Below are 57,671 nucleotides of genomic sequence, written 5' to 3' on the forward strand. Positions count from 1 at the left end.
TCTTGTCTTTACCACCCCAAATCAATGCAACTGGGCCAGCGAAGTTCGCGAGAGTTTCCGTAATCGAATGTCGCTGCCCGTCGCCGTCAACAATTGTATCCCTGATCGCTGCAAGCGCTTCCGGCACACCCTCAAGCCGCTTGAAGCGGAGGGTGCCCTCAATCATGTCGTTGCTTATTTTCGAAGGATCGGCCAGCAGACGCTCCAACACATCCTTCAACGGCTTACGACGCTCTGCAGTGATGAAGTCATCCAAGAACTCCTTATTGATGACCTTGCCGAGGCCAACAGGAGCGATCAGTGTTATCGAGGCAACCCGTTCAGGCTGATGCGCAGCGATTGCTGCAGCTACAGCGCCGCCAAATGAATGAGCTACCAAATGCAACTTGCCAGGAGCGGAAATCTCAAGTGCCCGCTCAATCGAGGCCACCAGGCTTGGGAATACATCGCTCCCCTGAGTCGGCGAAGAGGCGCCATGACCTGGTAGGTCTACCGCGACAACTCGATGCTTTTGGGCGAAGGCGTCCTGGTTAAAGAGCCAGGTTGAGACATCCCCACCAAAACCGTGCAGCAATACCACATTGCTATCCGACTCAGCCCCTAGCGTGAGGACATTAACCACTGCCCCATTACCCACATCGACCGTTTTGATCGATGCTGCATTTGAATCCTCTTCCTCTTCTGCGCCACTCGCACCAGCGAAAGAAGCAATAAATGCATCAATGTCCTCATCGCTCGCGGACGCATCCGCGATTACGCCAACCAGAGCTCCAACCGGTGCAGTCTCACCGGCCTCTACGACGATACGGCGTAGAATGCCACTCGCCGCCGACTCAACCGCATTGGTAGTCTTGGTAGATTCAACTTCGATGATTTCCTGGCCACGCGAGACCTCGTCACCTTCGGCAACCAGCCAATCGCTAACGATCCCCTCGGTCATAGTCATCCCCCATTTGGGGATCGTTACAGCTTCAATCGACATACCTCTTACCTCTCAATGATCGACTTGACCGCCTTGATGACCGCGTCCGCATTCGGCACATAAAGGTCTTCAAGATTGGGTGCGTAGGGAACTGGCGTATGTGGCGCAGTAACCATTTTGATAGGCGCACGAAGCGAGTCGAAGCATTTATCAGCGAGCATTGCGGAAATGTCAGCTGCCATACCACAGCGGGGAGTGGCTTCGTCAACAATGACGACTCGACCGATCTCCTCTGCGAACTCGATCAGCGTGTCTTCATCGAGAGGCGAAGTGGTACGAGGATCAATCACACACGCAGAAATGCCATCCGACTGAAGTTTCCGAGCAGCTTCTTCAGCAATTTTAACCATTCGACCGATGGCAACGATCATCACATCCTTACCATCGCGTACGACCTTGGCTTCACCGAACGGCACAGTGTACGAACCGTCGGGTACTTCACCCATGGTGTCGTACAGCATCTTGTTCTCCAGGAAAATGACAGGGTCATCATCACGCATAGCCTGAAGCAACAAGCCTTTAGCGTCGTAAGGGTTCGACGGTATAACAACTTTCAGCCCTGGGAAGTGCGTGAAAATCGGGTAGAACGCCTGGGTATGCTGTGCTGCAGAGCGAGTACCAGCGCCGTAGGTAGCACGGATCACCAACGGAGTTCGGGCGCGACCGCCGAACATATATCGGAACTTCGCGATCTGGTTGACGATTTGGTCTAGACAAACGCCAGCGAAGTCCACAAACATCAGTTCCGCGACGGGGCGCATACCTGTCAGAGCGGCGCCTGCCGCAGCGCCGATGAAAGCAGTTTCACTGATCGGGGTATCGCGAATTCGTTCGGGGCCGAACTCACCAAGCAGACCACGCGTCACGCCGAAGGCGCCACCCCAGGCATCCTTGACACCATTGCCACCAGCACCACCAGTCAGGTCTTCACCCATCATGATCACACGCGGGTCGCGAGCCATTTCCAGGCGGAGAGCATCGTTCAACGCCTGACGGAAAGAAATTTTAGCCATTGAAGCGCTCCTTACTGATACTTCACGTAGACGTCAGTGGTGAGTGCAGATGCCGGTGGGAATTCGGAGTTACGAGCGAATTTCACAGCCTCATCGACAGCAGCGATTACCTCAGCATCAATTGCCTCAAGCGCAGAACCTTTAACAAGATCCTCAACAGAAACTTTGTTGCGGAACTTGATTAAGCAATCTTGTTCCTGACGCATGATTTTCTTTTCTTCAGGAGTGCGGTAAGTATCCGGATCTCCACTGTAGTGGCCGTAGTATCGAGGAACATGGACATGAAGTAGCGACGGCCCGCCACCTGCACGTGCTCGCTCGATGGCTTCACCGGCGGCGGTATAGACCTTGAACACGTCTGTTCCATCAACCTCTGCAGATGGAATGTCGTACCCCTCAGCACGGCGCACGAAGCTACCGGCCGAGACGAACTCGTTCGCTGTAGCCTCACCAAATCCGTTGTCTTCAATAACGAAAATGATGGGAAGCATCCAGATCTTAGCCAGGTTGAGACTTTCGGCCATCGCGCCTTCGTTCATGGCCCCGTCACCAGCAAAAGCGATAGCTACGCGGTCGGTCTTCCTCAGTTTCGCGCTGAGTGCCGCTCCGCAGGTAATTGGCGCACCGCCAGCAACAATACCGTTAGCACCCAACATTCCCTTGCGCAGATCGGCAATATGCTGAGAACCGCCCTTACCACCACAAGTACCGGTCACACGGCCAAATAACTCGGCCATCATCGCGTTGATATCACATCCTTTGGCAATACAGTGACCATGACCACGGTGAGTAGAGGAGATATAATCCTCATCCGAAAGATGCATGCAGACACCTACAGCGCTTGCCTCCTGGCCAGCATAGAGATGAGTACTGCCAGGGATATCCCCCGTACCCATCTCAGTCGCAATACGCTCTTCGAAACAACGGATGGTTTGCATAGTTCTGTATGCTTCGAGCAGTCGCTCGTGGGGCAAATGCAGCGAGAACATTCCACTTCTCCTCATTTGAATACTTGGTTACTTATATTTCTTCTAGTTTGGCAGCTGCCGGAAATGTCCTTGAAACGCTCCTCAATCAGACGCATGAGGATTGATACGAGCAAGCTTCCGGCCACCTGCCTGTTGATATCAATCGTCGCTCGGATGACTGATAACGTCCAATTGCGATTATGGATTGCCTCAGATAACGTGCACCTATCACACGCCCCTCAAGGGCAAAGCGTGCTAGAAGCTCCGCATAGGTAGACACTCCCCTGTCATTTTGCTGTAACGTGTCTACCCCGGCACCTGCAGGCCAGCCGATAGGCGCGCGAGCAGACCAGGCGACTCAGCAAACAAGAGGCCAGCCATGATTGATCTAAGAAGCCTACAAACCTTCCATGCAGTCGCACTGCTTGGCGGTTTCCACAAGGCAGCAGAGAAATTGCACACCTCACAGCCAGCCGTCTCAGCTCGTATTGCACAGCTGGAACAGCAGCTGAAGGGGCGCCTATTTGAACGAGATAAACGCGGTTGCTACCTGACGACGCAAGGGCGTGAGCTACTCAACTATGCGGAACGCATGCTTGCTCTTGAGACAGAGATGGTAGAAGCGGTCGCTGGGAGGAAGGGCTTAAGTGGCACCGTGAGCCTGGGCGCATCAGATACGATCGTCCACACTTGGCTATCTGACCTTCTAAAGCTACTTAATCAAGAGTACCCAGAAATCACATTAGATGTTGTGGTAGACAGTACCGCCAACATGACTGCTGGACTGACAGATTGCACACTGGATATTGCACTGCTCATGGGGCCGGTTAATGCCGGCAATGCGGAAAACCTCCCACTCTGCAGCTATCCGATAAGCTGGATAAAATCTCCTGATCTAGAAATTACCAGCGACCCTCCAAGTCTGCTCGAGTTGGCCGCATATCCGATCATCACGTTTGCGAGGAATACTCGCCCCTATTGGCAGCTCAAAGAGATGTTTGCACGCGAAGGAGTCCATAAAGCGAGGCTATTCTCGAACTCCTCTCTTTCTTCGATCGTCCGTATGGCCGTTGATGGCATAGGCATCGCTGCGATCCCTGAACATGTTGTGCTTGAAGAAATTGCTAGCGGAAAGCTGCACGTTATTGAGACCCCCTACGAGATGCCTGTGATGTCCTTCACAGCGAGTTTCACCGAACGCGCCGACATGCCCCTGAACCGGATCGTTGCCCAGCTTGCACAAAAGGTGGCAGCTGCTTACTGGCGGGTATAAAGGCTCATCACGAGCTGCCGATAAAGACGCTCTTGATCCGCATGAAAAAGAAGTCGCTATACCGGTAACAGTACGCCATAAGCTTGATGGCGTTTATCCGACCGTTATTACCTTCCAGCCATCCGTGTGGATCGGCCAGCGAACCCGACTGCCAATGTCCCCCAGCAGTCCTTTAGCCATTTGGCAAATTGAATCCGGGCAGGTATTCACCTTCATGAGCGGGGCGCAGCCATTGCAACCCGACCTCAAAAGGTGTTCGGTGTCCACTGCGTCTTGAGCTCGATTTTCATCAAGTACGCTGTCATCAACGAGTGGTTGGCTGACAGCAAACTCTCAAGGGAAACTGATGCTTTTGTATTCTAGGAGCTTTGAATTGTGCAGCAACAAGCATCGCGCCCGCTTGACGACTCTTCGAATGGGCCTGTCATGACGTAGTAATGGGCCTTCGGCGGAATGCTCATCACTAGCCGTAGGGCTCGCCGTATTAGTCACCAAATGGCCAAACAAACCGGCCGACTCACTTGCATGCAAGCCATAACGAAAAATGCTCCGCATCTTTCGATACGGAGCATTTTCTTAGGGCACCGCGCAGCTCGCTAAGTTTTCACACAGGCTGCTGAGGCTCCGTTTTTACTACTATCAAGGGTGACTACGACCCAATCTTTCATAAACTGCTGGCCGATTGCGCTTGAAGTATTGAGCAAGCGCCATCCCCGCAAATAGAACACCAACCAAGCAATACAACAACCAGGTGCGCTCCCCAGGCTCCCCTCCTACCAACAGTTCGAAGTGATAGGCAACTAGACCCACTAGACCGATGAAAAATACCGAAGAGATTGCTGGTGCCAAAAACGCTTTTGCGAAACTGATACCTTCGTACCGACCTTTACGCAGGTACCAAGTCAGGGAGGACAGGTTGACCACTGTCATCAAAATGATGACACCCGACGTTCCCACACCAGAAAGTTGGCCATAGAGCAGCTCGGGCTTTGCTCCAATCACGATGAATGGAAACAGTACCAGGAGCACCATAGTGGAGACTGCCATTGAAGAAGCGAACGGCGATCCGTGCTTAACGTGGATGCGGCTTAGCGGTTTAGGCAGCGCACCATCCGTCCCCAGGTTGAAGAGATATCGAGCCAGAACGTTGTGAGTCGACAGAGCAGAAGCGAAAGCCGATGAGAGAACAAGGACAGTGATGATCATCTGAAGCCGAGGGTCGATGAATCTACCAAAGGCATTTGAAAACATCGTGGCCGGGGAGTCGGTTGCAACAGCCTGAGCGCTTGGGCCATAGGCCATAATCAATGCATAAACGCAGATGGTATACATGGCTCCGATGAACAGGATGGAACCATAGGTTGCACGAGGGATCGTTGTATCAGGATCCTTAAGCTCGTCACGATAAAGAGCTGTCGCCTCAAAGCCCATGAAGAACGAAACAACAAATAGCATGGAAAATGGAATATTGACGCCTTCCTTCGTAAGTTCACTTGGTGAGAATGGAGTCATTGCAGCCAGTGTAGTATCACCGCCTACCTGCAGCACACCAAATGAGAACCCCAAACACACTACAATTTCTGCCAACATCACCCACAACAACACCTTGGCTGATAACTCAACATGGAAATAGCCAAGAATACCGACCACCGCCCAACAACTTAACGCGTACGCATACCAAGGGAATGCTGAGCCCGTCAGACTCGTCTGAAGTTCAGCACATGAAACGCCAAAGTAGGAAGTGACGCCAGCGAGCAACACAAAATATGATACTGCCGCAGTCAAACCGGCACCAAGCCCTGCCGACTTACCCAGACCATAACTAATAAATGAATAAAAATCTCCAGATCTCTTCACAGCATTATTCAACGTGACGTAGCCAATACCAAACAGCAACATCATCACCGAAACAAAAACGAAAAGTAGTGGACTACCCACTCCGCCAAACATTAAAGATACAGGGATATATCCAGCCACTGTAGTCAGTGGCGCCGAGAACGCCAAGACCGTCATCGCCAGGCTTAACGAACCCATATTCCCTGATAATTTTTTTTGGGAGGTAGCAGGCTCGCTGATGCTCTCAGCAGCCCCGATATTTATAGCCATTTCCTTTCTCCTGCGAAATAGTGGGCGAACAACCTTCGTAATAGACAGTAAAAAAGTTATTACTAGCGGCCATACGCCACAGCCTTTTGTTATTTTGGGATACTCGGCTTAGTGCACACAACTCGTTATTGGCCACAGCAAATTCGTAAAAAATTTTGTGATCCAATCAACATTCAACCTCCTGTTGAGCGTGCTCATCGCGCTGTGGTTCATCGTCGCGCTGCCTAACGATAACGTCCAATTTTCATTAACGATTTCGACTGATAAGCAGATTTTATCAGCCAACAGGAATGTAGCTATCAACCTTAGGTGAGCATGCCATTTTCGCTCTTAACTCAGCGATCATAAATGTTCGCCACATCCTCGTCACAGGTGCCTCCAGCCATGTTGGCGGCGACCTCTGAAGCTAGGCCTACCATCCTAAGCGTGGCAGGAGAGGCGTTTTTCATGTGCCAGCTGTACACGACCATGGGTGGAGGCGGTGTGACTGGCAGGATCTCAAGTTCGCCGCGCCCAAGCTCCTCGGCAACCAACAATGCTGGGATAACCCCGATTCCGATGCCATTGCGGATTAGCGCGATCAAGGCGGATATGGAGGGCGTGCTGGAAAGCTGAATTTCTGTTGGATTGATCCCGTACTTAAATGCCATACGCTGGACGGTGCGAGTGGCTTCATCGTGCGGAGCGGTGTTACTCATGGGCGTCAAGATTTGGTAGGAAAATATCGACGACTCGTCCCTCATCTCTTTAATCAGTCCAGTCTTCGCCACCCAGTGCGTGCCTAGCGAGATCATTTTTTCTGAGATTGCATGGGGATTTTGTGGCTGACGATCCAGGGAGAACACTAGATCAATCTCTCCCCTATTGAGCTGCTCCAACAAATCGACTGTAAGCCCAACTACCCAGCTGACCGAGATTTTTTTGAATTCGGACTCAATACGCTTTACTAGCCCTGGCAGCAACGTATAAACCGCTGCTTCAATCAGTCCGATTCTAACTACCCCTCCAACCTCGTTTGCTTCTAACGCCGCAGCTCTAAACTCATTCAGTGCTGAAATAGCTGCTTCTGCATAAGGAAGTAGACGTCGACCTACATCCGTCAAAACCAACACCTTGTGATCAGAAGTGAATAGTTCTACACCAAGTTGTTCCTCAAGACTCTTAACGCGCATAGACAAAGCTGAAGGGGTTGCATGCAAACGATCCGCCAGTTTCCTCAAATGCGGCATATGAGCAAGCTCAACAAAAGTCTCTAACAGCTTAATGTTCACTTTCCCGCCTCCAGCACTTGTTCAATTTTGCTTAACAGGAACACTTAGTATTTCTGAGTTTACAGAATTATTAGCCTGTTCATACACTCGATGCAGAGTTAACGGAAATGCCATCAACACTTGGAAACCAATATGTCCAATATCGAAAAAGGCACACGACCAGTCCCTCCTACACTCAAAGACATCCAGGAGGCAGCTCATCGCATCAAGGACTTCGCAATCCGCACCCCGCTCATGGAAAACCAGGAGCTCAACGAGATTGTTGGTGGCCGTCTGATTTTCAAACCTGAAGTTTTGCAACGAACGGCATCCTTTAAGTTTCGTGGTGCTTGCAATCGACTGCTTCAGCTGTCTCCAGAACAAAAACGCGCTGGAGTCGTAGCCTTTTCGTCAGGGAATCACGCGCTTGCAACTTCTGCAGTAGCTCGGATTCTGGGAATACCCGCCACCATCATCATGCCGGCAGACGCCCCTCAAGCCAAGGTAAAGGGTGCAAGAGCCAACGGCGCGAAAGTCATTCTCTACGATCGTCAGAAAGACGACCGTGAGGCAATCGGTGCAGAAATCGCTAATCGTACCGGAGCAACGATGGTTCCTCCTTACGATGATCCCTACGTCATCGCTGGGCAAGGTACCGTCGGCTTGGAGATCATGGAAGACCTCTCCGCAATGGGAGTCGAAGCCGACAGCCTCATTGCCGCCTGTAGCGGTGGGGGCCTTATTGCCGGTCTAGCAACTGCAGTTCGCGCGAAGAGTGAGCGGACTCAGGTCTATGCGGTTGAACCTCAAGGCTTCGATGAACTCGCTCGTTCTCTTGCGAGCGGAAAGCGCGAGCGTAACGCCCCTGAGGCCAAATCCATCTGTGATGCATTGCAGGTAGTTACACCAGGTGAGCTGACGTTTGACATCAACCACCGACTTCTGGCTGGCAGCCTCGTTGTTAGTGACGACGAGGTTCGCAAAGCAATGCGGGTCGCCTACGACAGACTGAAATTGGTGCTAGAGCCAGGCGGTGCTGTTGGCTTGGCAGCAGTGCTTGAGCAACGCATTCAAACACGCGATCGGACGACTGTGATTGTCCTGAGTGGCGGCAATGTCGATCCCGAGCTCTACGCCGAAATCCTGACCGCCCAGTAATGCCAATGTCCTCTCTAACCGCGAAAGGGATTAGAAGAAATGTTAAAGCCTGAAAGTGCACGCTATCAGCGAGTGTCACAGACCATCGATGAATTCATGAAGATCGACTTCACAGGCGTCGGTCTGATTTCGAACCTGTATGCCGCGCTGCAGAAAAACCAACCTGGTTATTGCTGCATGGGTGCTGCAGAACGCTTGGTGGAGGCTGCACGCTCTAAGCCAAATCAGCCGATCGTTATTGCTACGGGCTTCCCCGAAGGTGGCGGTGTTCCCGAGACTGATGGCCCCATTGGCGCAGCTCTCCTTGCCCGAGCGTTGTTTCTGGGTCTCGGTGTAATGACCGTGATTGTGATCGACGAAGATTGGGTCGAGATGATGGAGGCCACATGTCGAGGCGCGGGGCTGGCCCCACGACTGCTGCCGGCCTCCGGAAAGGCCGAGGCTATTGAGTATCTACGCCCGATCTATATCAAACCGGTTTCGAAGGAGAAAAACGCCTGCCATCGAGCTGCGGATGACCTGCTAGACATTACGCAACCTTCCCTGCTGCTTTCGATCGAGCGTCCTGGCTGTAACTCGAACGGCCTTTACCACGGCCTCGGTGGCCGACCATTGGATGGCATGGTTGGTGACCTTGATTACTTGTTCAACAAGGCGAAATCTCGCGGAATCATGACGCTTGGCATTGGAGACGGTGGCAATGAACTGGGCATGGGCGTAATCGCCAAGGAACTCCCGACCTTCTCACCAAAAGCTGTGGATTGCGGAACCCCGGGACGTGGCGGTGTAGGCGCTGTCACAGCAGCAGACTGGCTCGTGATCTCGAACATCTCCAACTGGGGCGCTACGGGTATCGTGGCAGCGCTTTCGGCTCTTCTCGAGAACCCATTTGTTTTCCATGAGCCAGAGATTGAAACGCGAAGCACCGAACTTTGCATTGCTCACGGTGGCGTCGATGGAATGTTCATGGGGCCTGAGCCGGCACACGACGGCATCGCCATGCGTGAGTACGAAGGAATGGTGAGATCTCTGCGCGGTAGCGTCATGCGTGCGATGGGGCACTCAATTAACTGGAAAGGCGATCAAGGCGACTGGAGGCAGATCAAATGAGTTACCGCACTTTTACCGAAGCACTTAAAGAGCTGAATCTGGAATTGCCGCCTTGCAACGCTCCCCGCGGCAGTTACGTCCCAGCGGTCAAGGCCGGCGACTTACTGTTCGTTGCTGGGCAGGCGCCACGCGTAAATGGTGAGCTCAAGTTTTCCGGGCGGGTTGGTCGAGATCTGACCGTGGAGCAGGGTTGTGAAGCAGCGCAGCTTTGCGCGCTTAACATTCTGGGCCACCTAGCCCAAGCCACTGGCGACGACCCATCCAAAGTGGTGACGGCCGTGAGGTTGGCAGGCGTGGTCAATTGCGCTAAGGACTTCACCGCGCATTCTCAGGTACTCGATGCTGCCTCTGATCTCATAGCAAAAGTACTGGGAGCCTCGGGACAACACGCCCGGATTGCAACTGGTGCCTCTTCCCTACCATCGGGTATGGCCGTTGAGATCGAAGCTATCTTCCAGCTGAAGTGACAATCTGGGGCGGCTAATCACCGCCCCTTTTCACGCTGAGCTGCGCCATCACAGCCAGTAATCAGGATGCTGATAAACACCCTTCAAGTAGTCTATAAAATGCCTGACCTTCGCCGGCAGAAATCTCTGTTGAGGGTAAACCGCCTGGATGTCGTAGTCATTCAAGGCGAACTCATCCAATACCGTAACAAGCTCGCCACTCTCCAGTTCTCTGCGAATCTCCCAGATTGAACGCCAGCCAATTCCCAGCCCCTGCCTCATCCAAGAAAAAAGTAACTCACCATCGTTGCATGCCAGGTTCCCATTCACTCGCATAGCAATTTGTTTTCCATCCCTTTGGAACGTCCATCCCCGCGGCTGACCGCCCTGTAATGTGAAGGCCAGGCAGTTGTGATTTGAGAGCTCCTCCAAGGTTGTCGGCCGACCATGTTTAGCAAAATACTCAGGCGTACCGCACACCACTCTTCGGTTGGTAAATAGCTTTACGGCGACATAGTTGGGGTCGGTTACCCAGCCAATTCGAATGCTGAGGTCGTAGCCCTCCCCGACCAAATCAACAAGGCTATCCGTGAGGTTGAAAGACAGTTTTAGATTTGGAAATTTCTCATGGAAACCCAGCGCATGAGGAGCTACGTGCAGCCTTCCAAATGCAGCAGGCGCAGAGACTAGCAGGTTGCCCGAGACGAGCTTCGCGCTGTTGCTGATGCTCGCCTCCATGTCATCGAACTCCCGCACCAAATACTTTGCCCTTTCCAGCAGCTGCTCTCCCAGCTCTGTCAGATGCAGGCCTCGAGTCGACCTGTGCATGAGTTTTACCCCCAGCCGTTTCTCGAGCGAATCCAGCCTCCTTCCCAGCATCGCGGGGGTGACACCCTCGCTGAGGGACGCTGCAGCAAAACTGCCTTTCTGGGCGATCTGAATGAAGCTTTGGAGTTCTGTTAGACGCGCCATTCGATACCTTTTATATCGGCAGAAACTAATTTATGGGGCTTCAAGGCCTGCACGTGCTGCTCCACACTGGACTTCAGTATAAAAATATTGTTATTCCGGAGGAATTGCTATGCCGAAGATGAGAGCAATTGACGCAGCCGTTCTGGTAATGCGCCGTGAAGGGGTTGATACCGCGTTTGGCATCCCAGGTGCAGCTATTAACCCGCTGTACTCTGCGTTGAAAAAAGTCGGCGGCATTGATCACGTCCTCGCGCGTCACGTTGAAGGTGCCTCGCACATGGCCGAGGGCTACACCCGCACCAAGGCCGGCAACATCGGCGTGTGCATCGGCACTTCCGGCCCTGCCGGCACCGACATGGTTACCGGGCTCTACAGCGCCTCGGCCGACTCGATCCCGATTCTCTGCATCACCGGCCAAGCACCCCGTGCCCGTATGCACAAGGAAGACTTCCAGGCAGTCGACATCACCAGTATCGTCAAACCGGTTACTAAGTGGGCAACCACCGTTTTGGAACCGGGCCAGGTGCCTTACGCGTTCCAGAAAGCCTTCTATGAAATGCGCTCCGGCCGCCCAGGCCCGGTGCTGATCGACCTGCCGTTCGACGTGCAGATGGCGGAAATTGAATTCGATATCGACGCTTACCAGCCGCTGCCAGTGGCCAAGCCAGCCGCTACCCGCGTTCAAGTAGAAAAAGCCCTGGCACTTCTCGATCAAGCCGAGCGCCCATTGCTGGTGGCCGGTGGCGGCATCATCAATGCCGATGCTAGCGACCTGCTCGTGGAGTTTGCCGAGCTGACCGGCATCCCGGTCATCCCTACCCTGATGGGCTGGGGCACCATCCCTGACGATCACCCGCTGATGGTCGGCATGGTCGGTCTGCAAACCTCGCACCGGTATGGCAATGCCACGATGCTGAAATCCGACGTGGTGCTGGGCATCGGTAACCGTTGGGCCAACCGTCACACCGGTTCGGTCGACGTCTACACCGAAGGCCGTAAGTTCATTCACGTCGACATCGAAGGCACTCAGATCGGCCGCGTGTTCACCCCGGATCTGGGCATCGTTTCCGACGCCGCTGCCGCGCTGACCGTGTTCATCGAAGTTGCTCGCGAATGGCAAGCCGCGGGCAAGCTGAAAAACCGCAACGCCTGGCTGCAAGACTGCCAGCAGCGCAAAGCCAGCCTGCAACGCAAGACTCACTTCGACAATGTACCGGTCAAGCCGCAACGTGTTTACGAAGAGATGAACCAGGTGTTCGGCAAGGACACTTGCTACGTCAGCACCATCGGTCTGTCGCAGATTGCCGGCGCGCAGTTCCTGCACGTCTACAAACCGCGTCACTGGATCAACTGCGGCCAAGCCGGCCCTCTGGGCTGGACGATCCCTGCGGCGCTGGGCGTGGTCAAGGCCGACCCGACGCGCAAGGTTGTCGCACTGTCAGGCGACTATGACTTCCAGTTCATGATCGAAGAGCTGGCTGTGGGTGCGCAGTTCAACCTGCCGTACGTCCATGTACTGGTGAACAACTCGTATCTCGGTTTGATTCGCCAAGCGCAACGCGGCTTTGAGATGGACTTCTGTGTTCAGCTGGCATTCGAAAACATCAATGCTCCGGAGCTCAATGGCTATGGCGTAGATCATGTGGCCGTTGTGGAAGGGCTCGGCTGTAAAGCGATTCGCGTACACGAGCCTTCGGAAATTGCTCCTGCACTACGAGAAGCTCAGCAGATGGCGGAAAAATTCCGCGTCCCGGTCGTCGTTGAGATCATTCTTGAGCGTGTGACTAACATCGCAATGGGTACAGAAATCAATGCGATCAATGAATTCGAAGAGATTGCAGTCACTGCCGATGACGCCCCGACTTCGATTCTGCCACTGAGTCAAAACTAAGTTTTCAGCAGAAGGAAAGCCCCATGCCCCGTATCGCAGCCAACCTCTCGATGCTGTTCACCGAACATGAGTTTTTAGCTCGTTTTAAAGCCGCGTCTGATGCTGGCTTCAAAGGAGTCGAGTATCTCTTCCCATATGATTTCAGTGTCACCGAGATTAAACAGCAGCTCGACGCCCACGGCCTAACCCAGGTGTTGTTCAACCTTCCCGCTGGCCATTGGGCCAAAGGGGAGCGTGGTATTGCATGCCATCCCGACCGCGTAGAAGAATTCCGTGCTGGCGTCGACAAGGCCATTGAGTACGCAAAAGTTCTGGGCAACACCCAGGTCAACTGCTTGGCTGGTATCCATCCTCTGGGAATGGGCTTCGCCACCGTGCACAAGACCTTTGTCGAGAACCTCAGGTTCGCCGCCAGTAAGCTCAAAGCGGCTGGGATTCGCTTGGTCATGGAAATGATCAACACCCGAGATATCCCGGGCTTCTATCTGAACACTACTCAGCAGGCCCTCGAAATCCAGGCCCAAGTAGGCAGCGACAACCTGTTCCTGCAGTACGACATTTACCACATGCAGATCATGGAGGGTGACCTGGCTCGCACCATGGAAGCCAACCTCCAACTGATCAACCATATCCAGTTGGCAGACAACCCTGGCCGCAATGAGCCAGGCACTGGTGAGATCAACTACCACTTCCTGTTTGAGTGGTTAACTCGTATCGGCTACCAAGGATGGATTGGAGCAGAGTACAAGCCGCTTACTACGACCGAGGCCGGCCTCAACTGGTTAAAGACTCACAATGTAGTTTAAAGAATCGCCACATTTAGGCGCTTTCCGATTCCTTCAATAAAGCCGCGTCCTGCCAGAAGGACGTGGCTCCAGAAATGATAAGAGGCAACCCACATGGCGAACATTGGCTTTATCGGCACAGGCATTATGGGCCGCCCAATGGCTCTGAATCTGCAGAAAGCTGGCCACAAGATCTATCTCTCAACTCATCACAGCTCCGCTCCCGCAGACCTGCTCGAAGGCGGAGCCATTGCGTTGGCCAGCCCAAAAGAGGTTGCTCAGAAAGCGGAGTTCATCATTGTGATGGTGCCCGACACTCCTCAGGTAGAAGGAGTGCTGTTCGGTGCAGACGGCGTGGCAGAGGGTATCGGGCCTAACAAAGTGGTCATCGATATGAGCTCCATCTCCCCGTCAGCTACCAAGGTGTTTGCTGAGAAGATCAATGCTACTCAGGCGACTTACCTGGATGCTCCGGTATCCGGTGGTGAGGTTGGAGCCAAGGCAGGCACTCTTAGCATCATGGTGGGCGGAAGCTCAGAGACATTCCAACGTGCCCTCCCCTTGTTCGAGGTCATGGGAAAAAACATTACACGTGTCGGCGGGAACGGTGACGGCCAGACAGCGAAAGTTGCTAACCAGATCATTGTCGCGCTGAACATCCAGGCAGTTGGCGAAGCCCTGCTGTTCGCAGCTAAAAACGGTGCGGATCCAGCGATGGTGCGACAAGCCCTAATGGGAGGCTTTGCATCTTCAAAGATCCTCGAGGTTCATGCTGAACGGATGATCAAGGGAACGTTTGATCCTGGATTCCGAATCGGCCTGCACCAGAAAGATCTGAATCTGGCGCTACAAGGTGCCAAAGAGCTAGGACTCAACCTGCCAAACACATCAAATGCTCAGCAAGTTTTCAACACCTGCGTAGCACTGGGCGGCGAAAATTGGGATCACTCGGCATTGGTGAAGGGCCTGGAGCACATGGCTAACTTCTCCCTGAGAGACGAAAGCTAAACACTCCTTGTATACGGTAGGCATGGAATCAAAGTCAGCAGAAATCTTAGCTGGCCCCTCCGGGAGCGCGATCAGGGTGCTCCCTTCCTCAATACGCCGTTTCGAAAGGAACGGCGAGTCATCCGGCTGTACGTAGAGCCGAAGCTCCAATGCAGCTTGGCGTGCACAGAGTTTCAGTTGTTCTGACTCTTTATCCCTGACCTTGACCATAATGACTGGCGATCAAGCCCAACATCTTTTTTTGATGCCCCTCAATCGCTGGCTCATCCCAATCACGCTCAGCCTTGGCATTAAACATGTGGGCGAGCTTGAGCGAGTCGTATCGACTTTTGCCTTTGAAGTCTTCTCGCTTTTTCCCAACGCTCTGATTGCTATAGGAAGAGTTCTCACCAGGACTTAAAAGCACCAGATTGCCGAAACTGTCCAAATGCTTCGCATCCATGAGGCGGCCAAACTCCTCCTTTCTTGGGTGGACGTGTTCTACAGAATTCTTTGACGTCACTCGATAGCCACCCAATTTCTTTGAGTCATAGAAATTGAAACGGCCACGCTCACGCCACAGAATGTATTCGAGCTTCTGAAACCAGTAATGCTCAAAACGTGTTCCTTGAGGCACGTTCAAGTCTTCAAGGACACTACCGATGTCGCGCTGAGCAGGACGCTCCCCCATCAGCAGCATGAAGCTGGCATCTTTCTGGCTGTCTTCAGCCAGTGACAATTCGTTATCAATGCGTTCCAACAGTGTGACCACGCGCGCTTGCGTTTTGGCTGTCCCGGCCACCAGTTCTCCAAGGAAAGGCGTCAACCAGTACTGTGCACTCCGTTCGCCAGTGAAATTTCGCACACTTTGGAGCTGGCTCAGATCGTTACTCTCCAGGGGGGTACGAGTGAGCCGGTAACCTTCTTCAGACTGCTTTAGCTGGACGTTAGTCTGACGTAGATACCAAGTGTCGCTATCGGGCTCCGGCAGCCATTTCACCACCCAACGGTCAAACTGATATCGCACCTGCCACAAGCACTCGATGAAGGCCTTGGCCTGTTTCGCCTCCGCACTATCGATAAAGCTTTCAAAATATTCGTTCAGTCGACTTTCATGCAGGCGAACTTCGACATCCTCACCGCCATGCATTTGCTGGTAGATCCGGAAGGTGTGCATCAACAACAAGCTGAAACTGATAATGGGCCGGCAGTACCGGATACGCTCCACCTTCTCTTTTGCCTCATCGCTGGCTGGCACTGCTTGCTTAGCCAGCTGGGCAATGCTCACACCCTGTCCAACCTGCGACGCGACAGGTTGAAGCGGAAAGGTCTCTGCACAATACTGAGCCAGATCTTCATTCTTGAGACGCTTCCAATCAGCGGCAGGGAAAACCCGACGTAGATTACGCTCAAAAAAATCGTCCATATTTTCGCAGGCTTGCCAAATCGCATCGTAACGCAGCTTCAATCTTTCGATTTTGCTCAACAGACGCGCCTTGAGAATGTCGCTTTGCTCGAGCTGCACACCGCTATTGTTCATGGTGGAAAAAAGACGGTTCAGATCCATGCCCTTAGGCATGATGTTATTGACCCATCTCACCTTCGAAAAGATGTAGTCCGCGATACTCGCCAGATACTCCTCATCCTTCTGCTTCAACAAGAAGTCCAGATGATCCGCGAGAGCCTTCCGGGCCGCGGACAGATGCTTGAGGTAGTCTTCGTCTGCAGGTGACGATTTCCTAGGGCCCTCCTCCTCTTCAAGCCCGGCCCAAGCGCCGAACAGCCGCTGGACTTCATCACGAATGGCGAACACGAGCCGTGGCTTCTTATCCAGCACGACGAATTGCGCAAGAGCGTTGTCGGGTACTACTGCAGTGAGAGCGAGCGCCAGGAGCATCAACGTTGTCATGCGCTGCTGGCCGTCAATGACCTCATAAGTAATACGCGCATGACTTGGTGCCCGCGGCGTCACAACAGAGGTCAATACCGTGCCAATGTAGTAATGAGGCGCCTTTGTGTCGTGGGCAGTAGTGATCTGATCCAGTAGAGCAATCACATCCTCGCTAGGCCATACATACGGGCGCTGATAGCTGGGAATGATCAGAGCAATGTCCGTGTCACACAACACTGAAGGCGCCTGGACATAGGAAAGGACGCAGGTGCTCATAGGGCACCTACCTGGTTCAAGGAATGCTTCACGAGCATCCGGTCGATAGCTTGCTTGAGCTCCTTGTCGTAAGTGTCTTGCAGTGCTTCGCCGGGCTTTGCCAATGGCATTGAAAAGTACTCCTGCACTGTACGCACGAACCGAAATTTCACACTGTTTTCGTCAAGTCGATTGGATATTGGGCATTCGAACCTCTTCAACGTCTCGACCAACTCATCGTGAGTGAAACTGCTCGCAATCCAGTCCAACACAGGGTTTTTATGGACAAAACTCTGCGCGGTGCTCTCACGCACTGCCTTGTCATTTATCAACCGAGGTGCAAAAACCACGCGGAATAGCCAATACCCAGCTTCCATCAGTCTCTGCCGACCAAACTGACTGACGTACAACAACACAGCGCAATCAAAAAGCCTCAGTAAGAACTCGCTGCCGTTGGCCCTTTTCACCAAGTGATCGTAAAACTGATGAAAGGACTGAAGGTTGCCATCATCGCGTTGGAGCAGCACACTTCGCCTCAACTGCTGAAAGTAATCAAAGTACTGAATGACGTTCACACCAGCGTTCAACGGCTGGCGCATTGCGTACCCTCGCATTACCGCCTGATGCGTTTCGTCTTGAAGGAAGTGACTGATTTTGGCGGTGCGATAGGCCACATCTGCACCCCGCCCCGTGCTCTCAGCAAGTTCAGTGACAATTTCCTCTCTCGCCTGAATAGGCTGACGATGACTGGATAGCGCACGCCATCTGAGTGCTTGCCAGTGGCGCGCTTTCATCACCGAATCCATCGTACCGTTCAAGTCACCCCACGCTTCCCACCGTCTCGCAAAGTTATCTTGATCAACCTGCGGCACCACCCGTAGATGATGTGCTTTCAGAATCGCGGCACCATTGAGCCTGACGCCACCGGTATTCTGGGTTTCAAAAAACCGGTACGCGTCATCCTCATGTGGTGTCACCACCAATGTGACGTTTACCCTGGAGAAGTCTACCTTTGGCAAGGCCTGTTGCTTGAGCCATTGTAGGTTCTGTTGGGCGCGCATCTGAGACTCTGGTGAAGCCAACCAAACACCATTGGCCAGCGTACGCTCTCCAAGCAGATGAGCGAGCAACGCCATGCTGATTAAGCGCTGCTGACCATCGATAATGTTCAGTTGGCCTTTATGCCTCCAAGACTCTCGAGTCTTGTGCACGATAATGCTACCCAGATAGAAATCATGCTGGGGGAGAGTTGCATCTGCAGGCGGGGAAAAATATTCAGTGAGGTCATTCAGCAAACGCTGAAGATGCTTTGTTTGCCAACGATACGGGCGCTGGTACTCGGGAATGTTTAAACGCCCTTCAATCAGACTACCATCGCTCCCACGAATCGATTCGGCAGCCAACAACGCCGCAACCGATGTGCTGGCGACCGCGATTTCGGGAGTTACAAGACCACTGACCAAAGTCAGGTGTTCATCCTTGAGTTGTTCGGTCATTCGCACCCGTTTCCTGAGGTTGAGCATGCCTGGACAGTGGCGTGAGCTTGGAAAATCCTAGCCACACATATAGTGGCCAGATGATCTCAACCAATTTGATCAAAGACAAGAACAGAAGCCTGCGCATTCACCCAGAAGGAGGTGAATCGAGGCCTAACGTGTTTTGTAGGGCCCCGTTTACGGAAAGGTTGTGTAACCGTGTTCGAGGAGCTTTATCGCTGAAGCCCTTCCTCAACCGTGCTCGTAGTACTTACAAGTGATTTACGCTCTAGAGCGTAAGACCAGAAGTAAATCAGGCATCCGATGAATGCCATGGCAGCCCCCACATACCCCGTTGAAGTCCAGCCCCAGCCGGCGTTAATCGCCACTCCACCTAACCACGGGCCTAGAGCATTGCCAAGGTTGAGAGCTGCATGGTTGGACGCGGCAACAAGCGATTGCCCATGTTTACTGACATCCATAAGCCGCATTTGCAGTGCTGGGCAGAGCGCGACCATGCATCCGAGCATCATTGCGCCAACAGCCACACCTGGCAATGTCAGCGACAGCACGGGGAACGCAAACAACGCGAAAAAGCTGAACACCATGATGTATTTTACAGCAGAAAACTTGAATCGATCGTATAGCGCGCCTCCTGCGTAATTCCCGATCAATGTGCCCAGGCCAAACATCACGAGCATTGGCGCGATCCACTCGACCTCAAGTTTTGTGACATTCAAAATCATCGGCGCGAGATAGCTGTACACGCCAAACATGCCAGAGAAACCTATTGAGGCGATTGCCAAAGCAAGCCATACCTGTGGGTTGGCAAATGAAGCCAATTCCTCTCTGACATTGAGTGGTCGCTCACCCTCAACTTCAGGCGCGTTGCGATAAAGCAGAAAGAGACTTGTTAGACTCAGTACAGTGATTGCTGCAAATACTGACCGCCAGCCAAAAATCTGACCAAAATACGTTGCACCTGGCGCACCAACCAGAATTGCTGCCGTCACACCCAGAAGAACCCTACTGACTGCTTTTCCTCGCTTATTAAAAGGCGCCATGGAGGCTGCGAGCACTGCAGCGACCCCGAAATACGCAGCGTGAGGGAACCCAGCCACGAGCCTTGAAAAAAGCAAGGTCTCATAGTTTGGCGCAATTAAACTCACAGCATTTGCAAAAGTATATATTCCCAACAAAAACAGAATGAGCTTTCTCTTGCTCAGATAAACACCGACAAAAACCATAACAGGCGCACCTATCACAACCCCAAGCGCATATGCACTGATTAGGTGAGCCACACTCGTCTCGGGCTTGGAGAAGGCCTCCGACAGGTTTGAGATTAGCCCCATCATCGCAAATTCGCCGGTGCAAAGGGAAAACACACCGACAATCAAAGCCAGTTCAACTAGAAAGTTTTTATTCCTAATCCAATTCACAAATAACTTCCTCTCGAGAAGCGGTAGATTTCCCCTCCACAGCAAACTGAAGCCGCGAACAGGGCAACATTAATTGAAACTTAAAACAACCATGAAACTGAAACCAATTGAAGCCTACCCTGTGCACGAGAGTGAGTCCGCGCCTAAACTGCGTTACCCACCTTTTTCATCCCATAAAAAACAAACATTACAATTTCAATATTCTTTTAGAAACCTCAACACAATAGACCACCGCCGCTTCCAAGCTGGCTTCACTTCCATCCCACTTCCACCAAGCCCCGATACTGTCAAATAGTTTTCTCAAGGCTCGCGCTTCAATAGAACACTGCTTAGCACCCAGGTTCTGCGCAATGGAAAAATACATAAAATCAACAAACCCTTCCCAATCTTCAATTTCTTCGCGCAACCCCTCAGGAAGCAACTTAGCGATCCTGTCGGTAGCGATAAGCGTGTCCCAGATATCATTTTCAGGCCGCTGCAATTGTTGACGGACGTGAAAGTTTATCAATGCATACCAACTTTCCTCTGGTGCTCGCAGATTCTTTAAATCTTCAAATAGTCCATGCGCATAGTGGTTATAGTGCCAGCGCAAAGCGTTAGATAATATTTCGTCTCGGCCACCCGGAAAATGAGAATAAATTGTAGGTGGCTTCAATCCCACTGCAGCAGCGAGGGTACGCATAGAAACACTAGCAATACCATCACGCGTTGCAACCCTGAGAAATGCTTCGAGAATTACCTGTTTACTTGTAGTCAGGCCATTCCAATCGAAGGTACCGAGATACTTCTCCAGTCGTGCAAGTAATTCCTTTGAGCTTTCCATAATTCCCCCGCCCTGTCAGCCACTAGAGCTTGTATCGATTGCGCTCTTAACGCAGTGCGTCATCAAATCAACTGAGACTTCCCTCGCTGGGCCGCATCGCCTCACCGAGAAGGCGTTTTGAAGCCCATACCGCCAACCGCACGAACAGTCGTTCGGGTGCAGTATATGGCAAATGAAGCTCACCAAGCAATCAGATACCCGGCACGCTTTATCAAAAAAAATTAACTGTTTAAAATCAATGACTTAACTATAAAAACACTTAGAAAATCATTAACATAAAGCTGAAAAGCGCGCGAGAAAATGCGTTCCGATAACCTAATCGACAGAGCGAACGCCGATCTGCAGACAATTTCTTCCACCAGGCGACGTCGACAATCGCGCAGGCATGAAAACATCAGGAGCAGGCATGAACTGTCTCCTAATGAAAGGTGAGTGCCTGCCGATGAGCCTCAACGTGGGTCGTGAATATCTTGCTGGTCACAGATACCGCTACATGCAAGGCGCAGAAGCGGCCGGTCACGTCGCAGACAATAACCAATGACGCTTAGCCCATAACAGCCTGATTGCTGACACGAGGACGAAGCAACCGATGACAACAAGCCCAGCTTGAGTGCCTAGGCTTTTCGACTTCCAACCTCGCCCTTAGCTCCAACCCTCCATACGCATTGTGGCTCGCACCAGGCGCTGTTCCTCCTGCTCAATCTCCCTGAGGTTATCTCTGATGCTGTGGATGTGTTCCCGCGCTGCTCGTTGAGCCTGTTCAGGTAATTGTTCCATTACGGCGTGATAAAGCTTTGAATGCTGGCGGTCAATTTGGCGTTTCTGAGGAGGGCGACAATAGAGGTTGTTAACCGAAGCAAACACTGTGCTCAACGTCAACTCGCTGAGTGTTTGCAGGGTATGTACCAGTACAGGATTATGAGACGCCTCACTAATCGAACGATGGAACGCGTGATCCAGTTGAGCCTGCACACGCGGATCATGGCGATTTGAGTCTTCTTGCGATCCGACCATTTCGTCGAATCGACGCTTGATGATCATCCGATCTACATCAGTTGCACGCAATGCTGCCAATCGTGCCGATTCACCTTCCAGCAACGCGCGAACCTCCAGCAAATCAAACAGCGTTCGCGGCTGCGAGCTGAAAAGGTGCATCAGGGGCGTGACGTTGTCGGAGCTGCTTAGGCTCGCGACATACGATCCTCGGCCATGCTCTGTTTCAATGATCCCTTTCCCCCGCAAAACCCTTAAGCCCTCCCGCAGAGCTGTACGAGAGCAACCCAGCTTCTCAACCAAGCGCCTTTCCGATGGAAGCGCCTGGCCCACTTTCAGAACCCCGTCAACGATGAGCCGTTCGATCCTCTCCGCTACATGATCAGCAACTTGTGGCTTGCTCTGTTTGTTTGAACTGGAATCAGACATCAAAACGCACTCCACAACTGGTACTACCAGAGGATAACGGCCATGAGGCCTCTATCTGATTCTATCGTGATAGCCCTCATTACACCTCTATCAAGCACCATATCCGCGAATAAAGTGGTAGTACCAGTTTAAATCCACATCGACCTAGGTGTTCCCTACCTGCATTGTTGAGTTGTTCAGCTTCGCGAGCCAACACCCGATCACATCGTGCACCAACCTTCGGGAACCGGCCCAAACAACAATAAAAACTGACAAGTGAGCTTCATGAACATTCTCTATGACGAGCGCGTCGATGGCGCACTGCCGCGGCCAGACAAAGCAAAGCTGCTCGCTCAGCTTAGCGATGCCATGCCCAGTCTCGAAATCCTTCATACCCCGGAAGATCTAAGACCTTATGAATGTGATGGTCTGTCTGCTTATCGTGTTATGCCTCTGCTTGTAGTGCTTCCAGATCAAATTGATCAAGTCCAAACGATCCTTAAGCTCTGCCACTCCAATAACGTACCGGTGGTAGCTCGCGGGGCCGGAACGGGGCTTTCCGGAGGTGCACTTCCCCTGGAGCAAGGTGTCCTGCTAGTCATGGCTCGCTTCAATCGAATCATTGAGGTGAATCCGGACTCTCGGTATGCACGAGTACAACCAGGCGTGCGCAACCTTGCGATTTCCCAAGCTGCAGCCCCTCACGACCTGTATTACGCGCCCGACCCCTCCTCCCAGATTGCCTGCTCGATCGGTGGCAACGTTGCAGAAAATGCCGGTGGCGTGCATTGCTTGAAGTACGGACTCACCGTCCACAATTTGCTTCGGGTGGATATTCTCACTGCTGACGGCGAGTTCATGACGCTCGGGAGTGATGCACTTGACTCCCCTGGCTTTGATCTTCTCGCTCTTTTCACTGGCTCCGAGGGGATGCTTGGGGTTGTCACGGAGGTCACCGTCAAACTTTTACCAAAGCCACAAGTAGCGCGGGTGATGCTGGCTAGCTTCGATTCGGTGGAAATGGCGGGCCGCGCGGTCGGAGACATCATTGCGGCAGGCATTATTCCCGGCGGCCTTGAGATGATGGATAACCTATCTATCCGGGCAACAGAAGACTTCATTCATGCGGGATACCCTATCGACGCAGCAGCCATGTTGCTTTGTGAACTCGACGGGGTTGAGGCTGATGTACATGAAGATTGTGAGCGCGTTGAGCAGGTACTGAACCTGGCCGGTGCGACAAGTGTTCGCTTGGCGCGCGATGAGGCCGAACGAGCTCGATTCTGGGCTGGCCGCAAAAACGCGTTCCCGGCGGTGGGTCGGATCTCTCCAGACTACTACTGCATGGACGGAACCATTCCAAGGCGGGAACTACCGAAAGTTCTCAAAGGTATCGATGAACTCTCGAATGAGTTCGGGCTACGCGTTGCTAACGTCTTCCATGCTGGAGACGGAAACATGCACCCACTTATCCTTTTCGATGCCAATCAACCAGGCGAGCTGAATCGAGCAGAAGCACTGGGCGCCAAAATTCTTGAGCTTTGCGTTGCTGTGGGCGGAAGCATTACCGGTGAACACGGGGTAGGTCGCGAAAAGATCAACCAGATGTGTGCCCAGTTCAACAGTGACGAGATCACGCTTTTCCACGCAATTAAAAAAGCCTTCGACCCCAACGGCTTGCTCAATCCCGGCAAGAACATTCCTACGCTCAATCGATGCGCCGAATTCGGATCTATGCACATTCATCGCGGAAACCTACCCTTTCCAGAACTGGAGCGATTCTAATGGGACAAGATCACGACGACTCCACTTCGATGATGGAGCAGGTGATTTATGCGCTCAACGAACGTGTCCCGTTGCGCATCCAAGGTGGTAACACCAAAGCCAATATTGGTCGCAGAGTGGCAGGTGAGATACTCGACACGCGCGTTCACCGGGGCATCATCTCCTACGATCCGACCGAACTGGTGCTCACTGCGCGCGCCGGCACTCCACTAAAAGAAATCGAGGCGGCGCTCGAAGCAGAAAACCAAATGCTGCCTTTCGAACCTCCGCACCTTGGTCAATCCGCGACGCTGGGTGGCATGGTCGCTAGCGGGATGTCAGGGCCGCGTCGTCCGTGGGCCGGCTCCGTCCGAGATTACGTGCTGGGCACACGTATCATCACTGGCCATGGCAAGCTTCTGCGCTTCGGTGGAGAGGTGATGAAGAATGTTGCGGGCTACGATCTCTCGCGCCTGATGGCGGGGAGCTTTGGATGCTTGGGTCTGCTGACAGAGATTTCCCTCAAGGTACTTCCAAAGCCTCGACAGTGTGCCAGCGTGAAACTGGAACTGAATACACATCAAGCCCTCGCAAAACTTGCCGCCTGGGGTCAGCAACCGATCCCCATCAGCGCAGCCTCCCACGACGGTAAATTTCTCCAACTGCGTTTGGAAGGTGGTGAAGGATCGGTGAAGTCAGCCTGTGAGCGCCTAGGTGGCGAAGCGCTGGATGGCAGTTACTGGTCGAAACTGCGTGAGCGGCAGCTTCCATTCTTCGACACATCAGAACCACTCTGGCGAATCTCTGTTCCGAACAACTCTGCCGTCCTAAACCTGCCTGGTAAGCAACTGTTGGACTGGGGTGGAGCACAACGTTGGTTGGTCACTGACGAACCGGCGGAAGTTGTCCGTCTGGCTGTAACGGCGCTAGGTGGCCATGCCACTCGCTTTGGTACTCATGAGTTCCCTTTTCAGCCACTGCCTGAGCCACTGCTGCGTTACCACCAAAGGCTAAAACTGCAGCTTGATCCACAGCGCATCTTCAACCCTGGCCGCATGTACGCGGAGGTCTGAGTACGCCATGCAAACGAATTTGAGCGAACAAGCAAAACGCCACCCTCGCGCAGAGGAAGCCGAGCGCATTTTGCGGTCATGTGTGCATTGCGGATTCTGTACTGCAACCTGTCCAACTTATCAGCTTCTAGGTGATGAACTAGATGGGCCGAGAGGCCGCATCTACCTGATCAAGCAAGTGCTAGAAGGGCAAGAGGTCACCGCTAAAACACAACTCCATCTTGATCGCTGCCTGACCTGCCGTAACTGCGAAACAACCTGTCCATCGGGTGTGCAGTATCACAATCTTCTCGACATCGGGAGAGCAGTTGTCGAGGAGCAGGTACCGCGCGGAATCGGAGAGCGTTTGTTACGCGAGAGCCTGCGCGCCGTTGTCCCGCGCCCGGCTGTATTCAAGGCATTGACCATGGCAGGCCAGCTGTTCCGACCACTTCTGCCAGGAGCGCTGCAAGCCAAGTTACCGCGTCAAGCTTATCCAGCTAAAGCTCGTCCTTCCGTTCGCCATGATCGCAAGGTACTGATGCTCGAGGGCTGCGTGCAACCTTCGCTGTCCCCGAACACTAATGCTGCGGCTGCACGTGTGCTGGACAGACTCGGTATATCCGTAGTCCCCTCTCGGGAAGCAGGCTGCTGCGGCGCTGTCGACTACCATCTGAACGCTCAGGATAAAGGCCTTGATCGTGCAAAACGTAATATCGATGCGTGGTGGCCAGCCATTGAACAAGGTGCGGAAGCAATCGTTCAAACGGCTAGCGGCTGCGGCGCTTTTGTGCGGGATTACGGGCACCTGCTGAAAGACGACCCAGCTTATGCCGCAAAAGCGCAGCGGGTGACCTCACTCAGCAAAGATCTGGCCGAAATACTCAGTGCCGAACCCCTTGAGCAACTTGGCATCCAGTCGGATCTTCGCTTGGCCTTCCATTGCCCTTGCACTCTACAGCACGCCCAAAAACTCAGCGGCGCCGTGGAAAGCATCCTCGGTCGTTTCGGGTTTAGTCTCACAGAAGTACCTGATAGCCACCTGTGCTGCGGCTCAGCTGGCACCTATTCAATCACACAACCAGCTCTATCCCGCCGCCTGCGCGACAACAAACTCAACGATCTGGAAAGCGGCAATCCTGAAGTTATCGTGACCGCCAATATAGGTTGTCAAACTCACCTCGACAGTGCCGGCCGTACCCCAGTACGCCACTGGATCGAATTGGTGGAAGAAGCTCTCGCCTAGGAGAAACTCATGCAACGCAAAGCTGTTCTTGAAAGCGCTGAAATCAACCGTATTGTCACCGCTGCTCGCGAAGAGGCCCTGCGAAACAAATGGTCAGTGACTGTAGCCGTGGTTGACGACGGCGGGCATTTACTCGCTTTAGAGCGCCTTGATAACTGCGCCCCAATTTCCGCCTACATAGCAGCCGAAAAAGCTCGCACTGCAGCGCTGGGTAGGCGGGACACCAAAAACTACGAAGATATGGTCAATTCGGGACGTACGGCCTTCATTAGCGCCCCCCTACTAACTTCATTGGAGGGCGGTTTACCCTTGCTTGTAGAGGGGGTAGTTGTAGCTGCCATCGGCGTGTCGGGGGTCAAACCAGAGCAGGACGCTCAGATTGCCGCAGCTGGAGTTGCAGCGCTTTGTAGTAATCAAGCTTAGAGCTACAGTTTTTTCTGTTTACGTGCCCTCGCGTGAGCGGCAGATCGGGCAGGCCTCAATCTGTTTATGGACTATGAGGTTTCGCCCGATTCAAGCTTAAGGATCTACATAGGCCACAGCCATCCAACAACATTCTTCGGAAAGGGTAGAGAAGACATTAATTTAGAATCTTTCAATGCCGCACTCGCAGTGGCACGCCCTTTAGCTAGAAAATAATCGCAAAAATCATCATGCTGCCATGTCGCTTCTTGACCATTACGAGGGAGCAGCACGATAGGCAGAACCAACGAATCAGTATCAAGACCCACCCTCACCAATCCAGATGTTACTGCATCAGCAATATGATCCTGTCGGAAATTGATATCCTCAAGAATCATCATAGAAACAACAATCGCGTGATAATAACCGGTTTTTGCCAAATCCCTAGCTAAGGTCGGCACTGAAAATGGATCCGCTATCAAGAATGTATCAACTTGACTTTGAGGAATAACCTCACAGAAGCCTTTGAACGTTCTTTCAACAAACTCATCTTGTTCGCCGACCTTGATGAATGCATATTTATCGATTCTCATGGCACCTACCCTTTCTTCTTATCATGTGTCATACCACTGGCTGCATGACCCTTCAAGGGTGCTGAGCGCTTTCTGACACGCAAAGCTCGTAGCGCGATGTTAACGATCGGCTTGGATCAATCAGTCGAACGGAAAGCTCCCAAGGTAGCCTGCCTCACGCAAATCACGTCGAACTATCCTATATTGAATCACTGTAGAGCAGGATCTGTAACCGTGTGAATAGCTTCATGAGGCCTTTAAATACATATTCCTCACCTGCACCTCGAATTCCTCCTGAGCTACAGGCCCTGATCCTAAACGACCGCCAGCGAGGCTGGGTACTGCATCGATCCGATTACTCAACTGCAATTGCTACATCGATCAAAGACCATAAGGGGGTGGTCACTGCTGCGATCAACCTTTCAGGCCCCGATGCAATGATGGATCCTCCTGGTGTGCAGGATCAGTTCAAAAACTTGTTATTGACGTGCAGCGCAGATATCAGCCGCGAGCTGGGCTATGCCCCATAATTGGCATTCTGAAGCGCGCTGAAAACGTGAGACAAGACGCAGCTTTCTCTGTTATCACGGAAGGTAACTGATGGTTGGCGGCGTAGTAAGAAAATAGAGTGATTAAACGTCCATGCGCTTCAGGTGGACTCATGTCTTTTCGGACGAACTATTGAGGCGAAATTGGAGCGACTGACAGCGTCTCACCCGTTTTAGGTCAAGACTGCCCCAGCCTTCCCATGAACATTCGCAGTGTACTCGAAAAAGTTCTGCTGTCACTCGTGAGTCCATTCGGGATCGCCACAGTCATTAAGAGTCCGAGGCAATACTGAGACTTTCCCACCTCCAAACTACTGCTAGGTTCACGGTGACGTGCCGTGGTGGGCTAGATTGCGAACTTAGGCAAATATCTTAACGGGCTACCGACACGGACAGAGAGCCAAATAGCTGGAACACCCAGCCCATTGCGATCAACCAGGTTGCGGTAGGCCCCATTTGCCACTGTTGCACGAAATCTTCCTCTCGTTCAAAAAACTCGAGAGCGATCACTTGACCCCACACCTGTCAAGCGACGGAAACGTAGGTAGCCACGCGACACAACCGCTTGAATATCTGTGCCCTAGGCAAATTCAGCACCAAGACGACCCTATCGATCATAAAATATATCCAGGGTCAGTCGTGATGCTCATGCGCTTTTAATCACTAACAGTTTCAGTTGTTAGCGACGGACGTCAGGCCAGTCGTCGTAAAGACGGCCCATTAGGTATGGTGCATAGTCAACGCCGTCCTTACTGAGATCGACCACCTGCTCGATGATGTAAGACGTCTCGCCACCGAGATGGCCACCGTCTAGGAAGTGTCCCACCGGCACTGTTCCAACACCCGAATCGAAAGGCGAGCCTTTCAAAACGAGATCAGCGGAAACAATAGGACGGAATCGGTTGATTTTGGTTGAGTTTTTAAAGATGGCCAATTCGGGGTTGCGGATCGACCGGCCATTGACCTCGAAACCACAACGCATGTCGAAGTAGTACTCAGGGGCTTCTTCAGACCCTCCCTGCTCCTCGCCGAGCTTGGCGTCGAGGAGGATCAGATCATGGCTTTTACGCCCTGCGACACCATGGAAACCGTTACCGTCCTCGAAGTAGTCGATGAAGCCTTGCTTCTTTGGCATACCCCAAAACTCGCGACCCGTTACGATGTTGACCTCTTCGGTTTCCAGTACGGTGAGGTAGTAGCTGCCTTCCACCCCCTTATACATTGCGTTTACACCAACAATGGCTGCACGATCACGGCCCGCTCGGTTGGATACGCCATGGATCCACTCCATGAAGGAGAGGAAGCCAATGGTGACCTTGGGCTGATCTGGTACATCGAGACATGGCGGGAGAACGCTGCGAACGAATTCTGCTGTAGTCGAGAAATTCACGTAGCTATAGGAGTGATGGGTACGAATATTGTCGTAATAACGGCGATATTCTTCCAGTTGACGCTGAGTCCAGACGTAGCTCATAAGTATCCCTAATTATTATTGATGGAATTACCCGAATTAGATATTTTGCCCTAGCCTCGGTCAATCATACGTTTGGACAAAAAACAAAAGTTTTCCCATACGATGACTCAGCATCTCCTAACAAAGTATGAAACTAGACTGTTAGCCGCCTTATAAGGTGGCAAAAGTAGCAGTAACACACCTTCAAACCATTCGCGCTAAAACGCTCCAAATGATCAATATTTGAACTGCTGAATCAACTTCTTTTGCTGAGCGCTTAGCAGGGTCATAGCCTCACTTGCCTCTGCGGTATGCTTCGCCTCTTTGGCCACTTCAGCAACAGCGAGGCTGATACTTTCGATGTTCTTACTGATGTCTTCCGCAACCATGCTCTGTTCTTCTGCAGCGCTGGCAATCTGGATGTTCATGTCCGAGATCAACAGGACTGCCTCAGTGATTGCACTGAGGGCAGTTGCTGTACCTTCAGCATGCCGAACGCTCTCGCTCATGCGCTTGCTACTGCGATCCATGGCATGCACAACTTCATGGATCCCAACGTTGAGCTTTTCGATCATCGTATGGATCTCCAGGGTGGAGCTCTGGGTCTTCATTGCAAGGTTGCGAACCTCATCGGCGACGACGGCAAACCCTCGTCCCTGCTCACCGGCTCGCGCTGCCTCAATCGCAGCGTTGAGGGCCAGAAGGTTCGTCTGTTCGGCGATAGATCGAATGGTGTTCAGGATCTGGTTGATGTCTTCACTGTCGGTGGCGAGGGCTTGAACCGTCTCTGAAGCATGCAGTAGGTCATCATGAAGCATTTGCGTCGTCTTGGTACTAGCCTCAACCACCGTCTGACCCGACTGCACAAAGCGATCTGCATCGCCGGCGGCTTCCGCCGCCTTCGCCGCGCTACGTGAGACTTCTTGCGCAGTAGAGGTCATCTCTTGGGCGGCGGTCGCGATAAGCTCGATTGCGGATAACTGGCGCTGCACTTTCGTGTCTGTCAGGGTAGAGTTTTCTCGTGTTTTTTCGGAGGCATCGGCGATGTCTCCCGACAGGGCTGCAATCTGACTTACCAGAAGCCGAAGTTTGCTCAGAAAGCTGTTGAATCCAGTGCCAATGTCACCGAGTTCATCTGATCGCCCTATGCTCAACTCTCTTGTCAAATCACCCTCTCCACCTGCAATGTCACGGAGTCGGATCGCAGTTTCCCTCAAAGGCCTTCCTACTCCGAAGCTAATCAGCCAGAGTAAGAACACTCCTACGGCTGTCACTAAGGCCCCCCCAATTCCCATGAAACGAAGGCTGGACTGGGTATTAGATAAAAGAGACGCTTGAAGCTCCCTAGCCTGGTTCATGACCACACTTAAAGGCACCTTTACTAGGAGATTCCAGAACACACCTGTATCAGCAACGCTGATAGGGATGACCAAACGCACCGTGTCATTTGCTTCATCCACTTCGTATTTAGGAGCTCGATCACCAGCGGCCTGTACAAGCAAAAGGTCGCCCGGGGTCAGTGACACGGAGGAAAGCTCACCAAGCTCATTAGGCGCCTGAGTACTGGCCACGTAACGCCCATTACTGGAAAGCAAGCTCATACTTCCCACCCCGGCATACAGGCTGTGATTACTGGTCTCTAGCAAATTCTGAATAAAGCTAAGAGCATAATCGACGCCCGTAATGCCCTCGAATTTGCCGTTGACAAAAATGGGGACTGTAAATGATGTCAATAAAACTTTGCTGCCATCTGTTAAATCATAAGCAGCAGGGTCGATTACGCAGTTTTTCTTGGTCTCCTTCGCACAAAGATAATACTCTCCCTCACGCACCCCGGTTGGTAGACGATTTTGACTTTCTACTGTCGGGGCCGGTTCCACCAGAATTTCTTGCGCCTTACTTCGATACCACGAAGGCATGAATCGGCCTGTTCCATCATAGCCATCTGAACTTCTTCCAGCATATCTAATATCCGATGAACCAAAGGCATTTGGCTCCCATATAACATAGACACTCAATATCTGAGGACTGGCAATCAAAGTTTCGCGAATTAAGTTAGACAGCTGCTCTCGAGACACACTTAATAGCGGATTCCCATCAGCATCGACCTTTCCGATAGACATGTTAACGACCGCTAATTGTTGCGCAACTTGAAGCGCAGATTGGAGCCTGGCTCCTATTTCAAGTGCCTTCGCCTGCCCAAGGCTTGTTAACTCCGCCTGTGTACGGGCAGCCGCCTGCGTATCAGTTGACTCGCGCACAAACTCATTGCTGTTCTCAGTAGTGAAATAACTGATACCCAGAAGCGTCACGCTGATAAAAAGCATGGCGCATCCCGCCTGAACAACAAAAAATGTCTGTATGGATTTAAACTTCATTCTGACATGACTCCAGCAGGGGTTCATAAGGACACCCGAGGATATGATTTGGTTTTCAGCAAACGGGCACCGCCATCTGCAACGTTATTGTTATTTCAAACCCTTCAGTACGCAGGTACTCGGCAACAGCATCACAAGCAGCAGGAAAATCGATGAATTAGAAAAAATCAGTCCCTCCCTGGTAGCGTATCCAGCCCGAGAAAACTCCGTTCTAGAATGTCCGACTTAATATGTGCGAAAAAAAGCCGCCCTCGTGGGCGGCAAAAATTCCGGTTGGTTAGGCCGGAGACAAGCGTGGGGCAATGAACACACCCGTAAATCAAGGCATGATCAAAAAACTTTTTCGAACAGTCTCGCGAACATCCCATTCGCCATGGCAGTTCGCGGGGAACAGAATCGCATCGCCGGCACGGAGCTCGATGGGCTCCCCATCATCAGGAATAAAGAAGCAGTGGCCAGCGACAAAATGACTGAACTCACGCGAAAGCACTTGGCGGCGCCACCTGCCTGGTGTGCACTCCCAAATCCCAGTCAGCAACTGGCTTGGCCCTTCTACCGAATGGGTAGACGTCTCGGAGACCAAATCGCCAAAAGGTTGTGTGACAGGTTTAGAGTCAGGGAGCAGAAAAGCTTCGACGTTCGAAAGAAGAATTGGTTGAGTCATCATCTACTCCAGCATCAAAGGGTTTTGTCTTCAAGGCCCGACGGAGCGAGGCTTGCGAGCTTGCGATCCAACCATGCGGGATTTTCATCCTCAGCTTCGGCGGCTTCTTTACGCTGAACAGCACCACGAACCATCAAGCCACCAAAATAGCGGAACGGCTCCGGAGGGAATCGCTTAGGCTCACGCCCCACGAGACCGCAGCGACTCCACTCATCGTCTAATCCAAGAGCCAAACTTGCCAAAATCCGCCCGCCAAGGCGGCTCGGGCCGACGCCGTTTCCACTCCAGCCAATACCGTAGAAAATGTGAGGCGAGCCATCTAAATGACCGAAGACAGGCAGACTGTCGTAGGTACGATCGATCGGGCCGCACCAGGAGTGAGTGATTGGCACATCGTTTAGCTGCGGATAAGTACGTCGAAAATCGCGTTCCGTATCTTCGCTGAGGTTTGGATTGTCGTCATATCCGCCATCCACACGGCTGGCGAAACTGATCATCCCGGTGCCCTTACCAAACGCGATTCGACCATCCTGCGTGGTACGGTAGTAGTCAACCATCAGCTGAGAGTCAGTGATCGCCTCCCCCCCAGTCCAACCGATTCTTTCCAAACGATCCGGAATTGGCGCGGTGGCAACGATGGTACTCGTAACAGGCAGAATCGTCCGGCGTAGCTCAGGGATCTCGGCAGACCAAGCGTTATGTGCAAGCACGACACGGGTAGCGGCAATCGAACCGTTGGGCGTCTGTAGCAAGGCAGGAGATGAACGCTCGAAATTACTCATGGGGGTATTCTCAAAAATCTTGATACCCTTTTCTAGTGCGACTCGGCGCATGCCGCGAACCAGCCTTGCGGGTTGCACAGTGGCGTTGCTTACCTCCAACACACCCTCAAGATGCTTTCCTGAGCCCGCACGGCGAGCAACTTCATTGTTGGATAGTGGTAGAAACACAGACTCGCCGAGGCGCTGGCACGTTTTCACCACATCCTTCCAGGCACCACGTTGAGCATTGGTGGTGGCTGTCCACAGCCAACCTGCGCGGCGGAAGTGCGCATCAATATTATGCTTAATGCAGAACTGCTCGATTTCGCCAATTGCGGCAGCAGAGGCTCGAGCCAATCGCACCGCCTCATCTTTGCCACATTGCGCCGACAAGGAGCTGATCTTTGGCCACCACGACATGACGAAGCCACCGTTGCGACCGGAAGCACCACCACCGCAAATGTCGCGTTCGATGATAATCACCTTGCACTTAGGATCTAGCTCGACAATCTGCAGCGCCGTCCATAGGCCTACGAATCCACCACCAACGATGGCGACATCCGCCACATGATTACCCTCCAACGAAGGCAAAGGAGTCAGCTCGGAGGAAATCTCCTCCAACCACAGCGAACGCTTCATTTTATTAGCCTGTTCGTGAATCTATCGGTATGTCTACTTTCAGCCGACGAACACAATCATTCAATTGTGAATTAGCCAGAAAATAAAGACTCGACTCATACGATGATATGAGTTTTTCATATTTAAATAAAAATAATAAAAAAGTCGCAAATGCTAATTCGGGTAAATCAGCATTTGCGATGCACAACTGTGCAAAACGTGCATCTAACGAAACTTAAACTAGAGGGCTAAAATGGCCCGCTGTTGCGCCACCGTCCAACGAATATATAGCACCGTTGGTATATGAAGCGTCATCGGAGGCCAAGTGCAGGATCACTTTAGCCACTTCATCAGGCCGAGCAAAACGCCCCAGCGGAACTTCCTTTGCATAGGACTTCATTTCAGCTTCAGGATCACTGGAATCGGAAAGCAGAGCATCCATCATCGGTGTAAGCACGAAACCCGGGCACACCGCATTCGAGCGGATGCCCAACGGGCCGTAATCCAGTGCCAGGCAGCGCACCAGGCCGAGAACACCGTGCTTTGAGGCGCAATAGGCCGCATAAACAGAAGCCCCACGCACAGAGGCATCGGAACCCACTGCTATAAACGAGCCCTTTCCTTGTTTGAGGAAGATGGTCATCGCAGACTTCGCAGTAAGCCATACACCTTTAAGGTTGATATCTACGATAAAATCCCAGTCTTCTTCGCTTTGCTCATGTACCGCGCTTGTTTTTGCCACACCTGCGCAAGCAGCTACAGCGTGGAGATTGAGCCCAGTAGACCTTACGTATTTGAACGCCTCAGCAACCTGCACCTCGTCTCGAACATCCAAGTCCACAGCATGAAAACGATCAGCAGCTATGAACGATTTCGTCTTCTGCAGACTCGCCTCGGAAAGATCGAGACCAACTACAAAATGGCCTTGCTTAGAGAATGCAATGGCGGTGGCCTGACCAATGCCAGACCCAGCTCCGGTTACCACCACAACGGACTGTTTATCCATAAATAACCCACCTCAAATTTTATTTTTATTCAGTACATCCACTACACTGAACACGATAAAGGCAGCAACTGTGAGCGCCACCATTACATAAGGCAGCGCACCAAAAACCCCACCTGGATCAGAGGCAAAGTTATAAACCAAGAGCGCAATAAAAACGAACACACCAATTGAAATCACACCTATCTTAATCAGCTCCCTCTTGCCATCAAGGATTACTTCCTTAATTGCCCCAACACCAAGTAGCACATACGGGGCAATCCAGAACAGCGAATACAGCGTTGACAAGTAAGCAGTAGATTGTAGCGGTGGCGACTCTGCCAGCATTTGTAACGCGACAGGGATAAACGCTGCAGCAACACCCATTAGCACAGTAGAACCAGTTGGTGAACCAAACTTAGGATGAATGCGGGAAAACACCTGGGGAATGAAACGGTCAACAGCAGCAGTGGCAAACACCCGACTTCCGTAATTCATGAACGCCACTAAACTGGCGAACGTGGCAGCACCAAGAAGAAAATCAATCGGCATCTGCAGAAACTCAAGACCAGCAGCAGTAGCCAAGATCTGGGTCGGCGAGTCCCCATTCACAAGCGCGGTCAAATGCTCCGCCATCAGGGGCGCACTCAGGATCAAAATTGCAACGAAGCTGAGACCAGTGATGAGCAACACGTTACGTAGAAGTAACGGAACGTTCTTTTTTGGGGCATCTGTTTCGGCTGCTAGAGCTGCCAAAGCATCACAGCCTACGAAGTAGGCCAAAGCCACAATTGTGCCTTCCGCCAGACGAGCTAACGATACGCCGTCCAAGCTCAACTGAGCATTGAGATCAACACCCGTATTCATGGCAGCGACGATAGTTACCAGTGCAAGCAAAGGCACCGGCAGGAAAGACAACCAGGCTGTCACAGAGATCGAGGCATCTAGCCCACGCCAAGTCAGAATCCCTGCCAGCAGCGAAATCACGACCGCTGTAACAGCCTGAAACCATCCGGCCAGAGCAAACTCCACGCCGAGTGTATGCAGCAAACTGCTGCTGAACGTAACAAAGCAAGCCGAGAGAGCCGCGCATACCACTAAAAAGCCAACGAGATATGAAGCTGCAACGACCCGCTGAGGCAACCTTCCAAGCGCTATACCCACGTATGAAAGAAGCGATCCGGTCACAACGTATTTTCGGGCAAATACGTTAACAGCTGCCGTCATGCAAAGGGCTGCCAGGAGAGCGAGCGCCATGGCGAGCCAGGAACCGTACCCCGCATATAAGGGAATCGAACCGGCAGCAATGGCGGCGCTTGGCCCCAACTGCTGACCCGAGAGCCCCAACATAGTCACCCGCGTTAATGAAACTTTCTGCGCTGGAATCGCAATGCGCTCAGCGTCAACTCCAACACTATCGAGCTCTATCGTTTTCATTATTATTTTCTCATGACATGTTTAGAAGCGGCTTCACATCCAACAAACCGCAGGAAAGGCCCGTCACAGAATTGGTGCGGCGTCCTTGTCTAGATCCGCATCTGCATCTTTGATTAACAGCAACTCAGATCGAACATCGAGACTCATGCAAAACAACCAATAGAGAATGCCGCCCACCGGAATCCCCACAAAGAACGCGTAATCCACACCACCGAACCAAGCAGCGACAGGGCCTTGATAAAACGGCAGGTACATGAAAGGAATCATGGCGACAAACGAGATGACATAAGCTGCCATGCCTCTCCAATTCCATTTCCCATAGATTCCATCAGACCGAAAAATCTCACGCACCGAGTATTGGCCTTTGCGGACAATGAAATAGTCAACGAGATTGACTGCTGTCCAAGGCGCCATGAGATATGCCAGAACGGCGAGCACTGTGTAGAACGTGGTATTGATAAACGTATCGGGCAACAGCACACCTACTACCGTTGCCGAAATACCTAGGATCACGATGGCCTTGATACGTAGTGAACGGCTTGGGTTCGTCGGGACAATACTGTCCAGCGCAGTGATCAGGGTTAATGCCCCCCCGTAAACGCACATGCCGTTGAAGATCAGCAGCGCGATACCCCCTACCACGAGAACCACCGCCCCAAAGCCCGGATAGATCGAATCACCGGCCTGTTGCAGACCTTGAGTCAATGCATCCTTTGGGTAAAAAGCAGCGCAGATAGCACCTACTGCCTCCATGCTGAACACACCGAGACCAGCCCCTATCGCCGTGTAGGCGATAATCGAACGATGGCTCGTAGTTGGAGGCATGTACCTGGAGTAATCAGAAACGAAGAACGCCCACGACAACTGATAGGCTAACGCAGCCGACGTCACCATTAGGAAAGGTGTGAATGAAAACGACCCTTCCAGAGCGAGCATTCCCGAGGTAAATCCCCCGGCCATCGCAAGCCCCACGACGAACACCCCCAGCACAGCAACCAAGGCCATAGTGGTGTATCGCTGCCCAACGTGGAGTAGGTTGTAACCGAAGATGGCCACAACAATAGAAACGACACCCAGCACTATCCCCGAAATCGTCGCTGTCCCCAGCTCCAATTGTTGAGCGGTAGCACCCATCAAATTTACGTTCAGAACGACGTAACCCCAATACACCAGTACAGCTACGATCCAAATAAACACCGCACCGTAACGACCAAACTGGGGCCGTGTTTGAACCATCTGGGGCAAGCCGAGATGAGGGCCCTGACTGGCATGCGCTGCGACCGGAATAGTCCCTAGGAACGTGCCTAGGGCTAGGCCAATCAACGTCCAGACAAGATTCAACCCTAAAGCGATACCAATCGCCCCGGTCGCCAAACTGAGCAACTGAGCACTGCCTGCGAACCAGATGGTTGCCTGATCACCAAGACGTCCATGCCGCTCTGACAAAGGCACATAGTCAATCGATCTCGCCTCGACAATTGCGGCACGCCGCTCTCCCTGCGAAGACTCAACGCTAACATTTTCACTCATGTTATTACTCCTACGGAGGGCAGCCTGTCGACAATCATGACCAACTGATCTATTGCACTAGATCAAGCATTTATTATTCTGCGGTTCAGAAAATTTCGAGTGGATAGCTCAACGAGAACCGCGTTTGAGTGATGGAACCTCCGGTACTCGACGCCCCGGAATGCCATGACTGGAAAACTTTCGCCGAAAGATCTTTCGCCGGCCCTGACTGAACAACATATTCTGCAATTATGTTTGTCTCGTGCTCTTTCTCGGATTTTCCATATAAATCAAAGTAAGCTGAGTCTTCAGATAAGTGGGTGCCGTCAATGTCATACCCGCGGAGATGCTTGAGCGTAAACTTCGCCCCAGGGACACCAAAAGTCGACATATCTAGATCATATCGAACCTGAACTGACCGCTCGTTAGGGGCATTGAAATCGGAAATTTCGGTTGCGTTAGCAAGATAGATACCACCACTGTAAACGCCAGCAGCTACACCCGGCCGAGTACTGCCGATAGCAGCATAGTCCTGAGGCTGGTCGCCATCATTTCGCTGTATCGCAAGCAAAAACTTATGTGGGCCAGTTGAGAAAGCAGCAGACACGGATGCTGCAGTGAGATTGATATCACCCGCCTCGGCTTGACCCGAATCAACACTGCGATAGATATTGAAATCAAATGTGAACGCCTGAGTATCCGAAAGCGGCAGTATGTAATTCACATTCGAGTAATACTGATTCATAAGGTCTTTGAACTGGGCCGCGTAAAGCATTACCGACAACTGATCACTGAAGGAGTACGCTCCGCCGGCATAGTCAATTTGTGAAGTGCTCTTTCCGGCATAAGCGAGCCCCAAATCACCGTCATGATTAGTCGAAATGTAGCCAGTACCAGAAGTGAAGTGACCAGCCCCCAAGGCCAGGCCGGAGAGCTCAGCGCTGTCGAGCATCCAACCGGTCGCAGTTTGATTCAGTTGGTAGTAGTTACCAGTAGCGAACACAGGGACTTGAGGTTGCAGGTCACCGTACCGAAGCGTTGTGCTCGACAGCCTTAATTTCACACTGCCGCCAGCCTTGCTGTAGCTATCCGCTGGATTGCCATCATCACGAAAAGGCAATGTCATCGAGCCTACTTGCCCGCTTCCACCATCGAGCTTTGCTGCACCGTAAGCAAAGGCGTCTAGGCCAAACCCAACAACACCCTGGGTGAATCCAGATGTGAAATCCAGCATTTCACCCTGAGTCCAGTCCTTCTGCTTACCTGCATCTCCGGTCTGGTGCCAGTAGTAGTTGCGAGAAAGGAGCTTGAGGTGGCTGCCTTCTACAAAGCCAGCAGCATCGGATTGCTGCTCAGCGTGCGACATAGCGACTGGAAGAATGAATGCACCTACGCAAACATGCCAACGTACTGGGAATTTATTCTTGTTCTTCATTTGTGAAATCCCGAATTAACTACTGATATGAGGGGAACAACCCCCAATACTTAAATCAAACGTAAACTTCCCAGAACTACACTTACGAAGCCATACTAGGCAAAATCCTCCCCACAAGTCACTCGTGCGAAGATACTAATTTGCACACCCAACCCGTACATTCGATCAATTGAGTTTACGAACCAACAGGATTTAACTACTAATGCGGATCCATGTAAAATTACAAATAAACATGGTTAACTTATGCAAGCACGACTGGCAAATAAGCACGTATTTATCACTGGTGGCGCCCGTGGAATGGGTGCCTCTCATGCAATGGTACTTGCCCAACACGGAGCAAAAGTCCACATCGCTGATGTGTTGCACGACGAAGGACGCAAACTGGCAGCACAAGCAAGAGAAGATGGGCTAGCCATTCACTACCTCGAACTGGACGTGACGAGCGAGCAGTCTTGGCAAGACGCAGTTGAGGCTGCGGAGGAGCGCTGGGGTGACATCAATGTGCTGGTGAACAATGCCGGCATCACAGGGCAACCAGGCGGATTTGCTATAGAAGACCCTCAGTTCTGGAGTCGCACAATTGCCGTCAACCAAACAGGTGTTTACCTCGGGATGCGGGCGGTCGTTCCATCTATGCAGCGAGCGGGAGTAGGCTCAATCGTCAACATCTCGTCAATCCTGGGGTTCGTGGGCGATTCGGAATATTTCGCCTATAACGCTTCCAAAGGCGCGCTGCTGACAATGACTCGCAGCGCTGCACTGAAACTGGCAAAACAAAACATCCGGGTGAATACGGTCTGCCCTGGCATGGTCGCCACACCCATGAACGAGGCGGAAGTCGAATTGCAGGCATACATTGACGCAACGCCAATGGGCCGCATGGCGAAACCTGAAGAAGTATCAAACGTTGTGCTGTTCCTGGCTTCTGACGAGTCGTCCTACGTGACCGGCACAGATCTCGTTGTGGATGGAGGCTTCCTAGCCCAGTGACCCCCAACCCAGCCTGCCCTAACCTTAGGGCAGGCCATACTGCACTACATCTCTCGCAGTCAATTAATGCGGCTTCATCGACGAGAACAGTTGAATCGTAACTACCCCCGCCACAATCATCCCCATCCCCACGATTGCCGCCATATCTGGTTTTTGGCGATAGATGACAACACTCACTAGCGTAACCAGCACAATTCCCATACCCGACCATATTGCATAAGCGATGCCGATCGGAATGGTCTTAACCACAATGGCGAGCATATAGAAAGACGAGACATACCCTATGATAACAGCCAACAGAGGAAGTGGTTTTGTTAAACCTTGAATCGATGCCAACGCACTTGTGGCAATAACTTCCATACAGATGGCGATGGCGAGCGCTAAATGTCCGTTCATGCTTCAAACTCCCAATAAAAAAAGCCGGCCAACTTCGTTGGGCCGGCAATTCAGAGAAGCAATAAGCGACCTGCTCAGCACCACAGGTCGCCTTGCTCACATCAGACTGATTAAATGTCTGGGCGAGTGTAAGGGAACCACCAACCCTGAGTTTCAGCCTTAAATTGCATGTGAATGTGCTTCACATCAGTAAAGGCATTAATGCCATCCAGACCGAGCTCACGACCCAGGCCGGACATCTTCTTGCCACCGAACGGAGCGGCAACGTTGTCTTTCAATGGGTCATTGATCCATACGTGGCCAGCATCGATCTCGGTTGCAGCACGCATGGCCGACTCGAAGCTGGAAGTAAAGATGCAAGAGCCAAGGCCGAAGTCGGTATTGTTGGCATGCGCGATTGCCTCATCCAGCGAGCGAATACGGCAGAACGTAGCTTGCGGGCCGAACAGCTCATGGCGCGGCTGTTGTTTCAGCGGGTCAGTGATCTCGACAATAGTCGGCTCGAAGAAGTGACCGCGAGTGAAGCCACCACGGGTGCCACCATGACGGATGGTCGCGCCCAAGCTTTGCAGATGCGCCAAACCTTTTTCGACAGTGTTTACAGCAGCCTTGTTGACCAGTGGGCCGAGGTCAACATCACCCATCGGGTCGCCGATGCGCAGAGTGCGAACCGATTTGACCAACGCATCCATGAAATCGTCATAGATCTTTTCGTGGATGAAGAAGCGCTCGGAACCGGTGCAGACTTGGCCCGAGTTAAGGAAAGCCGAGAAAGTAGCGGCCTTCACTGCCATATCGAAGTCGGCATCATCCATGACGATGAATGGATCGGAGCTGCCCAATTCAAGGAGCAACGGCTTCATACGCTCAGTCGCGCCCTGCATGATTTTCTGACCGGTAGGTACCGAGCCGGTGAATGCAATCATGTGAGTGTCAGGGTGCGAAACCAGGTAGGCCGAGCCTTTGGCACCACAGGTGACGACGTTGAAGATGCCCGGTGGCAGGTGATCGAAGATCTTGGCCAGCAGCAAAGCGGTCATCGGGGTGACTTCCGATGGCTTGACGATGCAGGTGTTACCCGCCGCCAGAGCCGCTGCAACCTGCCAGGTCATTAACAGAATCGGGAAGTTGAAAGGAAGGATGCTGACAATAACGCCCAGCGGCTCACGCACCACCAGGTTCATCTGACCATGCATGTTTGGCTGAACAACCTGGCCACCTTGGGTTCGAGCCACTTCTGCCAGGTGGCGGTAGGCATCAACGCTCCACTCGACTTCGTCGAGAGATTCGCGCAGCGGCTTGCCGCTTTCCTGGGTGAGCAGGCGAGCCAGCTCAGGAGCATGTTCACGCAGACGCGCAGCACAGGTGTGTAGCAGTTCAGCACGCTCGCCGGCACCGACGCGCACCCATTTGCGCTGAGCAGATAAGGCAGAAGCGACGACTGCATCCAGCTCGCTCATGGTGGCCTCAGCGACTTCGGCAAAAATCTCTTCGGTTGCCGGGTTTTCAACTGGAATAGCCGAGCCTTGGCTCTGGACAAACTTGCCATCGTAGTAAATGTTCATTGTTAACTCCTGCTTACTCTACTTAGTTTTTGTTGCACTTTGAATTCGAGTTATGCAAACGCCGAATGCGGTTTAGCTGCTACGTGTTCGCGAGCAAATATCACGGCGATTATATTGAGCACGATCAGGGAAAATGATGCTGCAATAAAGCCATCGGTATAATGGCCAGTGCTGTCTTTCACCATCCCAAGAATAATGGGATAAACAACGCCACCTAACAGAAACCCAACACTCATGATGATTCCATTAGCTGTTGCAGCGAGCTTGATCCCGACAGAATCAGCCGCCAAGCAATATGCTAACGGTATGCCACCGTAAGCAAACAAACCGGATATAGGAAGCATTGCCGCGAGAAGCGTGTAGTTCTTGTTTGCCAAGGCAAACGCACAACCAAAGAAGGCGATCGTCATGCCAATGCCAGAAATAAACATTAGTGGCTTCCTGCGACCCAGACGATCAGAAAGCAACCCAAAACTTACCGCGCAAATCATACCTACCAGCGGATAAAGCGCACCGATCAAGCCGGCATCACTTTCAGTCCAGCCGTTTTCCTCCATCAGGATCGTAGGAACCCAATAGACCGCCACCGCATAGGAACCCCAAACACCGACGAGGAATACAGACGCAACCAAAACGTTTCTATGCGTCAGCGCTGTGAGGAAATCTCGAAGAACCGATTGCAATTTTGGTTGTGAATCTAGCTCCGCGAAATGCTTTGGCTCCTTCAAGAAGAAGATCGCCACAAACATCGTGACAACAAGCACAATCGCACCCATAGCCGACCCGTCACGCCAACCGTAGGCGTTCAGGACATGCGAGTAGGCGTACAGCGCCAACAAGGTGCCAATGCCGTCAGTAGCCAACATTGCCCCCATTGCGACACCAGTCTTACCCGACTGCTCAAACCAACGAAGAGCGAGCGTATAAGGCCCGATGAACAAAAGCGGAATGCCCGCACCAAGGAAAATCCTAGAAAGCAACATGGCGTCATAGGTGGGCACATAGGCGAAAGCCACTTGCCCAACCGCAGATATGAACAGCCCAACAACGGTAATTTTCTTAGCACCCCAGCGATCAACCAACATACCCGCAAAAGGAAGCATAATACCGCCGGCCACAGCTGACGCGGATGCCAACGTGCCTACCATCGCGTAAGTCATGTTCAGATCGGTCATCATTGTGACGATCTGAGTCGAGTAACCTACATAGGGGACAAAAATCGCTACCGTTGCAATGAAGCAAAGAAACAGGGCAATCCATTTCCCCTGGTCACTCGCATGATTATTAGTAGACATGATGTAGTTTCACCTGTTAGCTGAAGTAACTTGTGAGCCGCATACCCCGGAACAACCGGGGCATGCGAGTTACAACTTGTTCTTCATTTCTTGTATGGTGGAAATAGCGCAGTCGCTGATTACTCCGCGAAACGCTTTGGTTTTGGGAAGAATCGGAAATCGTCGTACTTCTGACCGTAGATAAACGGCACATAGGCGTCACGATCTGGCAGCTCATCGAACCATGGAACAGTCCAAGAGGAAGCACCTTCTGCGTAGAAGGCCTCACCCACAGACACGATCGGAATAGTGTCCAGCGGATCCATCTGGGAGCCGTTGAGCTTCAGAGTGCCCTTACCAACGCGAGTACTACGGTACGACTCTTCGGTTTTCATGCAGTTGAGAACTACGTCGTTCTGCAGGCCGATCCCAGTGACGTGCGGCTGAGCTTTGATTTCGAAGTCGTAGTTGCTGGCTTCCAGCGGGCCGAGTTCCGGGCCAAATTCCGCAGAGATCTCGATCAAACGAACACCATTGCGCTCGGTGTAACCGTAGGCATCGTTGCCATCGAAGTACAGCTGGGAGGAAGCGAGCTTCTTGCCTTCACCCCACATTTCACGACCGATAGTCACAGGCATATCGCCGCTCACGAAGAGGGTAAGCATGGTAGTACCGGTGAACTCTTTGTAGCGGCAATTCAGATAGATGACGCCGCAGTCGAACTCGCCGCACAGGGCGCTCTGCCAGCGGGATACGTTAGCGATAGCGATCGGTTTCTCTGGCAACTCAAAGCACGGAGGCAGAACCTTTCGAAGGAACTCGAAAGTAGTTTCGAACTCGATGGAAACTGATTCTACAGTAAAGCGTCCTTTTGAAAGAAGCGCTTGGATTTCTTTTACTTCTTCGGGAGTTTTGACAAAGCCCATAATTATTATCCTCGCTATTGTTCAAATAATTGTTGTTTTCCCGATTCGACGAGAACCGTACCCCATCTTCAGCCCCCCCCCACTTGACGAGCAATAGTTCAAACGTAAAAAAATCACCAACCCTGCTGTTCGATCGTACAAGCCAACTTAATACATCTACAAACCACTGACGACATCATAAAAAAACCGAAAAACAGTGAGCATCCTTAAGGGCATAAAAGCGAAACTATAAAAACTGCAAGAACTACAAATAACTAAAAAATAGACGAACGAATCCACGCCTTAGCTAGACGCGAAATTCAGAAACGAATAAATCTTATTTCTAGCCTACTGCTTTATAATTCTCTTCGGCTTGTGCTGACGCCATTGATCCACTTGTACGCTTTGCAAGTGCTCCAGCCAAGTCAGCTGCTTTTAAGGCAAACCATAAGATTGAAACATCGTCCGTGGAATCAAGCGACCTGCCAGTTATATCTTCAATCCGGCGAACGCGATAAACAAGCGTTTGCTTATGGATATGGAGTTTAAGAGCGGTATTTACCCACGAACGGTTATTTTCAAGGAATGTGCGGAGGGTGTGAACTAAGGGAGCATGCTGAGCCTTATCGTACTCTGCAAGCCCCCCCAACACCTTATGGAAGGCCTCGGTCGCATCGTGCAGATTTTGAGGAAGCCAAGGAGCGCTCACTCCGGCATCCGAATAGAAACTCAATGGCATTGAAGTAGTAGCGTGAGCTAGCGCAAGACGAGCTTCACGCAGTGCATTCGTAAAGTCATCCAGGTAATCAAAAATATCGCTTACACCGATTAGGACGTTAAGCGTGGATTGCAGACGCTCTAATGACACATCATCCCAGCAGAGAAAGATGATCTCCTCACCTTGCGCACGAATGATCAGCTCAAAACCCTGCCGGACAAGCGCCAGGTCAATCTCCTTGACGGAAATTATCGCCCCTTCACATACCGCCATTCGCAAATGTTCGACATCCGCACCAGACGCCTCCAGTCGACTTTGAGCCTGGCGAGGAAGAACACGCTTATGAAGCAGGTCGTCAATAAGCTCGCTGCCAAGTCGGAGCTTGGTCTCTCTTTCAACCTTTAGACGTTCAAGTTCAATGCCGATCACTGCGACGATATGGTGAAGCAAGCCATAATCCAAGGCTTCAGCGCTATGAGCCGCTAGCAAACCTCCTCTATATGACGGTACCGACATCAGCACCGTCTCCCCCCCCTCGATAGCACAACGCTGGACGATAGGAGTACTTTGGACTGAGCGAGGACGCAGGAGCAGAACCTCACGATGTGAATCAGGCAACTCCCGCAGTCCTGCCATCCACGGACGCAGTGTTTCTGGCTCGACCAAATGCAGCACAGCACCAACATCGCTGCCTAACGACTTCATCAGTTGCGGCAGGCCAATGCCCTGGATGCTGAGACGAGCGGTTTCATAGATCTTCGTTATGGCAGTACGTCGCGCGTATTCTAGCTGCTTGTAGGCCTCCATCACCGCCTTCGTTACTGCCGAGAAAGGAACGCCGTATTCAGTCATCAGTATGGGAAAACCGAGACTTTCAGCCTCTTTGATAAGCGCATCAAGACAAGCAGGTGCTTTCATGTTGTCGCCAATCATCATCCCAGCCACTCCCCCCGCATGAAGTCGCTGGATGTATGACGCTTGTTGCGAAGCATCGACGGGAATGCCGATGCCTGTGGTCATAAGCACATCACCTTTGCCCAGCCATTCAGAGGGATCGGGCAGCTCGCAAACGTGCGCCCAGCTCACCAACTCATTACCGCCCCTCTCGCCAGCAATCACGCGCGAGCGAAGCTCTGGAATTTGGGCCAGGTCATTCAAGGTAATTGGCATGATGGGCTCCCATTGACAAAACAACCGGTGAGCATTCGATCCTCACCCATAGATACATGCATCAAGCAAAAGATGAGCCAAGCAGGAGTTGTGCCTCATTCACGAGAGGTGCGGGCGATGTAAATTTTAATTTTAACTAGCTATATCAGCTAGTTATGGGCGCAAGCATCGGCCTTATTGATACCTAAAGCCCACTGCGATTCCGACAAGTGAATGGCATGAAATTGTGTATAAACGCATCAACCTAGGTCGAGCGACCGATTTTGTAACCTTTCCCTACGCCACAGGAACACCCGAGTGACACTGGGCACCTCCACCCCACTTGCTCACTCGCCAGATACCTTGTTTCAAATTGCCCACTTTCAGACTTGCCAACATCGTCAATTCCAGCAACTCTTAACGTATACCGCCTGTGCGTGAGCAATTTGTACAAATGAACAGCATGACCAACGAAATGAATAAGCCAGTAAAATATAGCCGTGCCGAAAAACGGTCGCGAAAACTTGACGAGATCAATGATGCGGCTGCGGCAATTTTTCTTCGCGATGGATACGCTGAATTTTCCGCCCGCAAGGTCGCCAAAGAAGTCGGAATAAGTCTAAGCAATTTACAACACTATTGCGGAAACACTGAGAAACTCTACATCGAAATGATAAAATCGAAACTAGAGCGGTACGTCATTAGATTCGAAGAAATTTATCTTAACGATTCAATGCCACCCCTCGAACGATTTGAGTTAGCTATTCGAGAGAACATGCTAGCAACGATGGACGATATGACGGGCAGGCTTTTTTTTCAAATTGGAGCCCTAGCAACTCAAGATGATCAAACCAAGAAAATAATGATCGACCAATACGACCATTTTCTTAGCGGAATGAAATATTTGGTCACTCTTATCAACCCTCATCTCAGCGCAGAGAAGGTTCAAACATACAGCGGACTCATAGCCACGATGATTGAAGGAAACTTCTTCTATCAATGGCAACCAAGCATGCCCCCGCAGGTACGCGCTGACATGATCACCACCGCCGTTGATCTTTGGTGCCAGATACTAACGGGCAAGCCATACTCCAGTAAAACGAACGATGCGAAAACAGTTTTTCATGATTCGCAAATCTAAAACCTAGGGCATTATTAGTGGAACTCTAAGCAGAGATGATTGCGCCCAGAGCGAAACCTCGGTGAATTGTGGGAAGCCCAGAGCCTTGATACTCTTATGGAAATTTATCAAAACATTTAGCCTTTAAAATATAAAAAAGCCGCCCTAAGGCGACTTAACGGTAGGCGCAAACAATCTATTGTTTGACGGCCCAAGCATTGAAGCGCTGCTCCAGCTGCTCTCCATGATCTGCCCAGAAAGATGCGTTCATAGCCACCTGGTGAGCTAGGTTTGTCTCGTCTGTGGGCATATTGCTGCGTCGTGCTGCATCTACAAGCGGAACCGCGGCCCGGTTTACTGGGCCATAAGCGATTTGCTGGGCGAAAGCTTTCTGAGCGTCTGTTTGCAATACAGATTGAATGAAGCGAATGCCTTCCTCTGGGTTTCGGGCGCCTTTAGGAATAGCGTAAGCGTCCATGTCATAAATACCCCCGTTCCAGACAACACGAAGATTGCTCTCGTTCTGCACCGCAGCGATGCGTCCATTGTAAGCAGAGCTCATTACGACGTCGCCGGAAGCGAGATATTGAGGCGGTTGAGCGCCTGCCTCCCACCATTGAATATAGGGTTTAATCTTGTCGAGCTTAGCGAAAGCTCTATCTTGACCTTCCCGCGTACTAAGTACGGTATAAACGTCCTTTGGCTCAACACCGTCAGCCATCAGTGCGAACTCCAATGTATACATTGCTCCCTTACGCAGGCTCCTCTTGCCTGGGAATTTCACAACATCCCAAAAATCAACCCAACCAGTTGGTGCGGTTTTGAGTTTGTCTGCATTGTAGGCAAGCACAGTAGACCATACAAAAAAACCTACCCCACACGTCTGCACCGCACCAGATAACAGATCAGGAGCAAGTTTAGAAATGGCGTTTTGCTCACCAATCTCTTCCAACATACCATCATCACATGCACGCGCCAGTTCTGGCATTTCCATCTCGACTACGTCCCAAGATACGCTGCCGGTATCGACTTGCACCTTAACCTTGGCCATCTCACCGTTGAATTCATCAGCGATGATTCGAGTGCCTGTTTTCTGCGTGTATGGCTCATAAAAAGCCTTTACCTGTGCAGTTTTATTAGCGCCACCATGTGAAACTACAGTCAGGTCTGCGTGGGCCTGGATAGTAAAGGCGCACCCCAAAGCCAATGAAAGGGAAGTACTGAGGATTTTTTGCATTATTATCATCTCCGGTGCTCATAAATCGTCCCTGATTTTGAAGTAATGGTGCCGCTTTAGGCCTCGCCGGCTCACGAGCCGCTGTCTAGTCTTGAGGGGGCGCGCACTCTCAAGCAATCAGACATAACAATGATTTCAAGAGGCATACTCGTACGTCTGTATAAAGGACAGACCGCCAAAGAAAAGCCTATGGTGCGTCACCCATTTGCTCCGCGAACCTAGGCCCATCACTCTCGGACTTACCATGCCTTTTTGCATCCAAGACATCATCGACAACACGAGCCTCCGGACTCGCCTTCTTGGCGGCGCTGATGGAGCAAATCGACGTCTGTGATGGGCTCATGCCTGTGAATTGACTGACCCAACAGAATGGCTCGGATAGGGTGACCTGTAGATGACAACAGGCATTGGTATTCCTCACTCACATGAAGAGCAACAAGCATATGCGGAGCGCTTGGTGCGAGCGAAGGTTACGGGACTTATGATCGGCGAAAACATGCAGGCGCCTGCTGATAGAGCTGCAGTGCGTTGCCCCGTATAAGTTTGCTTTGAGCTGAAAAAAAGGCGCCCTTTCGGGCGCCTAAAAACATCCGCCATGCTGGATGTATCTGCTCAATTTTACGCAGCGTCTGGTACCGCCGCCTGAGCAAAATGAATGACAGGGGCGTCGCTACTTTGAACAATCTGACTCCGTATTATTTGTTCAGATTTTGGAACCGGGCCGGCTTACGGAACAAACGGAAATCGTCAAATTTTTGCCCATAAATAAAAGGTAGGTACGCATCAGGGTCTGGCAGTACTTCCAAGCGCGGTACAGTCCAACTCGACTCGCCTTCGGTGTAATAAGCCGTTCCAACCGATACGACTGGAATGGTGTGAAGCGGATCCAGCGCTGTCCCACTGAGCTTAAGAGTCCCTTTACCTTCACGCTTTACTCGAAGGTTTTCCTGGTTCTTCATGCAGTTCAGAATCGGATCGTGCTGAAGACCAAAGCCAGTAGAGTGAGGCACCGCTTTGATTTCAAAATCATAGCTTTCACTGCTTGAAGGGCCAAGGTCGTCTCCAAATTCGGCTTCAATCTCGATCAAACGTGCACCGTTGCGCTCGCAGAATCCGTAGGCCTCATGGCCGTCCATGTAAACTTGGGCAATGCCCGTTTTCTTTGCCTCCCCCCACATCTCACGACCGATCGTGACTGGCATATCCCCGCTCACAATCAACACGAGCATGGTGGTGCCTTCAAGTTCTTTGTATCGGCATTTAAGCGAGATAATCCCGCAATCAAATTCGCCGCACAGCTCGCTCTGCCACCGTGAAATGCTGGCGATTGCAGTAGGTGTTTCAGGTAGATCAAAACAAGGAGGTAGCACCGACCGTAAGAACTCGAAGGTTGTCTCGAACTCAATCGATACGGCTTCAATAGTGCAACGACCTTCAGAGAGAATTCGTTGAATTTCCTGAAGCTCTTCTTTCGTTTTAACGAAGCTCATGGCAGTCGGTATCCTTAGTATTTTTATAAGGTTTAAAGGTGACAATCTGACGTGTAATTCAAGCTTTTAAGCGTTTGATCACTGCTTCGGCTACTCCCAGAGAAGACGCTGGATTCTGGCCGGTAATCAACGATCCGGAGACAACAACGTGACTTTCCCAATCACCGGACTTCGAGTACACCGCTCCAAGTGCTTTCATTTCAGTTTCGACGAGATAAGGAACAACCTTTTCAAGGCCAACAGCGGCTTCCTCACTGTCACTAAATGCAGTCACCTGGATGCCTTCAACTAGGGGGCGCCCATCGCTCTTGCGAGCATCGAGCAATGCGCAGCCCGCATGGCAGATTGTGGCAACAGGCTTGCCTGACGAAACAAACGACTCAATCAGCGCCACAGAATGGGGGTTATCGCGCAAGTCCCACAGAGGGCCATGGCCACCCGGATAAACAAGCGCGCTTATATCCGATGCCGAGACAGATGAAAGCTTGGCGGTGCCGTTCATGCGCTCTGCCAGAATGAGATCAGACTTATAGCGTTGGTAAAAAGGGTTGCCCTTCAGAGCATCTACCGAAGCTGGATCTACAGGAGCATTACCTCCCAGTGGCGAGCAAAGGCGAACCGGGAGACCGGCGTCAACAAAGCTGTAATAAGGTGCTAGAAACTCTTCAAGCCACAGCCCAGTTTCCCTTCCGGTGTCACCGAGTGTCGCGTGGGAGGTTAATACAAATAAAATACTCATCGTGTGCACTCCAGACGTTTTAGCCAAATGGCTGGGATTCAGGCAGCAGTTTGCTGCTCCCACAATTCTTGGGCGGTAGACCAGGTTTGGTTAACCTCTTTACCGTCGGCGGTTTTCCAGGTGATTGGGCCAACCATCTGAAGGATGAAAGTAGTGTCAGCGAGCATCTTGGTTTCTTCGTGCTCAGCGCCAGTGGCTTCATACAGAAAACCGTGTTTGATACACAACGCACCGCCATTTTCTGGCCCACCGCGCAACTCAAGAATGCCTTCGAACACGTAGCCTTCCGCAGGCCCATGGTGAATGTGCGGCAGCAAAATAGAGCCGTTGGGACAGAAAAACATCACTGTCCAGATGCCAAATTCAGGAGATACATGAAGCAGCTTCCACTTCACACCGCCGGTATGAAATTGCTCTGGAAACTCCTGCCACTCTACTTCGTCAACCTGCACATAAGCGTCTTGTGGTTTCTGGATCTGGTTCATTTCAGGCCTCACGGATTGTGGGTATCGGAGGACACAAGCTACATCCGGGGTTCAGTTCGTCCTATCCAGAATTGGCAACAGGCGTGACCTCTCCGGCTAGGAGGAGCAAAAAAGTAGAGTTGCCGAAAATGGCTATTTACTTATCGGTTCAGCGCTTAGCTTTTGGGGTGTACGCAACCCGGCGAGCGCTCCTCGCCCATATGAGGAATAAGATGATGACTAAAACAATAACGGTAATCGGCACTGGTTTGATGGGCTCCGGCCTTGCACGCACGCTGCTGGCTGCAGGGCGAAAAGTCACGGTTTGGGATCGTCGCACCGAAGCCACTAAGGCTTTGGTAGAGCAAGGCGCGACGCTCGCCCCTTCCTTCGTTGACGCGGTGCACGCAAGCGACCTGACCATCATGATTATTAGCAGCGCTGCCGGCGGTGCATCGCTAATAGAAAGCAATATTGAGGCGCTAGATTTAGCCGGGCGCTTTGTAGCCAATCTCAGCACATCTATGCCAGAAGACGGCCAGCGCTTTCGCACACTCGTAGAGCGTCGAGGTGGCATCTTTATTAACGCCGCCATCTCTTCGTACCCCGACCTGATTGGCGGCCCATACACCGCGATTCAGTACGCATGTGATCCAGTTGTATGGGATGAAATTGCAGAAACCGTAAAACCAATGGCACCGCAAGGCACGATTTACACCGGTGAGGACTTGACTGTCCCACCAATCGTTGACGCCGCGATGACTGGCAGCTTTTATGCTGTGGGCCTGGCCGGCTTTCTTGAGGCAGCGGCGTACGCTAAGACCCAGGGCGTAAGTGCCAGCCAGCTCTCAGAGTTTGCTGACAAAATGCTGGATCTGCTGCGCTATAAAGTGCAAAAAAGCATCAAGGAAATCGAGGCCAATGATTTCAGCACAATCCAGGCGACTGTCGACGTATACCTGGACGCGGTCGTTCAATGGCGTGACGCACTCAAGGCAAGCGGTCTGCGGGCCAGCCATATCTCGGCACTCGCGGATGACCTCAAAATTGCTCAGGATGCAGGTCATGGCGATCTTGGCTTCAATTCACAATATCTAGTGGCCGGGGTAAAAGGCTAAGGATTAGCCAATAAGAAGCCGGCTCTAAAGCCGGCTTTTTATTTCATAAATTTCAATGATGGCGCCTCTGAGCGCCCAACCTACTAACAGTCTGAGATGGGAGCTCTCCGAAAAACTCCTGATAATACTTTGAGAATCTGCCCAAATGGCTGAAACCAGCATCAAGAGCGGCGCCTTGAATTGTTTCCTGGGGAGAGGACATGAGCAGCTTTCGCGCTGTATTCAATCGTACAGATCTTACATAGTTCAGCGGAGTCATCCCCAATACATCTTCGAAACTGTATTGAAGCGTTCTACGACTAATTCTCAAATGACTACAAAGATCTAGTACCCCAATGCTTTCATCATGAACATGGTGAGCAAAAAATTCGCAACTTTTTTCAACGATATATGTCCTGGTCGAAGGAGGTACAACTAACCTACTCGAAGTCTCAAAATCCAAAATTTCCTGCACACAGCCGAATACCCTTTCCAAACCGGAGCTAAATGGAATTTGACCGATACCTGCCTGTACATCGTTCAAGTGAGACTTGAGATTGAGTTCAAAATCGATTTGAGTGTCAGTGGAGGGCTGGATAAATCGCTCGAAAGGTTTCTCCTCAATGTTAAAGAAACCTTCTGTTTTGAACCTTTCAAAAAAAGCCGCCTTACTGACAGTCAGCATCAACGCTTCGATGGGTGCTTTTGAGACTGCATGAAAAGATCGCCCAGAAGAAATGTGGAAAGTGCTCGCATTTACGTATCGACCGTTGAGGAGTACATCTTCGTCAGATCTCACATTTACGATAACTATCGAATCAAGTGGAACATGACAAATTTGCTCGACACACTGGCTGTCCATCGTCTCCCGAGTTACCTGCACTTTTCCGGCAATGGAATGACTCGCGATGGCACCGTGAAAATGAGCTTTTTTCTCAAGCTGATGATAACGATTATCATCCCACTCATTTAAGCCGCCAGCATGCTCAAACGCATCATGCGACTCCATGAAACGAAATTTAGTGCTGCTCTGGGGCGTATGAGTTGCCATCATGAAATCTCGGCTTAGCTAAAAGGACTTGAACTTACAGGCAAGTTCCATGCCGCTCAATACCGCCCTTAATCCCATTCCCCCCAGCTGTTGTCGAAGCGCTCAAGCACAGGCATTGCAAGCCCCAAAAAAAAGCGCGAAGCCGGTAACGACTTTGCGCTTCATATTGCCATGTCACCTTTTCGCACAATACTCGGTCACGTGACCCAGTATGGTGCGATTTTACTCATTTCAAAATTGTTACCCCCGAGAAAAAATAACTCAACTGGCTAGCCAAAGTGCCCTGCAGTCGCCCCACCATCGAGGGAGTAAACGATCCCATTCGTGTAATTGGCTTCATCTGACGCCAAGTGAAAAATGACTTTGGCCACCTCAACAGGCAGAGCAAATCTGCCCAACGGCACCTCTTTTGCGTAAGACTTCATCTCGGCCTCAGGATCGATCGCCTCCGCAAATAAGCTGTCCATCATCGGTGTCTGCACGAAGCCAGGACACACCGCATTGCTACGTATACCCAAAGGGCCGTAGTCCAACGCAAGACACCGCACAAGGCCTAAAACACCATGCTTGGAGGCACAGTAGGCGGCGTACCCCGATGCACCACGCACCGATGCGTCCGATCCAACGGCAACGAACGCTCCGCCTTTTTGTTGCATGAATATTGGCATCGAATACTTCGCCATCAACCACGTGCCGGTGAGGTTTACTCCCAGCGTAAACTCCCACTCCTCCCTCGATAAATCATGAGCCAGTCCTGTGCGAGCAACTCCCGCACAAGGGATCACTGCATGAAGCGGAAGCTTGAGGGATTTGACGAATTCAAAGAGCTCTCCCACCTCATTCTCCCGGGAAACATTCACCACCCGAGAATGGAAAATGTCGGTGCCGATCTTCTGAGCCGTATCCTCCAAGCCTGATTGCGAGAGGTCGCAGCCGATCACACAGAAATTGCTCCTTGCGAAATGGACGGCGGTCGCCTGGCCGATCCCAGAACCCGCTCCAGAAATAACGACGACCCGCATGTCATTGCTCATAGATGCACTCCACTTTTTTGAGACTGAGCCCCTAAAGTAGCGCCAGGGCATGCATGGCCATAGCCAATATCGGCAAAGCTCAAGAAGGCTTTTCGATAGGGGCAGCCTTGTAATGGATTGCCAAAAACGGATACGAGGTGAGAGTCGCAAAGCGTAGGCTGAATACAGGGCGCAATTGGACAGTTTCACCGACTGCCGAAGGGAAGCAATAACAAGCGTCCGGCAACACTTACTACCGCTGCCATAATAATTTTCTAAAACAGCCAAAGCGGACGGCATCGTAAGAACTCGTCCAGAGAGCAACGACATGAGCAAAGCTGACGTTGAACACGGCACAGGAATGATGAGTACAAGCGAAAGCTTGAACACGGATCTGTTGAAACAACTGGAGGCCATGAACCAGCCCGAGCACACCTCCTCCGAATGCTGGAGTAGCGCGGCTTCGCTAGTTCGAGAGGCGTCTGTATGGATCCTCTTTGGTGCTGTCCTTTGGATTGGTACCTTGCTTGCAGTAGGAGCAAACGCATGAGCACTTCACATAGTGTCGAACAAGAAGCACTTGCGGGTCGGCTGCCAGTTCTGGCAGGAAATCGGGTATATAAAACCTATGGCTCATTCCTCTGGACATGCTGCGCTTTCAGTGCCGCCACTTGGGCGTTCCTGATTGGTAGCTATCTTCCTTATGTAGGAGATTGGCGACTCGGCGTGATGGGTTACGTGATTGGCCTCATCATCGGCATGGCACTGGTTTCGCTTGCCTCAGGGGTACCTAGCTACAAATACGGCACCGACCCTATTGATACCGCTAAAGCCTCTTTCGGCTACAGAGGGATCATCGTTCCCCTATTTGGCTTGCTTGCAACCTTGATCGGCTGGTCTTATGTAGTTGAAGCATTGACTGCTAGGGGGGCTGCGAACGTCGCCGCCACCGTCACAGGAAGCCAGGTTACCGGTGATTCACATGAACACCTGGTGATTGGCGTTGCCTTGGCTGCTCTGTTGCTTGTTTGGTTTATTGCATGCAAGGGGCCTAAGTTTTTTGAACGTCTCAACGGTTTCATTGGGCCGCTGCACATGCTTATCACCCTGGTGATGTTCGGCATTCTGGTGCATAAGTTTGGGCTCGAAAACCTTTGGAATAACCAAGTAGCACCGGATCAGATGCTTTCGCATGACCCCGTACAGGGCCTGGCACTTGCCGTTGAGTTTGGTGTCTCCAACGCCATGACTTGGTGGCCAGTCATGGGTGGTCTTACCCGCTTGGTAAAAAGCAAAAATCATGTCATGGGCCCATCAATCATTGGCGTGGGAATCCTCGGAGCAGCGGTTGTCTCCACCGTCGCGGCCCTTGCAGCCATCAGCGCAGGCACTTACGACCCAACGATTTGGATGATCGCTGTTGGTGGGCAAGTGTTCGGCTCAATCGTGATGACCATCGTCCTGACGGCGAACATTGCCACAATGGTTGTGATGATCTACCTGGCAGGTGTTTCAATTCAGCAGGTCAAATTCTTCGCAAGATTAAAATGGGAACTGCTTCTCGCCCTCCTCCTGCTGCCTGGTGTGTACTTTGCCTTTGAGACCGAATGGTTGCTGTCCAAGGTTATGAGTTGGCTGTCGTACAACGGCGTGATGTTCGTGGGCATCTCCGGGATCACGCTGGTTGATTACTTCATCCTGAGACGCGAGCAGCTCGATGCTCCTAGTCTTTTCGCGACTCGCAACAGCAACTATGCCTACTGGGGCGGTGTGAACTGGGCAGCTGTATTAATCAGCATTGTCGCGGTGGTTGGTTATTTGGCTCTGTACGACCCTGTAACAGTCGCAATGAGTGGTTGGTTCCGCTACTTGGGCGCCTCCATCCCTGTGATTGCTATTTCTGGACTCTCCTACTACTTGGCTGTGAGACTCATCGTGGCTCCAATGGGGAAAGGGAGCTATACGAAGGGGACGGCGATCACCAGTCGCCCAACACTTGATCCACAGCCAAAGCCGGGGACAGTGAGGGTCGGCCTCTAGCGGCCCAAACGGCATCCCCCTATGAGCCTCAACTACTAGCTGAGCTCTAAATCAAGTTTCCCTCAGGGCGTCTTCTAGGCGCCCTTTTTTATGCAATGCGCGCAGCTCACTGCGCCCAACAGAGGCGTTGCTCATGCTATCGATGTATTCAATGAAGTTCAGGATGCTGGCCCTGGCAGGACTATGCTTAGTGACGACACTGGCGAGCGTCGTTGCCCTCAACGTCTACCAGGGAAAGGTGTCTTCAGATGGAATCCGAACGCAGAGCAGTGTTCTATTAGAAGTCGCAGCTCGCGATCAGCTCATCGGCAACGGGAAAGCCCAGCAAGCTCGCATAGAAAAAAAATTTAGCGATGCCAATCTCCTTGCTCAGCAGGTAGCTCTGCAGATGGGTACGCTTCGAGATCAGTTTGCGGAGGGTCGGATTAGCGCCGGGAACCTGCGGCGAGATATGGTCAAAAGCATTCATCAAGCAATTGCGGCCAACCCTGCTTTCTTGGGGCTATACATAGCTTTTGAACCTAATCAAGCAGGTGGCGAAGATGAAGGTTTCAAAGGCAAGACAGAGTTCGGCTCAAACGAAATAGGCCGCTTCTCAACCTACTACTCCCGTTACGGCAGTACTACATTCGAATTAGCAGCATTAGACGAAAAAACTATCAACGGCGATCAACCGAATGCTAGCGGCCAACCGATGAATTATTGGTACAGCTGCTCCAAAAGTTCGCTTAAGCCCTGCATCACCGCCCCTTACTTCGACACACTGAATGGCCAAACTGAAGGTCTCGTATCGCTTGCAGTTCCCTACCTAGAAAAGGGCAAGTATGTTGGCGTGCTGGTGGTCGATTTGAGTCTGAATGATCTTCAGGGGCAAAGCGAAAAGCTAGCCCAAGATATTTACGGCGGACATTCGACGGTCAGCATCGTGAGCGATTTGGGCGTAATCGCAGCGAACAGCGCCTCGGCGAAATCAGCGGGAAAATTCACGTCTGAGGTATGGCCCGAAAATGGAGCACTGCTTCAGGCACGAACATTTGCCTCTGGGATTTCAGCCGCTCGCGAACGCGACAATTTTCAGTTGCTACTGCCCTTCTCTCCTATTGGCGAGTCAGCACCTTGGGCAGTGAAAATCGATGTTCCATGGGATACTTTGATGGCTCCTGCTGACAAGCTGGCAGACCAGCTAGATACACGGCGCCGTTCAGGCATGTGGGAAAGTATTTTGTTCGGTGCGCTGCTCGGAACATTAGGTCTCTTGTTATGCGCGGTAGTCATTCACAAATCGCTTCAACCATTGAGTGTGATCACGCTCATGATCAAGGAAATTGCAACCGGCGACGGCGACCTGACCAAGCGAATCAACTACCGCCAGCCTAA

Annotated in this window: 47 protein-coding genes and 3 pseudogenes (2 of these 50 running past the window's edge); 18 read left to right on the top strand and 32 right to left on the bottom strand. The window is 51.8% G+C overall.

From position 1 onward, the window contains the following. The 3 genes in view from KGB29_RS07285 to KGB29_RS07295 are tightly spaced (at most 11 nt apart) and all read right to left on the bottom strand, a layout consistent with a single transcriptional unit that may run on beyond the window. Window positions 1–982: the 5' portion of an acetoin dehydrogenase dihydrolipoyllysine-residue acetyltransferase subunit gene (locus KGB29_RS07285; RefSeq protein ID WP_223507666.1), read on the bottom strand. The gene continues 140 nt to the left of window position 1, outside the view; the window shows 982 of its 1,122 coding nt (coding positions 1–982); its start codon is at window positions 980–982; its stop codon lies off the left edge, out of view. 5 nt (window positions 983–987) lie between these two features. Continuing rightward, on the bottom strand, window positions 988–1,995 hold the full coding sequence (locus tag KGB29_RS07290) for an alpha-ketoacid dehydrogenase subunit beta (protein ID WP_223507665.1): 1,008 nt from the start codon (window positions 1,993–1,995) through the stop codon (window positions 988–990). An 11-nt stretch (window positions 1,996–2,006) separates the two neighbouring features. Continuing rightward, entirely contained in the window at window positions 2,007–2,984 is a 978-nt protein-coding gene (locus tag KGB29_RS07295; RefSeq protein WP_223507664.1) for a thiamine pyrophosphate-dependent dehydrogenase E1 component subunit alpha, read from the bottom strand. Window positions 2,985–3,342: 358 nt separating this feature from the next. Here KGB29_RS07295 and KGB29_RS07300 point away from each other — a divergent pair, with 358 nt between their 5' ends. Next, on the top strand, window positions 3,343–4,236 hold the full coding sequence (locus tag KGB29_RS07300) for a LysR family transcriptional regulator (RefSeq protein ID WP_223507663.1): 894 nt from the start codon (window positions 3,343–3,345) through the stop codon (window positions 4,234–4,236). Window positions 4,237–4,875: 639 nt separating this feature from the next. On the opposite strand, the gene KGB29_RS07305 is transcribed toward KGB29_RS07300, so the two are convergent. Then, window positions 4,876–6,342 carry an APC family permease gene (locus KGB29_RS07305; protein ID WP_223507662.1) on the bottom strand — a complete coding sequence of 489 codons (1,467 nt, stop codon included), beginning with the start codon at window positions 6,340–6,342 and terminating at the stop codon, window positions 4,876–4,878. A gap of 335 nt (window positions 6,343–6,677) precedes the next feature. Continuing rightward, complete coding sequence (locus KGB29_RS07310; RefSeq protein ID WP_223507661.1) at window positions 6,678–7,613, bottom strand: LysR family transcriptional regulator; 936 nt, start codon at window positions 7,611–7,613, stop codon at window positions 6,678–6,680. A gap of 132 nt (window positions 7,614–7,745) precedes the next feature. Here KGB29_RS07310 and KGB29_RS07315 point away from each other — a divergent pair, with 132 nt between their 5' ends. Genes KGB29_RS07315 through KGB29_RS07325 form a run of 3 tightly spaced genes read left to right on the top strand, consistent with a single transcriptional unit; the run spans window position 7,746 to window position 10,327 of the window. Beyond that, the gene (locus tag KGB29_RS07315; protein ID WP_223545224.1) at window positions 7,746–8,750 is read left to right on the top strand and encodes a threonine/serine dehydratase; all 1,005 of its coding nucleotides are present in this window, start codon (window positions 7,746–7,748) and stop codon (window positions 8,748–8,750) included. Window positions 8,751–8,789: 39 nt separating this feature from the next. Beyond that, window positions 8,790–9,860 (top strand): glutamate cyclase domain-containing protein, encoded by a 1,071-nt coding sequence (locus tag KGB29_RS07320; RefSeq protein WP_223507659.1) that lies wholly within the window; start codon window positions 8,790–8,792, stop codon window positions 9,858–9,860. Beyond that, window positions 9,857–10,327, top strand: coding sequence for a RidA family protein (locus KGB29_RS07325; protein ID WP_223616328.1), 471 nt, complete (start codon window positions 9,857–9,859; stop codon window positions 10,325–10,327). The genes KGB29_RS07320 and KGB29_RS07325 overlap by 4 nt, the downstream gene beginning before the upstream one ends. Window positions 10,328–10,375: 48 nt before the next feature. On the opposite strand, the gene KGB29_RS07330 is transcribed toward KGB29_RS07325, so the two are convergent. Beyond that, on the bottom strand, window positions 10,376–11,278 hold the full coding sequence (locus KGB29_RS07330) for a LysR family transcriptional regulator (protein ID WP_223545226.1): 903 nt from the start codon (window positions 11,276–11,278) through the stop codon (window positions 10,376–10,378). 109 nt (window positions 11,279–11,387) lie between these two features. On the opposite strand from KGB29_RS07330, the gene gcl reads away from it, so the two are divergent. The 3 genes from gcl to KGB29_RS07345 all read left to right on the top strand — a co-directional run bounded on the left by gcl (window position 11,388) and on the right by KGB29_RS07345 (window position 14,962). Next, window positions 11,388–13,169, top strand: a complete 1,782-nt coding sequence (gene gcl, locus KGB29_RS07335) for a glyoxylate carboligase (RefSeq protein WP_223616329.1) — start codon at window positions 11,388–11,390, stop codon at window positions 13,167–13,169. Window positions 13,170–13,192: 23 nt separating this feature from the next. Further along, a complete protein-coding gene (gene hyi / locus KGB29_RS07340; protein WP_223616330.1) occupies window positions 13,193–13,975 on the top strand; it encodes a hydroxypyruvate isomerase in 783 nt (260 codons plus the stop codon). A gap of 93 nt (window positions 13,976–14,068) precedes the next feature. Continuing rightward, complete coding sequence (locus tag KGB29_RS07345; protein ID WP_223616331.1) at window positions 14,069–14,962, top strand: 2-hydroxy-3-oxopropionate reductase; 894 nt, start codon at window positions 14,069–14,071, stop codon at window positions 14,960–14,962. Window positions 14,963–15,152: 190 nt separating this feature from the next. On the opposite strand, the gene KGB29_RS07350 is transcribed toward KGB29_RS07345, so the two are convergent. From KGB29_RS07350 to glcC, 5 genes are all read right to left on the bottom strand, one after another. Further along, on the bottom strand, window positions 15,153–17,108 hold the full coding sequence (locus KGB29_RS07350; RefSeq protein ID WP_223616332.1) for a DUF262 domain-containing protein: 1,956 nt from the start codon (window positions 17,106–17,108) through the stop codon (window positions 15,153–15,155). Next, the gene (locus KGB29_RS07355; RefSeq protein WP_223616333.1) at window positions 17,105–18,583 is read right to left on the bottom strand and encodes a DUF262 domain-containing protein; all 1,479 of its coding nucleotides are present in this window, start codon (window positions 18,581–18,583) and stop codon (window positions 17,105–17,107) included. Before KGB29_RS07355 ends, KGB29_RS07350 begins: the two co-directional genes overlap by 4 nt. Window positions 18,584–18,795: 212 nt before the next feature. Continuing rightward, complete coding sequence (locus tag KGB29_RS07360; RefSeq protein WP_223616334.1) at window positions 18,796–20,001, bottom strand: MFS transporter; 1,206 nt, start codon at window positions 19,999–20,001, stop codon at window positions 18,796–18,798. Between the two features lie 187 nt (window positions 20,002–20,188). Then, on the bottom strand, window positions 20,189–20,824 hold the full coding sequence (locus tag KGB29_RS07365; RefSeq protein ID WP_223616335.1) for a TetR/AcrR family transcriptional regulator: 636 nt from the start codon (window positions 20,822–20,824) through the stop codon (window positions 20,189–20,191). Window positions 20,825–21,466: 642 nt separating this feature from the next. Continuing rightward, on the bottom strand, window positions 21,467–22,246 hold the full coding sequence (gene glcC, locus KGB29_RS07370; protein ID WP_223616336.1) for a transcriptional regulator GlcC: 780 nt from the start codon (window positions 22,244–22,246) through the stop codon (window positions 21,467–21,469). A 264-nt stretch (window positions 22,247–22,510) separates the two neighbouring features. On the opposite strand from glcC, the gene glcD reads away from it, so the two are divergent. The 4 genes from glcD to KGB29_RS07390 are packed head-to-tail and all read left to right on the top strand — an operon-like array spanning window position 22,511 to window position 26,710. Then, window positions 22,511–24,010, top strand: a complete 1,500-nt coding sequence (gene glcD, locus KGB29_RS07375) for a glycolate oxidase subunit GlcD (protein ID WP_223616337.1) — start codon at window positions 22,511–22,513, stop codon at window positions 24,008–24,010. Continuing rightward, window positions 24,010–25,062, top strand: coding sequence for a glycolate oxidase subunit GlcE (glcE, locus tag KGB29_RS07380; RefSeq protein WP_223616338.1), 1,053 nt, complete (start codon window positions 24,010–24,012; stop codon window positions 25,060–25,062). Before glcD ends, glcE begins: the two co-directional genes overlap by 1 nt. A 7-nt stretch (window positions 25,063–25,069) precedes the next feature. Further along, window positions 25,070–26,287, top strand: coding sequence for a glycolate oxidase subunit GlcF (glcF, locus tag KGB29_RS07385; protein WP_223616339.1), 1,218 nt, complete (start codon window positions 25,070–25,072; stop codon window positions 26,285–26,287). Window positions 26,288–26,296: 9 nt separating this feature from the next. Then, the gene (locus KGB29_RS07390; RefSeq protein WP_223616340.1) at window positions 26,297–26,710 is read left to right on the top strand and encodes a heme-binding protein; all 414 of its coding nucleotides are present in this window, start codon (window positions 26,297–26,299) and stop codon (window positions 26,708–26,710) included. Window positions 26,711–26,814: 104 nt separating this feature from the next. On the opposite strand, the gene KGB29_RS07395 is transcribed toward KGB29_RS07390, so the two are convergent. Next, a complete protein-coding gene (locus tag KGB29_RS07395; RefSeq protein WP_223616341.1) occupies window positions 26,815–27,282 on the bottom strand; it encodes a 6,7-dimethyl-8-ribityllumazine synthase in 468 nt (155 codons plus the stop codon). A 236-nt stretch (window positions 27,283–27,518) separates the two neighbouring features. On the opposite strand from KGB29_RS07395, the pseudogene KGB29_RS07400 reads away from it, so the two are divergent. After that, a pseudogene (locus KGB29_RS07400) lies at window positions 27,519–27,791 on the top strand (IclR family transcriptional regulator C-terminal domain-containing protein); the annotation flags it as partial. Between the two features lie 697 nt (window positions 27,792–28,488). On the opposite strand, the gene KGB29_RS07405 reads toward KGB29_RS07400, so the two are convergent. The 9 genes and pseudogenes from KGB29_RS07405 to KGB29_RS07440 all read right to left on the bottom strand — a co-directional run bounded on the left by KGB29_RS07405 (window position 28,489) and on the right by KGB29_RS07440 (window position 39,046). Further along, window positions 28,489–29,283 (bottom strand): acetoacetate decarboxylase family protein, encoded by a 795-nt coding sequence (locus KGB29_RS07405; RefSeq protein WP_223616342.1) that lies wholly within the window; start codon window positions 29,281–29,283, stop codon window positions 28,489–28,491. Window positions 29,284–29,498: 215 nt separating this feature from the next. Continuing rightward, window positions 29,499–30,203: a methyl-accepting chemotaxis protein gene (locus tag KGB29_RS28830; protein WP_411740511.1), complete on the bottom strand. Its 705-nt coding sequence runs from the start codon at window positions 30,201–30,203 to the stop codon at window positions 29,499–29,501. Between the two features lie 153 nt (window positions 30,204–30,356). Next, window positions 30,357–31,667, bottom strand: a pseudogene (locus KGB29_RS28835) (HAMP domain-containing protein); the annotation flags it as partial. 292 nt (window positions 31,668–31,959) lie between these two features. Further along, window positions 31,960–32,304, bottom strand: a complete 345-nt coding sequence (locus KGB29_RS07415; RefSeq protein WP_223616344.1) for a cupin domain-containing protein — start codon at window positions 32,302–32,304, stop codon at window positions 31,960–31,962. 14 nt (window positions 32,305–32,318) lie between these two features. Beyond that, a complete protein-coding gene (locus KGB29_RS07420) occupies window positions 32,319–33,704 on the bottom strand; it encodes an NAD(P)/FAD-dependent oxidoreductase (protein ID WP_223616345.1) in 1,386 nt (461 codons plus the stop codon). A gap of 214 nt (window positions 33,705–33,918) precedes the next feature. Next, a complete protein-coding gene (locus KGB29_RS07425) occupies window positions 33,919–34,689 on the bottom strand; it encodes an SDR family NAD(P)-dependent oxidoreductase (RefSeq protein WP_223616346.1) in 771 nt (256 codons plus the stop codon). A 12-nt stretch (window positions 34,690–34,701) separates the two neighbouring features. Continuing rightward, on the bottom strand, window positions 34,702–36,102 hold the full coding sequence (locus KGB29_RS07430) for an APC family permease (RefSeq protein WP_223616347.1): 1,401 nt from the start codon (window positions 36,100–36,102) through the stop codon (window positions 34,702–34,704). 63 nt (window positions 36,103–36,165) lie between these two features. Further along, a complete protein-coding gene (locus KGB29_RS07435) occupies window positions 36,166–37,632 on the bottom strand; it encodes a purine-cytosine permease family protein (RefSeq protein ID WP_223616348.1) in 1,467 nt (488 codons plus the stop codon). A gap of 85 nt (window positions 37,633–37,717) precedes the next feature. After that, the gene (locus KGB29_RS07440) at window positions 37,718–39,046 is read right to left on the bottom strand and encodes an OprD family outer membrane porin (protein ID WP_223616349.1); all 1,329 of its coding nucleotides are present in this window, start codon (window positions 39,044–39,046) and stop codon (window positions 37,718–37,720) included. 243 nt (window positions 39,047–39,289) lie between these two features. Between KGB29_RS07440 and KGB29_RS07445 the strand changes: the two genes are divergently transcribed. Further along, complete coding sequence (locus tag KGB29_RS07445; RefSeq protein ID WP_223616350.1) at window positions 39,290–40,036, top strand: SDR family NAD(P)-dependent oxidoreductase; 747 nt, start codon at window positions 39,290–39,292, stop codon at window positions 40,034–40,036. Window positions 40,037–40,099: 63 nt separating this feature from the next. Here KGB29_RS07445 and KGB29_RS07450 read toward each other — a convergent pair whose 3' ends face one another. The 5 genes from KGB29_RS07450 to KGB29_RS07470 form a co-directional block, all read right to left on the bottom strand. Further along, window positions 40,100–40,432, bottom strand: coding sequence for a DMT family transporter (locus KGB29_RS07450; RefSeq protein WP_223616351.1), 333 nt, complete (start codon window positions 40,430–40,432; stop codon window positions 40,100–40,102). A gap of 110 nt (window positions 40,433–40,542) precedes the next feature. Continuing rightward, window positions 40,543–41,997, bottom strand: a complete 1,455-nt coding sequence (locus tag KGB29_RS07455; RefSeq protein WP_223616352.1) for an aldehyde dehydrogenase family protein — start codon at window positions 41,995–41,997, stop codon at window positions 40,543–40,545. Window positions 41,998–42,047: 50 nt separating this feature from the next. After that, window positions 42,048–43,292 (bottom strand): MFS transporter, encoded by a 1,245-nt coding sequence (locus KGB29_RS07460; RefSeq protein ID WP_223616353.1) that lies wholly within the window; start codon window positions 43,290–43,292, stop codon window positions 42,048–42,050. Between the two features lie 119 nt (window positions 43,293–43,411). After that, entirely contained in the window at window positions 43,412–44,197 is a 786-nt protein-coding gene (locus KGB29_RS07465) for an acetoacetate decarboxylase family protein (RefSeq protein WP_223616354.1), read from the bottom strand. A gap of 322 nt (window positions 44,198–44,519) precedes the next feature. Beyond that, a complete protein-coding gene (locus KGB29_RS07470) occupies window positions 44,520–46,064 on the bottom strand; it encodes a PucR family transcriptional regulator (RefSeq protein ID WP_223616355.1) in 1,545 nt (514 codons plus the stop codon). A gap of 442 nt (window positions 46,065–46,506) precedes the next feature. Between KGB29_RS07470 and KGB29_RS07475 the strand changes: the two genes are divergently transcribed. Then, window positions 46,507–47,184, top strand: coding sequence for a TetR/AcrR family transcriptional regulator (locus tag KGB29_RS07475; protein ID WP_223616356.1), 678 nt, complete (start codon window positions 46,507–46,509; stop codon window positions 47,182–47,184). Between the two features lie 175 nt (window positions 47,185–47,359). Here the strand turns inward: KGB29_RS07475 and KGB29_RS07480 are convergent, their stop codons facing one another. The 4 genes from KGB29_RS07480 to KGB29_RS07495 all read right to left on the bottom strand — a co-directional run bounded on the left by KGB29_RS07480 (window position 47,360) and on the right by KGB29_RS07495 (window position 51,114). Next, window positions 47,360–48,400, bottom strand: coding sequence for an ABC transporter substrate-binding protein (locus tag KGB29_RS07480; RefSeq protein ID WP_223616357.1), 1,041 nt, complete (start codon window positions 48,398–48,400; stop codon window positions 47,360–47,362). Window positions 48,401–49,095: 695 nt separating this feature from the next. Continuing rightward, the gene (locus KGB29_RS07485) at window positions 49,096–49,890 is read right to left on the bottom strand and encodes an acetoacetate decarboxylase family protein (RefSeq protein WP_223616358.1); all 795 of its coding nucleotides are present in this window, start codon (window positions 49,888–49,890) and stop codon (window positions 49,096–49,098) included. 58 nt (window positions 49,891–49,948) lie between these two features. Beyond that, window positions 49,949–50,629 (bottom strand): type 1 glutamine amidotransferase domain-containing protein, encoded by a 681-nt coding sequence (locus tag KGB29_RS07490; protein WP_223616359.1) that lies wholly within the window; start codon window positions 50,627–50,629, stop codon window positions 49,949–49,951. 38 nt (window positions 50,630–50,667) lie between these two features. Continuing rightward, complete coding sequence (locus KGB29_RS07495) at window positions 50,668–51,114, bottom strand: cupin domain-containing protein (RefSeq protein WP_223616360.1); 447 nt, start codon at window positions 51,112–51,114, stop codon at window positions 50,668–50,670. A 200-nt stretch (window positions 51,115–51,314) separates the two neighbouring features. Here KGB29_RS07495 and KGB29_RS07500 point away from each other — a divergent pair, with 200 nt between their 5' ends. Then, complete coding sequence (locus KGB29_RS07500; RefSeq protein ID WP_223616385.1) at window positions 51,315–52,211, top strand: NAD(P)-binding domain-containing protein; 897 nt, start codon at window positions 51,315–51,317, stop codon at window positions 52,209–52,211. Between the two features lie 52 nt (window positions 52,212–52,263). Here the strand turns inward: KGB29_RS07500 and KGB29_RS07505 are convergent, their stop codons facing one another. Beyond that, window positions 52,264–53,244, bottom strand: coding sequence for a helix-turn-helix domain-containing protein (locus KGB29_RS07505; protein WP_223616361.1), 981 nt, complete (start codon window positions 53,242–53,244; stop codon window positions 52,264–52,266). Between the two features lie 266 nt (window positions 53,245–53,510). After that, a complete protein-coding gene (locus tag KGB29_RS07510; RefSeq protein WP_223616362.1) occupies window positions 53,511–54,275 on the bottom strand; it encodes an SDR family NAD(P)-dependent oxidoreductase in 765 nt (254 codons plus the stop codon). Between the two features lie 307 nt (window positions 54,276–54,582). On the opposite strand from KGB29_RS07510, the gene KGB29_RS07515 reads away from it, so the two are divergent. From KGB29_RS07515 to KGB29_RS28840, 3 genes and pseudogenes are all read left to right on the top strand, one after another. Beyond that, a complete protein-coding gene (locus KGB29_RS07515) occupies window positions 54,583–54,804 on the top strand; it encodes a hypothetical protein (RefSeq protein ID WP_223616363.1) in 222 nt (73 codons plus the stop codon). Beyond that, window positions 54,801–56,294: a cytosine permease gene (locus tag KGB29_RS07520; protein WP_223616364.1), complete on the top strand. Its 1,494-nt coding sequence runs from the start codon at window positions 54,801–54,803 to the stop codon at window positions 56,292–56,294. Before KGB29_RS07515 ends, KGB29_RS07520 begins: the two co-directional genes overlap by 4 nt. Window positions 56,295–56,745: 451 nt before the next feature. Next, window positions 56,746–57,671, top strand: a pseudogene (locus KGB29_RS28840) (HAMP domain-containing protein) (its annotated part continues 40 nt past the right edge of the window); the annotation flags it as partial.

The sequence above is a fragment of the Pseudomonas sp. BF-B-30 genome, assembly GCF_019956305.1.
Classification (GTDB): domain Bacteria; phylum Pseudomonadota; class Gammaproteobacteria; order Pseudomonadales; family Pseudomonadaceae; genus Aquipseudomonas; species Aquipseudomonas jessenii.

Bases quoted from the DNA above. Each gene is read 5' to 3' on its own strand.
- KGB29_RS07290 (WP_223507665.1), bottom strand. From the start codon at position 1,995: ATGGCTAAAATTTCTTTCCGTCAGGCGTTGAACGATGCTCTCCGCCTG.
- KGB29_RS07295 (WP_223507664.1), bottom strand. From the start codon at position 2,984: ATGTTCTCGCTGCATTTGCCCCACGAGCGACTGCTCGAAGCATACAGA.
- KGB29_RS07300 (WP_223507663.1), top strand. From the start codon at position 3,343: ATGATTGATCTAAGAAGCCTACAAACCTTCCATGCAGTCGCACTGCTT.
- KGB29_RS07305 (WP_223507662.1), bottom strand. From the start codon at position 6,342: ATGGCTATAAATATCGGGGCTGCTGAGAGCATCAGCGAGCCTGCTACC.
- KGB29_RS07315 (WP_223545224.1), top strand. From the start codon at position 7,746: ATGTCCAATATCGAAAAAGGCACACGACCAGTCCCTCCTACACTCAAA.
- KGB29_RS07320 (WP_223507659.1), top strand. From the start codon at position 8,790: ATGTTAAAGCCTGAAAGTGCACGCTATCAGCGAGTGTCACAGACCATC.
- KGB29_RS07325 (WP_223616328.1), top strand. From the start codon at position 9,857: ATGAGTTACCGCACTTTTACCGAAGCACTTAAAGAGCTGAATCTGGAA.
- KGB29_RS07330 (WP_223545226.1), bottom strand. From the start codon at position 11,278: ATGGCGCGTCTAACAGAACTCCAAAGCTTCATTCAGATCGCCCAGAAA.
- gcl (WP_223616329.1), top strand. From the start codon at position 11,388: ATGCCGAAGATGAGAGCAATTGACGCAGCCGTTCTGGTAATGCGCCGT.
- hyi (WP_223616330.1), top strand. From the start codon at position 13,193: ATGCCCCGTATCGCAGCCAACCTCTCGATGCTGTTCACCGAACATGAG.
- KGB29_RS07345 (WP_223616331.1), top strand. From the start codon at position 14,069: ATGGCGAACATTGGCTTTATCGGCACAGGCATTATGGGCCGCCCAATG.
- KGB29_RS07350 (WP_223616332.1), bottom strand. From the start codon at position 17,108: ATGAGCACCTGCGTCCTTTCCTATGTCCAGGCGCCTTCAGTGTTGTGT.
- KGB29_RS07355 (WP_223616333.1), bottom strand. From the start codon at position 18,583: ATGACCGAACAACTCAAGGATGAACACCTGACTTTGGTCAGTGGTCTT.
- KGB29_RS07365 (WP_223616335.1), bottom strand. From the start codon at position 20,824: ATGGAAAGCTCAAAGGAATTACTTGCACGACTGGAGAAGTATCTCGGT.
- glcC (WP_223616336.1), bottom strand. From the start codon at position 22,246: ATGTCTGATTCCAGTTCAAACAAACAGAGCAAGCCACAAGTTGCTGAT.
- glcD (WP_223616337.1), top strand. From the start codon at position 22,511: ATGAACATTCTCTATGACGAGCGCGTCGATGGCGCACTGCCGCGGCCA.
- glcE (WP_223616338.1), top strand. From the start codon at position 24,010: ATGGGACAAGATCACGACGACTCCACTTCGATGATGGAGCAGGTGATT.
- glcF (WP_223616339.1), top strand. From the start codon at position 25,070: ATGCAAACGAATTTGAGCGAACAAGCAAAACGCCACCCTCGCGCAGAG.
- KGB29_RS07390 (WP_223616340.1), top strand. From the start codon at position 26,297: ATGCAACGCAAAGCTGTTCTTGAAAGCGCTGAAATCAACCGTATTGTC.
- KGB29_RS07395 (WP_223616341.1), bottom strand. From the start codon at position 27,282: ATGAGAATCGATAAATATGCATTCATCAAGGTCGGCGAACAAGATGAG.
- KGB29_RS07405 (WP_223616342.1), bottom strand. From the start codon at position 29,283: ATGAGCTACGTCTGGACTCAGCGTCAACTGGAAGAATATCGCCGTTAT.
- KGB29_RS28830 (WP_411740511.1), bottom strand. From the start codon at position 30,203: ATGACCTCTACTGCGCAAGAAGTCTCACGTAGCGCGGCGAAGGCGGCG.
- KGB29_RS07415 (WP_223616344.1), bottom strand. From the start codon at position 32,304: ATGACTCAACCAATTCTTCTTTCGAACGTCGAAGCTTTTCTGCTCCCT.
- KGB29_RS07420 (WP_223616345.1), bottom strand. From the start codon at position 33,704: ATGAAGCGTTCGCTGTGGTTGGAGGAGATTTCCTCCGAGCTGACTCCT.
- KGB29_RS07425 (WP_223616346.1), bottom strand. From the start codon at position 34,689: ATGGATAAACAGTCCGTTGTGGTGGTAACCGGAGCTGGGTCTGGCATT.
- KGB29_RS07430 (WP_223616347.1), bottom strand. From the start codon at position 36,102: ATGAAAACGATAGAGCTCGATAGTGTTGGAGTTGACGCTGAGCGCATT.
- KGB29_RS07435 (WP_223616348.1), bottom strand. From the start codon at position 37,632: ATGAGTGAAAATGTTAGCGTTGAGTCTTCGCAGGGAGAGCGGCGTGCC.
- KGB29_RS07440 (WP_223616349.1), bottom strand. From the start codon at position 39,046: ATGAAGAACAAGAATAAATTCCCAGTACGTTGGCATGTTTGCGTAGGT.
- KGB29_RS07445 (WP_223616350.1), top strand. From the start codon at position 39,290: ATGCAAGCACGACTGGCAAATAAGCACGTATTTATCACTGGTGGCGCC.
- KGB29_RS07450 (WP_223616351.1), bottom strand. From the start codon at position 40,432: ATGAACGGACATTTAGCGCTCGCCATCGCCATCTGTATGGAAGTTATT.
- KGB29_RS07455 (WP_223616352.1), bottom strand. From the start codon at position 41,997: ATGAACATTTACTACGATGGCAAGTTTGTCCAGAGCCAAGGCTCGGCT.
- KGB29_RS07460 (WP_223616353.1), bottom strand. From the start codon at position 43,292: ATGTCTACTAATAATCATGCGAGTGACCAGGGGAAATGGATTGCCCTG.
- KGB29_RS07465 (WP_223616354.1), bottom strand. From the start codon at position 44,197: ATGGGCTTTGTCAAAACTCCCGAAGAAGTAAAAGAAATCCAAGCGCTT.
- KGB29_RS07470 (WP_223616355.1), bottom strand. From the start codon at position 46,064: ATGCCAATTACCTTGAATGACCTGGCCCAAATTCCAGAGCTTCGCTCG.
- KGB29_RS07475 (WP_223616356.1), top strand. From the start codon at position 46,507: ATGACCAACGAAATGAATAAGCCAGTAAAATATAGCCGTGCCGAAAAA.
- KGB29_RS07480 (WP_223616357.1), bottom strand. From the start codon at position 48,400: ATGCAAAAAATCCTCAGTACTTCCCTTTCATTGGCTTTGGGGTGCGCC.
- KGB29_RS07485 (WP_223616358.1), bottom strand. From the start codon at position 49,890: ATGAGCTTCGTTAAAACGAAAGAAGAGCTTCAGGAAATTCAACGAATT.
- KGB29_RS07490 (WP_223616359.1), bottom strand. From the start codon at position 50,629: ATGAGTATTTTATTTGTATTAACCTCCCACGCGACACTCGGTGACACC.
- KGB29_RS07495 (WP_223616360.1), bottom strand. From the start codon at position 51,114: ATGAACCAGATCCAGAAACCACAAGACGCTTATGTGCAGGTTGACGAA.
- KGB29_RS07500 (WP_223616385.1), top strand. From the start codon at position 51,315: ATGAGGAATAAGATGATGACTAAAACAATAACGGTAATCGGCACTGGT.
- KGB29_RS07505 (WP_223616361.1), bottom strand. From the start codon at position 53,244: ATGATGGCAACTCATACGCCCCAGAGCAGCACTAAATTTCGTTTCATG.
- KGB29_RS07510 (WP_223616362.1), bottom strand. From the start codon at position 54,275: ATGAGCAATGACATGCGGGTCGTCGTTATTTCTGGAGCGGGTTCTGGG.
- KGB29_RS07515 (WP_223616363.1), top strand. From the start codon at position 54,583: ATGAGCAAAGCTGACGTTGAACACGGCACAGGAATGATGAGTACAAGC.
- KGB29_RS07520 (WP_223616364.1), top strand. From the start codon at position 54,801: ATGAGCACTTCACATAGTGTCGAACAAGAAGCACTTGCGGGTCGGCTG.